The organism is Microbulbifer maximicatervae (SeqCode) (assembly GCF_056232625.1).
Window position 1 is genome coordinate 1,674,974 of the sequence record NZ_CP174324.1, and the last position, 57,671, is coordinate 1,732,644.

The 57,671-nt window shown below is 45.7% G+C and carries 59 protein-coding genes (1 of these 59 cut by a window edge); 11 read left to right on the forward strand and 48 right to left on the reverse strand.

Annotation, left to right across the window (positions count from 1 at the left end; all coding sequences use genetic code 11):
* Window positions 1–109 precede the first annotated feature (109 nt).
* Window positions 110–754 (reverse strand): TetR/AcrR family transcriptional regulator, encoded by a 645-nt coding sequence (locus ACJJI6_RS07195; protein ID WP_475712957.1) that lies wholly within the window; start codon window positions 752–754, stop codon window positions 110–112.
* 202 nt (window positions 755–956) lie between these two features.
* On the opposite strand from ACJJI6_RS07195, the gene ACJJI6_RS07200 reads away from it, so the two are divergent.
* The 6 genes from ACJJI6_RS07200 (at window position 957) to ACJJI6_RS07225 (ending at window position 8,717) form a co-directional block, all read left to right on the forward strand.
* Entirely contained in the window at window positions 957–1,850 is an 894-nt protein-coding gene (locus tag ACJJI6_RS07200; RefSeq protein ID WP_475712958.1) for an SDR family oxidoreductase, read from the forward strand.
* The gene (locus ACJJI6_RS07205; RefSeq protein ID WP_475712959.1) at window positions 1,850–3,457 is read left to right on the forward strand and encodes an acyl-CoA carboxylase subunit beta; all 1,608 of its coding nucleotides are present in this window, start codon (window positions 1,850–1,852) and stop codon (window positions 3,455–3,457) included. The genes ACJJI6_RS07200 and ACJJI6_RS07205 overlap by 1 nt, the downstream gene beginning before the upstream one ends.
* Before the next feature lie 81 nt (window positions 3,458–3,538).
* A complete protein-coding gene (locus ACJJI6_RS07210; RefSeq protein ID WP_444897603.1) occupies window positions 3,539–4,705 on the forward strand; it encodes an acyl-CoA dehydrogenase family protein in 1,167 nt (388 codons plus the stop codon).
* A 9-nt stretch (window positions 4,706–4,714) separates the two neighbouring features.
* Entirely contained in the window at window positions 4,715–5,518 is an 804-nt protein-coding gene (locus tag ACJJI6_RS07215; protein ID WP_475712960.1) for an enoyl-CoA hydratase/isomerase family protein, read from the forward strand.
* The gene (locus ACJJI6_RS07220) at window positions 5,518–7,542 is read left to right on the forward strand and encodes an acetyl/propionyl/methylcrotonyl-CoA carboxylase subunit alpha (protein WP_475712961.1); all 2,025 of its coding nucleotides are present in this window, start codon (window positions 5,518–5,520) and stop codon (window positions 7,540–7,542) included. The genes ACJJI6_RS07215 and ACJJI6_RS07220 overlap by 1 nt, the downstream gene beginning before the upstream one ends.
* Window positions 7,543–7,553: 11 nt before the next feature.
* Window positions 7,554–8,717, forward strand: a complete 1,164-nt coding sequence (locus tag ACJJI6_RS07225) for an acyl-CoA dehydrogenase family protein (RefSeq protein WP_475712962.1) — start codon at window positions 7,554–7,556, stop codon at window positions 8,715–8,717.
* A gap of 131 nt (window positions 8,718–8,848) precedes the next feature.
* Here ACJJI6_RS07225 and ACJJI6_RS07230 read toward each other — a convergent pair whose 3' ends face one another.
* The 4 genes from ACJJI6_RS07230 to ACJJI6_RS07245 all read right to left on the reverse strand — a co-directional run bounded on the left by ACJJI6_RS07230 (window position 8,849) and on the right by ACJJI6_RS07245 (window position 15,670).
* A complete protein-coding gene (locus tag ACJJI6_RS07230; protein WP_475712963.1) occupies window positions 8,849–9,184 on the reverse strand; it encodes a hypothetical protein in 336 nt (111 codons plus the stop codon).
* Window positions 9,185–9,298: 114 nt separating this feature from the next.
* On the reverse strand, window positions 9,299–11,068 hold the full coding sequence (locus tag ACJJI6_RS07235; RefSeq protein ID WP_475712964.1) for a DUF885 domain-containing protein: 1,770 nt from the start codon (window positions 11,066–11,068) through the stop codon (window positions 9,299–9,301).
* A gap of 754 nt (window positions 11,069–11,822) precedes the next feature.
* Window positions 11,823–13,592: a DUF885 domain-containing protein gene (locus ACJJI6_RS07240; RefSeq protein WP_475712965.1), complete on the reverse strand. Its 1,770-nt coding sequence runs from the start codon at window positions 13,590–13,592 to the stop codon at window positions 11,823–11,825.
* A 350-nt stretch (window positions 13,593–13,942) separates the two neighbouring features.
* Window positions 13,943–15,670 carry a haloalkane dehalogenase gene (locus ACJJI6_RS07245; protein ID WP_475712966.1) on the reverse strand — a complete coding sequence of 576 codons (1,728 nt, stop codon included), beginning with the start codon at window positions 15,668–15,670 and terminating at the stop codon, window positions 13,943–13,945.
* A 484-nt stretch (window positions 15,671–16,154) separates the two neighbouring features.
* On the opposite strand from ACJJI6_RS07245, the gene ACJJI6_RS07250 reads away from it, so the two are divergent.
* Both ACJJI6_RS07250 and ACJJI6_RS07255 read left to right on the forward strand, forming a co-directional pair.
* The gene (locus ACJJI6_RS07250; protein ID WP_475712967.1) at window positions 16,155–17,180 is read left to right on the forward strand and encodes a sensor histidine kinase; all 1,026 of its coding nucleotides are present in this window, start codon (window positions 16,155–16,157) and stop codon (window positions 17,178–17,180) included.
* Window positions 17,181–17,187: 7 nt separating this feature from the next.
* Entirely contained in the window at window positions 17,188–17,964 is a 777-nt protein-coding gene (locus ACJJI6_RS07255) for a LytR/AlgR family response regulator transcription factor (RefSeq protein ID WP_475712968.1), read from the forward strand.
* Between the two features lie 67 nt (window positions 17,965–18,031).
* Here the strand turns inward: ACJJI6_RS07255 and ACJJI6_RS07260 are convergent, their stop codons facing one another.
* Complete coding sequence (locus ACJJI6_RS07260; RefSeq protein WP_475712969.1) at window positions 18,032–20,002, reverse strand: alpha/beta hydrolase family protein; 1,971 nt, start codon at window positions 20,000–20,002, stop codon at window positions 18,032–18,034.
* A complete protein-coding gene (locus tag ACJJI6_RS07265) occupies window positions 19,999–20,661 on the reverse strand; it encodes a hypothetical protein (RefSeq protein WP_475712970.1) in 663 nt (220 codons plus the stop codon). Before ACJJI6_RS07265 ends, ACJJI6_RS07260 begins: the two co-directional genes overlap by 4 nt.
* A gap of 111 nt (window positions 20,662–20,772) precedes the next feature.
* Between ACJJI6_RS07265 and ACJJI6_RS07270 the strand changes: the two genes are divergently transcribed.
* Window positions 20,773–22,512: a beta propeller repeat protein gene (locus ACJJI6_RS07270; protein WP_475712971.1), complete on the forward strand. Its 1,740-nt coding sequence runs from the start codon at window positions 20,773–20,775 to the stop codon at window positions 22,510–22,512.
* Window positions 22,513–22,771: 259 nt separating this feature from the next.
* Here the strand turns inward: ACJJI6_RS07270 and ACJJI6_RS07275 are convergent, their stop codons facing one another.
* From ACJJI6_RS07275 to ACJJI6_RS07410, 28 genes are all read right to left on the reverse strand, one after another.
* Complete coding sequence (locus tag ACJJI6_RS07275) at window positions 22,772–24,169, reverse strand: tryptophanase (RefSeq protein ID WP_475712972.1); 1,398 nt, start codon at window positions 24,167–24,169, stop codon at window positions 22,772–22,774.
* A 499-nt stretch (window positions 24,170–24,668) separates the two neighbouring features.
* Window positions 24,669–26,168 carry a vanadium-dependent haloperoxidase gene (locus ACJJI6_RS07280; protein WP_475712973.1) on the reverse strand — a complete coding sequence of 500 codons (1,500 nt, stop codon included), beginning with the start codon at window positions 26,166–26,168 and terminating at the stop codon, window positions 24,669–24,671.
* Window positions 26,169–27,481: 1,313 nt separating this feature from the next.
* Window positions 27,482–27,610 (reverse strand): hypothetical protein, encoded by a 129-nt coding sequence (locus tag ACJJI6_RS07285; protein WP_475712974.1) that lies wholly within the window; start codon window positions 27,608–27,610, stop codon window positions 27,482–27,484.
* A gap of 582 nt (window positions 27,611–28,192) precedes the next feature.
* Complete coding sequence (locus ACJJI6_RS07290) at window positions 28,193–28,357, reverse strand: IS3 family transposase (RefSeq protein ID WP_475713443.1); 165 nt, start codon at window positions 28,355–28,357, stop codon at window positions 28,193–28,195.
* A gap of 254 nt (window positions 28,358–28,611) precedes the next feature.
* Window positions 28,612–28,842 (reverse strand): hypothetical protein, encoded by a 231-nt coding sequence (locus ACJJI6_RS07295; RefSeq protein ID WP_475712975.1) that lies wholly within the window; start codon window positions 28,840–28,842, stop codon window positions 28,612–28,614.
* 101 nt (window positions 28,843–28,943) lie between these two features.
* Entirely contained in the window at window positions 28,944–29,537 is a 594-nt protein-coding gene (locus tag ACJJI6_RS07300; protein ID WP_475712976.1) for a hypothetical protein, read from the reverse strand.
* Window positions 29,538–29,678: 141 nt separating this feature from the next.
* Window positions 29,679–29,990 carry a DUF2695 domain-containing protein gene (locus tag ACJJI6_RS07305; RefSeq protein WP_475712977.1) on the reverse strand — a complete coding sequence of 104 codons (312 nt, stop codon included), beginning with the start codon at window positions 29,988–29,990 and terminating at the stop codon, window positions 29,679–29,681.
* A gap of 91 nt (window positions 29,991–30,081) precedes the next feature.
* Window positions 30,082–30,342, reverse strand: a complete 261-nt coding sequence (locus ACJJI6_RS07310) for a hypothetical protein (protein ID WP_475712978.1) — start codon at window positions 30,340–30,342, stop codon at window positions 30,082–30,084.
* A 73-nt stretch (window positions 30,343–30,415) separates the two neighbouring features.
* Window positions 30,416–30,703, reverse strand: coding sequence for a hypothetical protein (locus tag ACJJI6_RS07315; protein ID WP_475712979.1), 288 nt, complete (start codon window positions 30,701–30,703; stop codon window positions 30,416–30,418).
* Between the two features lie 121 nt (window positions 30,704–30,824).
* Window positions 30,825–31,670: an IS3 family transposase gene (locus ACJJI6_RS07320; protein WP_475712980.1), complete on the reverse strand. Its 846-nt coding sequence runs from the start codon at window positions 31,668–31,670 to the stop codon at window positions 30,825–30,827.
* A gap of 8 nt (window positions 31,671–31,678) precedes the next feature.
* Window positions 31,679–31,987 (reverse strand): transposase, encoded by a 309-nt coding sequence (locus ACJJI6_RS07325; RefSeq protein WP_475712981.1) that lies wholly within the window; start codon window positions 31,985–31,987, stop codon window positions 31,679–31,681.
* Between the two features lie 148 nt (window positions 31,988–32,135).
* Window positions 32,136–32,525, reverse strand: a complete 390-nt coding sequence (locus tag ACJJI6_RS07330) for a tetratricopeptide repeat protein (RefSeq protein WP_475712982.1) — start codon at window positions 32,523–32,525, stop codon at window positions 32,136–32,138.
* A gap of 145 nt (window positions 32,526–32,670) precedes the next feature.
* Entirely contained in the window at window positions 32,671–33,240 is a 570-nt protein-coding gene (locus ACJJI6_RS07335; RefSeq protein WP_475712983.1) for a hypothetical protein, read from the reverse strand.
* A 157-nt stretch (window positions 33,241–33,397) separates the two neighbouring features.
* Entirely contained in the window at window positions 33,398–33,748 is a 351-nt protein-coding gene (locus ACJJI6_RS07340) for a hypothetical protein (RefSeq protein ID WP_444913468.1), read from the reverse strand.
* 1,271 nt (window positions 33,749–35,019) lie between these two features.
* Window positions 35,020–35,343 (reverse strand): hypothetical protein, encoded by a 324-nt coding sequence (locus ACJJI6_RS07345; RefSeq protein ID WP_475712984.1) that lies wholly within the window; start codon window positions 35,341–35,343, stop codon window positions 35,020–35,022.
* A 106-nt stretch (window positions 35,344–35,449) separates the two neighbouring features.
* Window positions 35,450–35,734, reverse strand: a complete 285-nt coding sequence (locus ACJJI6_RS07350) for a hypothetical protein (protein WP_413665441.1) — start codon at window positions 35,732–35,734, stop codon at window positions 35,450–35,452.
* 502 nt (window positions 35,735–36,236) lie between these two features.
* Window positions 36,237–36,641, reverse strand: coding sequence for a hypothetical protein (locus ACJJI6_RS07355; RefSeq protein ID WP_475712985.1), 405 nt, complete (start codon window positions 36,639–36,641; stop codon window positions 36,237–36,239).
* 105 nt (window positions 36,642–36,746) lie between these two features.
* Complete coding sequence (locus tag ACJJI6_RS07360; protein ID WP_475712986.1) at window positions 36,747–37,013, reverse strand: hypothetical protein; 267 nt, start codon at window positions 37,011–37,013, stop codon at window positions 36,747–36,749.
* 129 nt (window positions 37,014–37,142) lie between these two features.
* Entirely contained in the window at window positions 37,143–37,571 is a 429-nt protein-coding gene (locus ACJJI6_RS07365) for a hypothetical protein (protein WP_475712987.1), read from the reverse strand.
* A gap of 161 nt (window positions 37,572–37,732) precedes the next feature.
* A complete protein-coding gene (locus ACJJI6_RS07370) occupies window positions 37,733–38,179 on the reverse strand; it encodes a hypothetical protein (protein WP_475712988.1) in 447 nt (148 codons plus the stop codon).
* Window positions 38,180–38,766: 587 nt separating this feature from the next.
* Complete coding sequence (locus ACJJI6_RS07375; protein WP_475712989.1) at window positions 38,767–39,249, reverse strand: glycine-rich domain-containing protein; 483 nt, start codon at window positions 39,247–39,249, stop codon at window positions 38,767–38,769.
* An 865-nt stretch (window positions 39,250–40,114) separates the two neighbouring features.
* A complete protein-coding gene (locus tag ACJJI6_RS07380; RefSeq protein ID WP_353376763.1) occupies window positions 40,115–40,363 on the reverse strand; it encodes a hypothetical protein in 249 nt (82 codons plus the stop codon).
* A 104-nt stretch (window positions 40,364–40,467) separates the two neighbouring features.
* Entirely contained in the window at window positions 40,468–40,737 is a 270-nt protein-coding gene (locus ACJJI6_RS07385) for a hypothetical protein (RefSeq protein ID WP_444913281.1), read from the reverse strand.
* A gap of 44 nt (window positions 40,738–40,781) precedes the next feature.
* Window positions 40,782–41,201: a HEAT repeat domain-containing protein gene (locus tag ACJJI6_RS07390; protein ID WP_444898102.1), complete on the reverse strand. Its 420-nt coding sequence runs from the start codon at window positions 41,199–41,201 to the stop codon at window positions 40,782–40,784.
* 84 nt (window positions 41,202–41,285) lie between these two features.
* Window positions 41,286–41,543, reverse strand: a complete 258-nt coding sequence (locus ACJJI6_RS07395; protein WP_444898103.1) for a hypothetical protein — start codon at window positions 41,541–41,543, stop codon at window positions 41,286–41,288.
* Window positions 41,544–41,651: 108 nt separating this feature from the next.
* Window positions 41,652–41,918, reverse strand: coding sequence for a hypothetical protein (locus ACJJI6_RS07400; protein WP_475712990.1), 267 nt, complete (start codon window positions 41,916–41,918; stop codon window positions 41,652–41,654).
* A gap of 132 nt (window positions 41,919–42,050) precedes the next feature.
* On the reverse strand, window positions 42,051–42,371 hold the full coding sequence (locus tag ACJJI6_RS07405) for a hypothetical protein (protein ID WP_444909960.1): 321 nt from the start codon (window positions 42,369–42,371) through the stop codon (window positions 42,051–42,053).
* A gap of 117 nt (window positions 42,372–42,488) precedes the next feature.
* On the reverse strand, window positions 42,489–42,788 hold the full coding sequence (locus ACJJI6_RS07410; RefSeq protein ID WP_413662309.1) for a hypothetical protein: 300 nt from the start codon (window positions 42,786–42,788) through the stop codon (window positions 42,489–42,491).
* Window positions 42,789–43,112: 324 nt separating this feature from the next.
* On the opposite strand from ACJJI6_RS07410, the gene ACJJI6_RS07415 reads away from it, so the two are divergent.
* A complete protein-coding gene (locus ACJJI6_RS07415) occupies window positions 43,113–44,093 on the forward strand; it encodes an integron integrase (RefSeq protein WP_475712991.1) in 981 nt (326 codons plus the stop codon).
* A gap of 16 nt (window positions 44,094–44,109) precedes the next feature.
* On the opposite strand, the gene ACJJI6_RS07420 is transcribed toward ACJJI6_RS07415, so the two are convergent.
* From ACJJI6_RS07420 to ACJJI6_RS07430, 3 genes are read right to left on the reverse strand one after another with little or no spacing between them, the layout of a single operon-like run.
* On the reverse strand, window positions 44,110–44,436 hold the full coding sequence (locus ACJJI6_RS07420) for a VOC family protein (protein WP_444912810.1): 327 nt from the start codon (window positions 44,434–44,436) through the stop codon (window positions 44,110–44,112).
* A gap of 42 nt (window positions 44,437–44,478) precedes the next feature.
* Window positions 44,479–46,041 (reverse strand): arylsulfatase, encoded by a 1,563-nt coding sequence (locus ACJJI6_RS07425; protein WP_445359824.1) that lies wholly within the window; start codon window positions 46,039–46,041, stop codon window positions 44,479–44,481.
* A gap of 42 nt (window positions 46,042–46,083) precedes the next feature.
* Window positions 46,084–47,133: an HAD family hydrolase gene (locus ACJJI6_RS07430; protein ID WP_475712992.1), complete on the reverse strand. Its 1,050-nt coding sequence runs from the start codon at window positions 47,131–47,133 to the stop codon at window positions 46,084–46,086.
* A 106-nt stretch (window positions 47,134–47,239) separates the two neighbouring features.
* Between ACJJI6_RS07430 and ACJJI6_RS07435 the strand changes: the two genes are divergently transcribed.
* On the forward strand, window positions 47,240–49,504 hold the full coding sequence (locus tag ACJJI6_RS07435; protein WP_475712993.1) for a multiheme c-type cytochrome: 2,265 nt from the start codon (window positions 47,240–47,242) through the stop codon (window positions 49,502–49,504).
* On the opposite strand, the gene ACJJI6_RS07440 is transcribed toward ACJJI6_RS07435, so the two are convergent.
* The 10 genes in view from ACJJI6_RS07440 to ACJJI6_RS07485 are tightly spaced (at most 38 nt apart) and all read right to left on the reverse strand, a layout consistent with a single transcriptional unit that may run on beyond the window.
* Window positions 49,501–50,844: a hypothetical protein gene (locus ACJJI6_RS07440; protein ID WP_475712994.1), complete on the reverse strand. Its 1,344-nt coding sequence runs from the start codon at window positions 50,842–50,844 to the stop codon at window positions 49,501–49,503. The two genes, ACJJI6_RS07435 and ACJJI6_RS07440, sit on opposite strands and share 4 nt — an antisense overlap.
* 12 nt (window positions 50,845–50,856) lie before the next feature.
* Window positions 50,857–51,609 (reverse strand): outer membrane lipoprotein-sorting protein, encoded by a 753-nt coding sequence (locus tag ACJJI6_RS07445; RefSeq protein ID WP_475712995.1) that lies wholly within the window; start codon window positions 51,607–51,609, stop codon window positions 50,857–50,859.
* Window positions 51,610–51,621: 12 nt separating this feature from the next.
* Complete coding sequence (locus tag ACJJI6_RS07450; protein WP_475712996.1) at window positions 51,622–52,851, reverse strand: ABC transporter permease; 1,230 nt, start codon at window positions 52,849–52,851, stop codon at window positions 51,622–51,624.
* A 2-nt stretch (window positions 52,852–52,853) separates the two neighbouring features.
* Window positions 52,854–53,573, reverse strand: coding sequence for a hypothetical protein (locus ACJJI6_RS07455; protein ID WP_475712997.1), 720 nt, complete (start codon window positions 53,571–53,573; stop codon window positions 52,854–52,856).
* A complete protein-coding gene (locus tag ACJJI6_RS07460) occupies window positions 53,570–54,274 on the reverse strand; it encodes an ABC transporter ATP-binding protein (RefSeq protein WP_475712998.1) in 705 nt (234 codons plus the stop codon). The genes ACJJI6_RS07455 and ACJJI6_RS07460 overlap by 4 nt, the downstream gene beginning before the upstream one ends.
* Window positions 54,274–55,008, reverse strand: coding sequence for a tetratricopeptide repeat protein (locus tag ACJJI6_RS07465; protein ID WP_444894156.1), 735 nt, complete (start codon window positions 55,006–55,008; stop codon window positions 54,274–54,276). The genes ACJJI6_RS07460 and ACJJI6_RS07465 overlap by 1 nt, the downstream gene beginning before the upstream one ends.
* 19 nt (window positions 55,009–55,027) lie before the next feature.
* Entirely contained in the window at window positions 55,028–55,282 is a 255-nt protein-coding gene (locus tag ACJJI6_RS07470; protein ID WP_282933202.1) for an acyl carrier protein, read from the reverse strand.
* 2 nt (window positions 55,283–55,284) lie between these two features.
* The gene (locus ACJJI6_RS07475; RefSeq protein ID WP_475712999.1) at window positions 55,285–56,373 is read right to left on the reverse strand and encodes a hypothetical protein; all 1,089 of its coding nucleotides are present in this window, start codon (window positions 56,371–56,373) and stop codon (window positions 55,285–55,287) included.
* Window positions 56,374–56,411: 38 nt separating this feature from the next.
* A complete protein-coding gene (locus tag ACJJI6_RS07480; RefSeq protein ID WP_108732865.1) occupies window positions 56,412–57,326 on the reverse strand; it encodes an alpha/beta hydrolase in 915 nt (304 codons plus the stop codon).
* On the reverse strand, window positions 57,323–57,671 hold the end of the coding sequence (locus ACJJI6_RS07485) for an NAD(P)/FAD-dependent oxidoreductase (RefSeq protein ID WP_475713000.1). It continues 1,619 nt past the right edge of the window; only the last 349 of its 1,968 coding nucleotides appear in the window; the start codon falls outside the window, past its right edge — the gene reads right to left on this strand; it ends in the stop codon at window positions 57,323–57,325. Before ACJJI6_RS07485 ends, ACJJI6_RS07480 begins: the two co-directional genes overlap by 4 nt.

Below are 57,671 nucleotides of genomic sequence, written 5' to 3' on the forward strand. Positions count from 1 at the left end.
AAAATCAGTTGCGCACCAGTTCTCACCAAGCCAGTTCAAAAACAAAAATGGCAGGAAAGAAGGCAAAGTTCACAGTTTTTCTGGCACGCTTTGCCAATTTAGGAAGAAATCAGGGAGTGAATATCGCTAGAACACGCGCCGCCAGATCTGGAATAGACAACCCCTTATCTCTCGGCTTATACCAACTGTATGTGTGACTCAAGGCACCGACCAGCAAACGCCTTACCAGAGCGGGATCACCACCGGGACACTCGGCGGCCTTAATAGCGTCCAGCCATATCTGCTCATACTCCTCCCTTAGGCGTAAAACCTCCTGCTGACTCTCTTCGGATAGGCTTCTCCATTCCACCACCAGGATAGAAAAACCCGGTACTGCCAACCCATGAATAGCCTCTAATTCACACTGAATACAGGCCTGAAGCCTCTCTTGCGGTGTTCGACTCTGTTCCGCCGCGGTTCGCATTCGCGCACCGGCAAATATCGTCACCTCCCGCATTACTTCGCAGAGAATCTGCTCCTTACTAGAGAAATGATGAAAAATACTGCCAGACAAAATACCCACTTCCGCAGCGAGATCCCGCACTGTTGTCCGGGCGAACCCTTTTTGCTCAAACAACCGCGCTGCAGCATTCAGCAAGCGTCCACGGGCAGATTCAGGATCAGTTAGCACTCCCTCTGCCACCAAAGCACCTACCAGCTGCTGCGGCGATAACTCTTCGGGAACTCTCACAAAATCCTGCCCACTTTCAATCACGAACCACTCCCCATATTGGTCAATTTGAGTCAAACATCTTAACGGCCCTGAGAATTTTTAATCAAATAGGCGCCAAGTATTGAATACCAAGCGCTTGCTTGGTAGCGTTAAGCCATTCTGCGTTTTCCCACACGCAGGCGCAAGCGCCGACAAGAACAATAAAAACTGAATTAGCCGTAAGGCCGTAAAAAAGGAAACTTTCATGCGCTATCAAAGCCAGCTGCGCTCCGGCAGCTTTAGCGAGCAAACCTATATCGTCACCGGTGGCGGCAGCGGTATTGGACGCTGCATTGCCCACGAACTGGCCAGCCTCGGCGCCCATGTAGTATTGATCGGGCGCAAACTGGACAAGCTGGAAAGGGTTGCCGGCGAGATCCACAACGATGCTGGCGAGTGCAGCTTATTCAGCCTGGACATTCGCGATGAAGAAGGAGTGCAGGAGACAGTGGGGCAAATAGTCCAGGCCCGGGGCCAAATTCACGGATTAGTGAACAATGCCGGTGGCCAGTTCCCCTCCCCCCTTGAGCAGATCAACACAAAAGGGTTCGATGCTGTTGTACGCAGCAACCTGCTCGGTGGCTTTTTAATGTCCCGAGAAGTTTTTGTTCAATCTATGAAACAGCACGGCGGCAATATCGTAAATATCACCGCAGATAACGCAGGCGGTATGCCAATGATGGGGCATTCCGGTGCCGCTCGAGCAGGCATGGAAAATATTACCGAAACCTCCGCATTAGAGTGGGCGCCATTTGGGGTTCGAGTCAACGCCGTGGCGCCAGGTTATATTCTATCCAGCGGTTTTGATACTTACGACCCCAAATTCCTGCGCGAGCTATTACCGGGCTTCCGAGACAGTATTCCCCTCTATCGATTGGGAGAGGAAGCGGAAATTAGTGGGGCCGTGTGCTTCCTGCTTTCCGATGCCGCCAGCTATATCACCGGACAAACACTGCGTATCGATGGTGGCTCGAGTCTCAAACATCACTCTCCCCTTTGGCAGCCACAGGCGGCCCGTAACACTAAACGCTTCAACGGATTCCATCGCAAACGCCGGCCGCAGGTAGTGGAAGAATTGGAAGCGGAGGGCAAGCTCTAATGCAGCCGATTGATTCCCAGCTCAACAACCGCTCGGCAGAGTTCAATGACAACCAAGCTGCCATGCTGGAACAGATCAACCATTTTCGTGAAGCTGAGCAACGTCCGGTACAGGCAGAGAAAAGTAAGGCTGCGCGCTATCGTGACAGGGGCTGGCTGCTGCCAAGGGAGCGCCTTAATTTATTGCTCGACCCCGGCGCACCTTTTGTTGAGCTGTGCTCCCTTGCCGGCTATAAACTTTTTGACGACCAGGATGGTACCGGTGCGGGTGGCGGAGCCATTTGTGGCATTGGCCAGGTCAGCGGACAACGTTGCATGGTACGGGTGGATAACTATGCCGTAAAAGGTGGCACCATCTCACCAGCCGGGATGGATAAAGCCCTGCGAATGCAGAGGATCGCTCTGGAGAATCATTTGCCGATTGTCGCCCTGGCACAAAGTGGTGGTGCCAACCTGATGTATGCCAGCGACACTTTCGCTCCCGGTGGACGCGGATTTGCTAACCAGGCTCGAATGTCCGCTGCCGGTATTCCGCAAGTAACTGTGGTACATGGCGGCGCTACTGCCGGCGGTGCTTACCAGCCAGGCCTGTCAGATTATGTGGTCATGGTACGCGGGCAAACCGGTATGTATCTGGCTGGGCCGCCGCTACTGAAAGCAGCCACCGGTGAAATTGCCGATGCGGAAAGCCTCGGCGGAGCGGAAATGCACTGTACCGAATCCGGCAGTGGCGATTACTTAGCTGAGAACGACGCCGATGGTATCCGCATAGCGAGGGAAATTATTGCCGCCCTACCCTCACCCATTAAAAGCTCAGTACAAAAAGACTACCGAGACCCATTACACCCTATCGACGACCTACTCGGCCTGATTCCAGCAGACAGTAAAAAGCCCTACGACGTGCGCGAAATTCTCGCTCGTATCGCCGACGGCTCTGCCATGCTGGATTTCAAGCCGGAATTCGATCGACAAACCGTATGTGGCCATATTCGTATCGAAGGCTTCCCTGTGGGAATTATTGGGAATAATGGCCCCATCACCCCCAAGGGCGCCAACAAGACCGCGCAGTTTATTCAGTTGTGCGAACAGAGTGGCACGCCACTGCTGTTTTTACATAACACCACCGGCTTTATGGTGGGTACCGAGGTGGAGCGCAACGGCATCATCAAGCACGGGGCCAAAATGATTCAGGCCGTGGCCAATGCCAGCGTACCAAAACTCAGTATTGTCGTGGGCGGTTCCTATGGGGCCGGCAACTACGCCATGTGCGGTCGCGGATTCGATCCCCGCTTTATTTTTGCCTGGCCCAATTCCCGCACCGCAGTTATGGGCGCAGCCCAGGCCGGCAAGGTAATGCGTATCGTCACAGAGCAAAAAATGCAACGCAGTGGCAATGTGGATGAGACTGTATTGGACAAATTGGAAAATGACACCAGCGCATTTATGCATGGCAATTCCGATGCTCTCGCCTGCAGTGCACGCCTCTGGGATGACGGCATTATCGATCCCCGCGATACACGCAAACTTTTAGGCATGTTGCTAGAAATTTGCAATGAGGCCGAACAGAGAAAACTCAATAAAAATACCTTTGGCGTAGCTAGGCTCTAATGAAAAACCGGGGCAACAAGGAAGTGCGGTTGCCCATTAACACAATCACCGGGTTCACACTTCAAGGCAGGGAAAACAATAATGATATTTAGCGATCAACACCGGGAACTGCAGCGCACTGTACAAAACTTTGTACAGCAGGAAATCAATCCCAATGTGGCGGAATGGGAAAAGGCCGGCCGCTTTCCTATCCACGAAATTTTCCAACAACTGGCCAGCCTGGGCCTGCTGGGCATCAGCAAGTCCACGGACTTCGGTGGTCTGGGTCTCGACTTCAGTTACGAAACCGTTTTCCTGGAAGAGCTGGGCAGCGCTCACTGTGGTGGTGTACCCCTGTCAATTTCAGTACAAACCTCCATGTGCACCCCGGCCCTGGCTAATTTTGGCAGCCAGGATTTGAAAGAACAGTTCCTGATTCCCGCTGTGAGTGGCGAGATGATCGGTGCAATTGCCGTTTCCGAACCCGGCGCCGGTTCCGATGTTGCTTCGATTAAGACCACCGCCAAGAGCGATGGCGACGACTATGTGATTAACGGCAGCAAGATGTGGATCACCAACGCCCCTTGCGCCGATTTTTTCTGCACCCTGGTCAATACCAGTGAGGGCAAAGCTCACAGCAACAAATCCCTGGTCATTATTCCGGCGAAAACGCCTGGTGTACGCATCGGCGAAAAACTCGACAAATTAGGCATGCGCTCATCGGAAACCGCTCCCATCTTTTTTGACAATGTACGGGTGCCCAAACATTTCCGTATCGGCGATGAAGGTGCCGGATTCCTGTTGCAGATGCTTCAGTTCCAGGAAGAACGCCTCGCAGGCGCCGCGCTGAACTTAAAAGGCCTGGAGCACTGTGTAACCAGCACCATCGACTATGTGCGCGAACGCCATGCCTTTAAAGCACCATTGATCGACAATCAAACTATCCACTTTGCCCTCGCAGAAATGCAGACCGAAGTGGAATGCCTGCGCTCTCTAACCTGGCGCGCGGTGGAAGCTTATGTGGCAGGTGAAGATGTCACTACCCTTGCTTCAATGGCCAAGCTCAAGGCTGGTCGCCTGTCCCGCTCTATTCCCGATCAGTGCCTGCAGTTCTGGGGTGGCATGGGCTATATCGAGGAGACTGTAATCAACCGCGCTTACCGGGATAGCCGTCTCACCGCTATCGGCGGCGGTGCAGATGAAGTAATGCTCGGCATTATCTGTAAGCTGATGGGCATACTGCCCAGCAAACGCAAACCCACCGCGTGAGGTCAGGCCATGGAGACAATTATTGATGAAACCATCGGCATCGCCCGCCATCTCACTCTAAATCGCCCGCAACAGCGCAACGCCATCAGTTTGCAAATGGTAGATGAGCTTCTGCAAAAACTCTCAGAAGCGGAAGAAGATCCGCAGGTGCGAGCGTTGGTACTGCGGGGTGCAGAACACAACTTCTGCGCCGGTGGCGATATTGCCGATATGCTCAATGCTCAGCAGGGCGCGAGCGATGGAAATAGTGATGTGTTTTTTCACCTAAACCGTCGTTTCGGTGAATTGATGGAGCGATTTAATCGCACCCCTTTAATAGTCATTGCCGTACTGGAAGGTGCCGTAATGGGCGGTGGTTTCGGGCTCGCTTGCAGTGCCGATATTGCCATTGCCGATCGCAGTTGCCGCTTCGCCCTTCCGGAAACCCGCCTGGGTTTACCGCCTGCACAAATTGCTCCCTTTGTCGTGGCGCGAGTCGGCCTCTCCCAGGCCCGGCGCCTGGCCCTGAGCGGAGCAAAAGTCAATGCACAGCAGGCCTTGGAAATTGGGTTAATCCACCAGTTGCTCGATAATTCCGAAGCCCTCGAAGGCGCGCTGCAGGAACACTTGGGCGCGATCAATGCCTGCGCTCCCGGCGCCCTAGCAACGACCAAGCAGATCTTGCTGGATGCTGCTCGGGTAAGCGATGAGACTGCCCTCGGCCAACTGCTCGACGGCGCTGCGCAGCAGTTTTCCCGTGCAATTCAAGGCCATGAAGGGCGCGAAGGCGCCCGTGCATTTCTGGAAAAACGATCACCGGAGTGGCAGCACTGATGTCGACAACAGAGACCCTGTTAATCGCCAATCGAGGCGAGATCGCACTGCGAATTATACGAACTGCTCGAGCGGAAGGCTATCGCACAGTCGCCGTCTACAGCGATGCGGACTGTGATGCACTTCACGCACAGACTGCCGATATCGCCGTAGCCATTGGCGGGCAGACTTCGGCGGAGTCCTATTTGGATATCCAAAAAATTCTCGCCGCAGCTAAAAAATCCGGAGTCACTGCCGTCCACCCTGGCTACGGCTTTCTCGCTGAGAATGCGGAATTTGCCAGCGCTTGCGAAGAGAATGGACTGAGTTTTGTTGGCCCGAGTGCCGAAGTCATAGAACTGATGGGCAACAAACGCAAAGCCAAGGAGTTTGTTGCCGCTGCCGGCGTACCCTGTATTCCCGGCTTCCAGGGTGCCCAGGACGACGACACCCTGATCGCCGAGGCGAGGCGCATTGGATTCCCGTTAATGATCAAAGCCGCCGCAGGCGGTGGTGGGCGCGGCATGCGCCTGGCTCACGAAAACAACGAGCTGGCCTCCCAGTTGCGCGCTGCCCGAAGTGAATCCATGAGTGCATTCGGCAGCGACGAGTTAATTCTGGAAAAGGCACTGGTCAACGCTCGCCATATCGAAATCCAGGTGTTTGCGGATCGTCATGGCAACTGTATTCACCTGGGGGAGCGGGATTGCTCCGTACAACGACGCCATCAAAAAGTGGTCGAAGAATGCCCTTCCCCAGCGGTCGACACCCAACTGCGGGAAAGAATGGGGCAAGCCGCTGTCGACGCCGCGCGAGCCTGCGGTTATCTAGGCGCGGGCACCGTAGAGTTTCTACTCTGCCCCAACGGCGAATTCTATTTCCTGGAAATGAACACCCGGTTGCAAGTAGAGCACCCGGTAACAGAAATGGTAACCGGTTTTGACCTGGTAGCTTGGCAACTGGCAGTAGCACGCGGCGAAGCCCTATGCGTTTCCCAGCAGCAAGTCTCCCAGCAGGGGCACGCCATTGAAGTCCGCCTGTATGCCGAAGACCCGGAACAACAATTCCTGCCCCAGGCCGGAAAAGTACTCCACTGGGTAGCGCCAAAGGGGCAAGGAATCCGTATCGACCACGCTTTGAAAAATGGTTGCGAAATTACGCCATTTTACGACCCCATGCTCGGCAAATTAATTGCTTGGGGGCAGGATCGAGAAGAAGCTCGGCGCAAGCTAACTCAGGCCCTAACCCGGCTGGAATTTATCGGCCCCAAAAACAATATCCATTTCCTGCAGAAGATCCTGGCCGAATCACAGTTTATCGCTGGCGATGCCGATACCAGTTTTCTCGACCAAAACAGCACGCTGACATCCGCAGAACCAATTCCAGCAGTAATTGCAGCCCAAGCCGCATTACTTAATCACTTGCACCAAGCCAACCCTCAGGATCGGCGTAGCGGCCGCAGTGACTGGCGCAGTGGCGACAGCAGCGTGCCGATCAACTACCGACTGGAAATTGCAGGACAAACCCTAAACTGTGAGCTGCTGGCGTTAGTAGATAATTCTTATCAAATCTCAGTAGGCGACCAGCAGTTCCTGATTCAGTGGGTCCATTTTGAGAAATCACAAAAAGAAACTGGAGTTTATAGCGCTGAACTTCTGCTGGATGGCGTTAGCCAAAAGAGACTGTTTCTAGCCAACCAAAGCAATCTGCATCTCCTGTTAGACGGCAGGCAATTTCATTTTGTCGATATCACCCACGCCCCCGCCAAATCGAGCCTTAACGAAGGCAGTGGCCGCATCACGGCCCCTATGGACGGTTGCCTGGTGCAGGTATTGGTTGAGCCCAATCAAAGAGTTCATCGGGGAGACACTATCGCCTTAATGGAAGCCATGAAAATGGAGCACGCCCTGCGCGCAGACCGCGACGGTACCGTAATTAAACTGGGCGCCTGTGAAGGAGACCAGGTACGCGGTGGCCAGCTGTTAGTTCAGATCGAAGCCGCTCCCACGGAAACCGCCAAAATCCCCAGCGATGCTACTTCCTAAAGGAGATCAGCATGTACGATATTGATGCCTCCCGTATGGCAAGCCCCTTCTATGACGAAGGCCATCAGGAATGGCGCACCCAGTTGCGCCGCTTTGTCGACCGTGAGATTACTCCCTACATTACTGAATGGGACGAAGACGGCCAGCTACCCGCCGAGCTTTGGAAAAAAGCCGCAGAAGTTGGCCTTCTGCAGATGAGTTATCCGGAAAACTACGGCGGCATCGAAACCGATGTCTTCCATATGATTGTTGCCGCAGAGGAGTTAGCCCGCCCCGGCGCTGGTGGCCTCTACGCCAGCCTAATGGTTCACGGCATTGCCCTGCCCCCATTACTGCACTATGGCAGTGAGGCCCTAAAAGATCAGGTTATTCCCTCGGTATTACGTGGCGAAAAGCATATTTCCCTGGCTGTTACCGAACCAGGCGCAGGCTCCGATGTAGCCAATCTCCAGTGCCGCGCAGAGCGTGATGGGGATGACTATATCGTTACCGGCGAAAAGACCTATATCACCGGCGGTATGCGCGCTAACTGGTTTACTACTGCGGTGCGCACTGGCGAGGAAGGCTTCGGCGGTATCTCCCTGCTCTTAATCCCTGCGGATGCCGAAGGCGTTAGCCGGCAACTTCTCGATAAAAAGCAGGGCTGGTGGTGTTCTGATACGGCCAGTATCTTTTTTGATCAGGTGCGCATCCCCGCGAGTAATCTAATTGGCGGTGAGAACCAAGGTTTCTTGCCCATAGTGCACAACTTCAATCGCGAACGCCTGGGCATTGCCGCTTCCTGTGTAGAATTCAGCCGGGTCTGCTTGCAGGACGCCATTGAGTGGGCCCAGGAGCGCCAGACTTTCGGAAAGCGTCTCGCCAATCACCAGGTGATTCGACACAAATTTGCCCAGATGCTTCAACGCATCAATGCCACCCAAGCCTATCTGGACCTCTGTGCCTGGGCAGAGCAACAACATCAGCTCAAAGTAGCGGATATCGCACTACTCAAAGTCCAAGCCACAGAAACCCTTGAGTTCTGCGCTCGGGAGGCTATGCAGGTGTTGGGCGGCGCAGGCTATATGCGCGGCAGCCGTGTTGAGCGTATATATCGTGAAGTGCGAGTGAATGCGATTGGTGGCGGATCTGAAGAAATTATGCGGGATCTAGCGTCCAGGCAAATGGGGATTTAGTAAGTGTAAGGCCCCCTAAAAACATTCATATTAATAATTACGAAGCTTTATTTGGGGTAGTTACTTTGACTCAGGCAGCAGCAACTTCTTGAGAGAACAATTAACTACCCACTTTATAACCACCTTAATAACTACCAGAGGAATAAAAATATAGAGATAGCGAAGAGAATTGTGTGATATTTAGAAAATTCATCCCAAAAATTCACTTTCCCAAAGAGTATTTCTGCATAAGGATCACCAAAGATCCAATCCGGCCTCTCCCCTCGAGCCAACCTGTTACATACAGCATGAAAGGCATAAAAGGAAGAACCCCTCGGTTTGAAAAACAAAGCCATCGGACTTCCATCCCTAAGCCATTTTTCATGGTGCCTCTCAAATTGGTACTTAATCAGATCAGATAACTTTAATTGGCTGATTAAAATCGTAACTGGGAAGGAAGAAACCACTATAGTAGAAAAATTTAACATAGCATGTTCCATTCCCCCTTTTAGAGATGTTATCACTTACTTAGAAATGAATTGAAAACCAGCCATAAATTACAGGCTCGTAATAATACGAGCCCAAGATCAAAATAAACGTAATTACCCCTGTTTCCTATTCTTAATAAACTCTCTTACCTGCTCGTTTAGTACGGCCATCGGGACGTTGCCATTTCTTAGAATAATCTCATGGAAGTCCTTAATATCGAAGTCCTCGCCCAGTTCATTTTGCATCAGTTCGCGTAAGGCGAAAATCTCAAGGGCACCAGAATCATAGGAGGCAAGTTGGGCAGGAATAACTGCCATTCGATCCATTAACGTTCTGGGGTCTTTAGCATATGAAGCACCAGAATCTTGTAAAAACTGTGCTACTTTCTCATCACTCCAACCGAGTACATGCATTGCGGTGTCCGCTACCATACCTCGCGCAGGCCATGCACGTCGTAAAATCTTGGTAGCTCCGTACTGATACATTCCCGCTTCTTCGGCTAGATGTTCAGAGTATCTACCCCAACCTTCGGAAAAAGCAGCGTTAGATAAGGCATCTTCTATTTTGTGGAACTTCTCTTGCCCCTGTACCAGAGCAATCTGCATATGATGGCCCGGATATCCCTCATGAATCGTGATTTTCTCAGCTGAAGCGTATGACTCATCCTTGTAGGTTGTAGGGTCGTATTCAAACCTTGCCTTTCGCTCTTTACTGCCTGGAATATAGTGTGCACCACGGCCTGAGCCCTGCTCATGCTCAGGAATACCCTTTACTTCCATTTCAATCAAAGGCATTTCATGGAAAAAGTCTACAGTTAAGTCTCTAGACTTATCTACCAAGCGCTCATAAAATTGATGCATTTCAGTAGCGCTGTTAAATTTCTGAGTTTTATCCTCGCTGGCATTTGCCACTGCCTCGGCAAATGAACTTACTTGGTATAATTCCTCACCTAAGTGAATCACTTCGCTCTTATTAGCATTTACAGCGCTTAAACCCAGCTCAAAAACCTCTTCTGGTGTCCTTTGTAACGTTGTATAAGAACGATACTGAGCCATATAACATTCACGACCATTTGGAATCGCATGAATGCCTAGCTCAGCTCTGGCTTCTGGCAAATAGGTAGACTCTAGAAAGTTCCTGTAATTGGTCATAGAAGGGATAATGTGATCTGAGAGCACCTGCTTAAATGCAGCCTCGAACTCAGGGTCCTCAGCTTTCTTCGCTAACCCCAAGAACGGGTGCTCTTCAATAGGTACTTGGATCAAGCCGTCAACTTGCTGAAGTACTCGCTTAACCACACTCTGAGGTGCAGAATAACCTTGTTCTAGCCCACGGCTCAGATTATCTATTTCCTGTTCATAGTAACGAGCCGCATCAAGCCAGCGCTCAATCGCATCGGCCTTGTCTTGGGTAGATTCGACAGGCTGAACCTCGACCAAAAATCCAAGTATGTTATGGGCGCCAAACATATGATCAATAGACCAAAGTTCAGTTTTACAAATCCTTAAACCCACATTCGATTCAAGCCTTTCTTTTAATTTGAAGTAGAATACCTTCTCGTGATCACTTTTTAGTTCGCTTAGGTCTATTTCTTCGAGCTTACTAAGTATTTTGTCTTCAGACGAAGCTTGAGCGGTAGAGCTATTCGGGGAGTTACTTAAGAAAAGGTTATGTCTGTCCAGCTCGATATCAAAGAAGTAAGCGTATGGCTGGGAGTTCTCTAAATAAATTTCAGCATATTGATCCGCTAAATGATGCAGCACCTCGGAATCGTCCACGGCCTCTTTACCCGTCATGCTGGTTTTGTTATCCGTAACAGAGCATCCCATCAGGACCGATGAGACAGCCAATATACCCAAACCCACTTTTTTTATATTAATCATTCTGATCATCCCACAATATAAAACTAACTAAAGTAGTTTCAATGAAGAAGAACTCAATTCTCTACTCTACAATAAGCACTGGAATGGATTGAGTTTCAATATATCAATTACAAAGTATCGGCGAAACGAAGGCATTAGTAGATAAAACTCAGAACTACGGTAAATAATTTGTAGTGATCTATTACTTATGGACACTTCGTTAAGATGGTAAAACTACCAAGCGAGGTGAAGTATGGCAACAAACAGCTCAAGCCGGAGTTCAAGAGAGACGCCGTAACCCTAGTCTCTGAATAAGGATTTTCGACTTCTAAGGCCGCAGAGGCCGTTGAAGCCACTGCCAACAACTTGTGGCGCTGGATAAGAGAGCTCAGAGCGGAAAAAGTCTTGATGCCGGCGAGCGTGCAGAATTGAATCGGCTACGACGCGAAATTAAGCAGTTACGGATGGAGAAGGAGATCCTAAAAAAGGCCAGTGCCTTCTTTGCGAGAGAAATGAAATAAAGTACAGCTTCATTGAAGAGCAACAGAGCAGCTTCCCTGTTAGGGTGCTTTGTCGAGTAATGCAGGTAAATAAGAATAGCTCTTACGAGTGGTGTCGTCGTAGTGACTACTCAATAGATATTCAGACATGGAAACTATGCCATCGTTTGAAGACCTTATTTTCAAAATCTCGACAGAGAATAGCTAAATTCGGGAACTCAGCTATGTAGCTCAGGCTCGCAATAACACGAGCCCGAGATCAGACTTAAACGCAGCTACCCTCGCTTCTTGTCCTGAATAAAATCCCTTACCTGCTCGTTTAGTACGGCCATAGGAACATTGCCATTTCTCAGAATGATTTCATGGAAATCCTTAATATCGAAGTCTTCACCAAGTTCATTTTGCATCAGTTCTCGCAAGGCGAAAATCTCGAGGGCACCAGAATCATATGAGGTAAGCTGCGCAGGCATAACCGCCATTCGGTCCATCAGAGTTCTCGGGCCTTTAGCAAATGAAGCTCCAGAATCCTGCAAAAACTCCGCAACTTGTTCATCACTCCAACCGAGTACATGCATTGCGGTGTCCGCTACCATACCTCGCGCAGGCCATGCTCTCCTTAGGATCTTGGTTGACCCATACTGATACATTCCCGCTTCTTCCGCTAGATGTTCAGAGTACCTACCCCAACCTTCAGCAAAAGCAGAGTTAGACAAAGCATCTTCTATTTTGTGAAATTTTTCTTGCTCTTGTACGAAAGCAATTTGCATATGATGGCCCGGGTACCCTTCGTGGATAGTAACCTTCTCTGCCGAAGCGTACGACTCATCTTTGTAAGTTGTCGGGTCATATCCGAATCTCGCCTTGCGCTCCTTGGTACCCGGAATATAGTGCGCACTGCGACCTGAGCCTTGTTCATGCTCAGGGATAGCTTTTACTTCCATTTCGATCAAAGGCATTTCATGGAAGAAGTCAACGGTTAAATCTCTAGACTTATCTACTAGGCGCTCATAAAACTGATGCATTTCATCAGCGCTATTAAATTTCTGAGTTTTATCCTCACTGGCCTTTGCCACCGACTCAGAATAGGAATTGACCTGGTAAAGTTCCTTACCTAAACGAACCACTTCACTCTTGTTTGAGTTAACAGCACTTAAACCCAACTCAAAAACTTCTTCTGGTGTTCTTTGCAAAGTCGTATAAGAACGATACTGAGCCATATAACATTCACGGCCATTAGGAATCGCATGGATACCAAGCTCGGCTCTGGCTTCAGGTAAATAGGCAGATTCTAGAAAATTCTTGTAATTTTCCATTGAAGGGATAACGTGATCTGAAAGCACTTGCTTGAATGCAGCTTCAAACTCAGGGTCCCCAGCTTTCTTCGCTAAACCCAAGAAGGGGTGTTCATCAATAGCTACTTGGGTCAAGCCACCAACTTGCTGAATGACTCGCTTAACCACACTCTGAGGTGCGGAGTAACCTTGCTCTAACCCCCGACGGAGATTGGCTATTTCTTGCTCATAGTAACGAGCCGCGTCAAGCCAACGTTCAATCGCATCTGCCTTTTCTTGGTCTGTTTCAACCGGCTGTACTTCAGTCAAAAAGCCAAGAATGATATGGGGGCCAAACATATGATCAACAGACCAGAGTTCAGTCTTACACACCCTTAGGCCAACATTGGACTCTAATCGCTCTTTCAGTTTGAAGTAGAATACCTTCTCTTGATCACTTTTTAGACCATTAAGATCTATCTCCGCCAATTTATTGAGTATTCTGTCCTCAGATGCCGCTAGAGAGGCAGCGTTACTGGGGGAGTTACTTAAAAAAAGGTTGTGCCTGTCCAGCTCCATATCTGAGAAGTAAGCGTACGGCTGAAAGTTATCTAAATAAGCTTCAGCATATTGATCCGCTAGATCATGGAGTAGCGCCGAGTTGTCAAGAGCTTCCCTACCGGCCACATCAGTTTGGTTATCGGTAGCTGAGCATCCCATTAGGATCGATGAAACTATCAATACACCTAAACCCGCTCTTTTTACATTAATCATTCTTATAAGACCGCAACATAAAACTCATTAAAAAGGTTTCTATAAAGAAAAGTTCAATTTCCTGTTTTATAGTAGGCACTGTAACAAAATGAGTTTCAACACCTCAAATGCGGAATATCGGCGAAGCGAGGATATTTATAGATAGATCCCAGTAATCAAGCGTAGAGTCCATATAATTGACAGAGTCAAAAGTAACAAACACTAGCAACTTGACATAGAGACCACCTAAGCCTCCTTTAACCTATGCACTTGAAGGGTATGGCGATGCATAAGAAGCCCACTTTAATAAAAATGGGCTTCTTAAAGAACAGTAATTCCTTATAACACCGATGAATGTTACTTCATTTATATTACGGCACTAACTGGTAGCTATTACCTAAGTCGTCTTGTACCACCTCAGCAATACCATCGATGGCGGAGACTTCTAATGGCTCACTTAGAATGCGACTTCTAAATGTCCAGCCTTCTGGCAGATTGAGGCGACTTCCCAGGTCTTTTAAATCGTCAAACTGAAGATCAGAGACCTCAATACGACTAAATGATTGCATAATATACACCTGCCCATTGATATCAGTTAGCTCATAAACACGACGGCCTTCATAAAACAACCAAGTATTATTCCTTAGTACTTGTCCAGGAATATAGGAAACACTCTCTCCGAGATCAGAACTATAATTCATGGTAGTCAATAAGCGCATTTCTAAGTCACCGAAAAAACGGTGCTCATCATCCGGACTGGGTGAGACAATATCGCCACCTAAAATTTCATCCACCACAAAAAAACGCGGCCCATTAGGGATTGCAAAAAGCGCACCATACTCAATTTCTATATCGCTGAAGTTGATAGCATCCCACTGATCTTGGGGACAAAAATTAACACCCGGGGTACCCCAAATCTCTGTTGACTCCTCAGCCCCGTCTAGATAAGAAAGTAATATCTCACAATAGCGAAAATTAAAGAGTGGACCGCCAGCTTGTAATGGTTCCTCAACCGTAGTATTTCGCAAGAAATCTAAAAAATGTATGGCCAATTCCTCGCCTACATCGTCTTGAATAAAGTGGCCTGCAGCAAAACGCCTATGATCACCATCATCCGAACCTGGTACATGCTCCACCCACTTCTGTTGCGTTTCAATACTCCCCAAGTTTATATCATACTCACCGGCATTAAACATAAAAGGGTTGTGAAATGCTCCAAGTGTTCTCCAGGCAGAAAAATTCTGCATTTCAATACCTACCATCATCGCAGGAAATGCTCGTATTGCCGCTTTATACTCAATATTTGGGTAGGGGGCGTTATACGCAATTACTTCCTCATCACTTAGCAGGTTAATAGTCAATGTTTGCACCACATCTCCAGCAATTAATTCCGGCACACTAGCGGCATAGTTAATCCACTGTTGGAATCCCTCCACCCTGTCAGTCGATTTTGAAGTAAAGAATGTTTCTGCATCACCCAGTGATTCATCAATCTCAAAAGTCGGGTATATATAAGGATTTCCCCCCAATGGAATCACCGGAAGGTCACCATTCGCGACAACTAGCCTTCCGATAACTTGTGGCATATCACCTGCAATACGAAGACCAATAACACTTCCCCAATCTTGTACAAATAGATTAATATCAGTTAAATTTAACTTATCAATAAACGCCTTAGTCCAAGCAACATGTTGTTCATATTGATGAACTGTGACGTCGATCGGCTTGTCTGACCTTCCCATTCCAATATTATCTGGTGCAATCACTCGGTAACCGGCATCAGCAAGGATCGGGATCATTTTTCGGTATAAATAGGACCAGCTGGGTTGGCCATGTAGTAACAGTATAACTTCGCCATTATCAGGCCCAACATCCACGTAATGCATATTTAAGCCGTCAATTTCTACGTAACTTGGCTCAAACTCATATCCTGAAAGGGAGTCAAAACAGGCATCCGGAGTAACAATATATTCCAAACCCGTAGCGGTTGCATATATTTCACTTTCAGACAATTTACAAGCATCGCTATTTGGGCCTGTAACTAAGGGAATCTCTGTCCCTGAGACATCTTCAGAGTCATCCGAGTCACAAGCAACCAATAGGGAACCCCAAAAGCAGATACCGAACAGGCACCGGAATAGAGAGATATATTGGGGAGTTATAGATATAGAGACAAAAGAATAATTCATAATATAAATCCTCCTTTTACATTAAATAAAAATTCCTTTAACTGGAGAGGATATTCATACCACCATCAGATCATCTACTTATGACAGAATTGTGCGGATGGTGAAAATCTCCGCACGACCAGAACTGTTGGAAGTTTTACCATTAATTAAACAGGGAAAACTCTATAAAAAACCACATGACTAACTTCCGCCAATTTAAAAACCAGAGATACATAAACTTATGCTTAGATACTTAAAAATTTGCTTGCAATCGAGAATGTTTTGTATGAACGGTGCATATTTCAAGCTCAATGGAGCAAATGGCAAGTTTCTTTCATATGAGATTACCTATATCATTCACTGTTGATATTTTGATATATAAAATCGATATTGAATGCAATATAGGCAAGGAACCTTGTTTGAATTTCGCAAAATAAATAAGATACAAGCATGGATATTTCTTCTAATATGGCCATGGGTGAATATCTTTATCGTCTCTGCTACACTTTATTCACTTGAGTCACTAACCCCCCACCTCTTCCTGTTGGCTACAGCTAAAATATGGGGAACATTTATTTTATGTCACCTTCTTTTCATTTTTATTGAAAATCTTCCCAACAGCCCTCTACGATTATTAAAAGAAAAACACACCTACTTACTTAGACCAATTGTAGTCATTTTTCTATTTATAAGCATTGCACCGATCGTAGAACCCCCATTAACTTTCAAAGTACCTGATATTAAAATATTACCATTGGCGATAATGCTACTTGAATCCACAGTTTATATTTTTGCCATATATATATTTCAACAGCAAAGTTTCTACTATCGCTCGCAGCTTCATGCACAACAGGCAGAGCTACAAATACTTAAAATGCAATCAAATCCTCACTTTCTATTTAACACTCTAAATTTGATTGCATCAGAAGTCATTCAGCACCCATCAAAAGCTAAAGAGCTCATTTACAGCCTTTCCGATTTATTGCGCGACACAATCAACTTAACCAAAACCCAATGGATAACTATTGAGGAAGAACTAAGATTAATCGAGTTATACCTCCTGCTGCAACAAAAGCGCTTTGAGGATCGATTTACCTTTGATATTGACTGCCCACAAAATTTGAATGGAATGAATATACCTTCATTACTATTAATGCCAGCTGTGGAAAATGCCATAAAGTACGGTATTGCACCCTACGCCAAAAGTGGTCATGTGAGTGTAAATGTGGAACTAAATAATAGCTACATAGAAGTGGAAGTTCAGGATACAGGGGCATGCTTTGATGACAAGAATATCACTTATGGTGAAGGATTGCGTATTCTTACTCAAACATTAAGAGTCAACTTCAGTGACAACCACGCCCTTAAGTTAAATTCAAGCGGTGAAGGAGCAAGTTTGAAAATTCGCTTCCCACAAGTAAATTCATCCATAACCCCGTAGGTTGAAAATGGCGAAAATGAATACTAAAAAAGTAATTATTGTCGATGATGAACCTGCAGCAAGATCCAATCTAATAGAAGTAATCAACACCTTCGATGAATTGAAAGTTGTGGCGCAAGTAACTGATGGAAAGTCAGCGATAAAGCAGATCATAACCAAAAGCCCTGATATCGTATTCCTTGACATTGAAATGCCAGAGGTGAATGGCTTTGATGTGGCTAATGCAACTCAACATATAAACTATCAACTTGTCTTCCTAACAGCCTATCAGCACTATGCCCTGCGTGCGTTTGACACAAATGCAATTGACTATTTGACAAAGCCTGCTCACCCAGAATTAATAAAGAAAAGCATCCGCAAGATATTACGGCAAGAGATGTATGCCATAGGGCAACAGACGTCTTCGACAAGCGGAAACCGATTGGTTTTGAGTGATTATAATCAAATGAAGATATTTGAATACGACCAAATTAACTATATCGACAGTATCGGTCGTTATCGTCGCATCCACCTTACCGAGACAGGAGTTAAATCTCACAATACAAATACCATTATTTCAGATATGACACTTGACAGTTTCAGTGAGCAGCTACCTAAGGAAACTTTTTACCGATTACATCGAAGCTACATCATTAACAGCCATAGAATCCTTGAATTAAAGTTACAGTCACGACGCCATTTTGTCCGACTTTCCGGAACAGATACACTTATCCCAGTATCTCGCAGTTTTCTATCCATCTTAAAGGAGAGCATTAAAGTCTCAGCTAACTCTCCAACTGGGTAAAAGATGGCTCCAAGTAATTCCAAAAATGCAGCTATGAAATTAGTCCGAGCCGCCATAATCCCAAAACCTACATGTTCTTTTTAAGGAAGCTGATGATCGACCCAAAAATAGCTCTATGGTGCTCACTATCAGTAGGGCCATGAGCCATATCTGGATATAGTTTCCACTCATAGTCCTTATCAAACTTACTTAACATCATAATCATGCGGTACATATGTTCAACATCAACAGTTTCATCCTTCTCACCATGAATAATAAATACAGGCCTTTGAAGGTTTTGTGCCAGATATACCGGTGAAATGTCCTTCAGTTTGCCATAGTCTTTAACAGTATCTCCAACATTCTCCTGCATCCACTTACTTTGAGCCTCAGTTGCATAGGGTGAATTTAGGTAGAGGTTAACATCTGTGACACCGGCCACACTGACTGCACAGCGGAACAATTGCTGGTGTTTGATAGCCATCATTAGTGCAGCATATCCACCATAACTCATTCCAACAGAACAAATTTCCGAAGACAAAATATCCCTTCGGTCACTTACCACTTTTGTTGCTTGAAATATATCTTCAAGCATTAAGTTACCCCACTGCTGAACACCCGCTTCCTCCAGTTCAGTTGAATAACCACTCGACCCTCGATAATTCACCCTTAAAACGGCATAATTATTCGCCACAAAGAACTGTGTATAGTAGTCAAAATACTGATGGTCAAAAACGCCAAGAGGACCACCATGTGGCATAACTATAAGAGGGAATGGCCCGTTATCTTTTGGCATAGTCAATATATAGGGAATATCCAATCCCTCCACTTTAACCTGCTCGTGGTATTGGCGACTCTCAAGCTGATCATTTAAATGTGGAAATTTTGAGGCCACTAGCTGGTCAATTTTCTGGTTTTTCCTGCTAAGGAAATAACGTCCTGGTTGGCCGTGGCTCTCACTATAGTAAAGCTCTATAGTACTATCTAGGCTTCTTCCTACTGTTGTTTTTAGTAGAGTCGCCATGCCATTTTTTTCTTGTCTATCTTCATCAATATATTGATATTCTACCCGTCCATTATGAATGACCTTTACACCAATTAACTCCCCTGTCGATTGCTCTATTACCAGATCGATAATATCGTAGCTATCAGATCGATAAGCTATGCTCTGTTCTCCACTAGTGAAATTGCAGCGGTAAACTATCCGATCTTTCTCCGAATTAGTATCTAAACAAAAGTAAGTTCCAGACTCCGAACTTATAGATACCGGTATAAGGATTCCATGCTCTGCTCCGGGGGCGGGCTCCTTTTCCAACTCTTCTTCAGACCAACTCTTTATTGGGCCGGTAGAGTGTCCATCAACAACTTTACTCAGATGAAGCTTACTGTCATTGAAAAACAAAACTGACTTTGGCTGGCCTGATGGATCAAAAAACCAGCGTATCGCATATCCTTCAACTGAAGCCACTTCATTCTGAACTGTAAACTGGCCTCCATCTTTTCGTAAAAGTTTACTTGCTTTCTGTTTAAATCGGTTAAGCTTAGATACGTCAATACTGTATACCTTGGAGTAAATCCCACTTTTTGCATACAGAAAATGGCCCGGCCTGTTTGGCAACGCATGGACCAACCAACCCGGCGTTTTTACCTCAAATATTTCTGGAGGCTGGCCTTCGGAGCCTGAGACATCAAGCACTAGCAGTCGATATGCTGGCTTGGTATCTAGTAAATTTTTAACACCCTTCTTGACTTCCTTAAACTGGGCAACAAGATACTTTGGGCCAACCCAACGGATAAATTGAATTGATGCATCCCTGGGTGTCAATGTTTCGAGATCAATCAGGGTATAACTAGACCCATCTTCACGACTCCAAATATCTAACTTTTGACTAGTATCACTCTGCTTAATGGACGCAACCAATCTTCCATCCGGACTGACTTGTGCTGTTATAGTATCAATCGATTTAAAGTAGCTTTCTGCTGGTATTGCTACTACTGGACCAATTTTCACCAGAATGCACAACAAAACCAATAAAGTCCCTCGAAAAAAAACAATCACTGGCTTATCTCCAAAGGACTTAACCAACTTTGCAAGAATTCATCTTGCACTCCCGCGCCAGATACCAGGGGATACAATTCGAACAAAGAACCCATAGACTCTTGTATTTCATTTATTTCTGATGCGATACGATTTTTTAAATAAACCTCTATTGTGTTTGACTTTCTCTGTTTACCTATAAACAGATTGCCAATATAGCTAGTCCTTCCTTCTTCAACACGAAAGCGCCATGTACGTCTATTCGCCGTATCGAACTTATAAGGAAGGTTATAGTATGGTGCTTTTATCTGCGTAATTTGATAAAGACCAGGAGGAACGACCATCAAATAAAACCCTTCTGGTTTACCTTTAAGGCTAACATTATATTGACTACCTTTTCGAACTCTAGCCTTTTGCCTCTCACCTAGGTATTTATTTCCACTGGTATATAATTTACCAAACTCAATAGAGGGCGCTGTGCCCCCGACATTCAACTTTACTAAGACGTAACCTTGTCTACTTCTTAACTCTGGAGGGTTCTCATAAGGAACTAACGACAATGTTTTAGCATTTGCTACGCCAACAAAAAAATATGTTGCACAAACTACACTCATAAGGGACATGGAAAACAGATTAAATCCACTTCTCGCCGTTTTATTGCACATCGCATTTAGCATCAAAATAGCAATTCCATATTTTTGATTTTAAAAAGAAATGATACACTTACAAATATTATCTTAGAGCCAGTCGCAATACAATCACTATGCTATGGCTACATTATGGAGAGTTTTATGCTCGGGATGACATCTTTTAGATACATGAGAATTTACACAATTTTTTTATTGAGCTGCACGGCAATTTTACAAGGTTGCGCAGGTCAAGTAACTATGTTACCAGCGCTACAAAAAGATACTCAGATTGGCGAACAAGAAGGGATTGTCGTAGCCCGGATCATCAATGCCTCTGGCAGCCCCCTACCTTTCAATCAACTCACTATCAACCCTGAAAACCTAAATGAGGCTGAATCAATCAAGCCAAAACGTTTATTAGCTGCAAGGCCTAAACTAGATGGCACGACTGTTTTTGCCTCAGCAGTAAAAGCAGGAAATTACTCGCTCAGCAGTATCCGTGCCTTTCACTCTAATGGCAATGGATGGTACAGCCGCTTTGTAGGTGCCGATGAGAAGCTTGGAACATTCTCTGTTATCCAAGGGGAGATAACAGATCTTGGAACCCTAATCTACTACCCCAATCCTCAAGGAGATAAATATCTTGACCTACTAGTGAGAGCACCAGACCTGGTAAAAGGCGAAGTGCTTACCAAGCATTTTCAGTTTCTAGATTATGATTCAACATTAATTAATAGCTGGCACATTGATGAGAAAGATGAGGAACGTGAGTCAGTCTATATATCCGTTGCACAAAATCCTTTAACTTACAAAATACAACATATTTCTTCAGATAATTCCATTTACTTTCTCGGGAAAATTGGCGTATTCCTAAAGCGCACAGCCGCAGGAGAGTGGGAGCTAGAGGCTGTTGATACAAACCATGAACTCAATGCATTTTCCCAAAACCGCCATGGAGACCTAGTTGTTGGCGGTAGTGAAGGCGCTCTATTTTGGCGTCCTGAAAATGGGAATTGGCTCGATATATCTTTAGAGCATGACTCTCGCATTGAGCATCTCACCCTCTTAGATACGGGTGAGATCGAACTGGTGGTTTCTCGTGATTTTGAAGTAAACATTTTAAAAGGAACTATAGTTAATACAGGTGTGCAGTGGGAGCTATTGAATCGATACTCCTCTAGCTCTGGCAAAGGATGGGAGTACATCGATGAGCCTAGAGCAGCTAACCGACAGGCCAAGTCTAAGAATACGCAATATATATACAGCACCACCATTTTTAAATTAAATGGGCTGCATTACATAACGATCCGCAAGCAATCTATCTATGGAAGCGTTGTATTTACACCTACTAGTAGCGAGAGCTTTATATACAACCCTGAAAACTGGATAATTGAGAAATCAATTGATGAATTCAATATAAGCAATATCGTTGATGTAGGTGCAGTTAAACTGGGAATCGAAGAAGCTGGAATTTGGTCTTTAACCGGAAAACCAACCTACTATAGGATTAATGAAAATGGCATTCAAAACGAAATTGTCACCTATTTAGAAAACTGTCCCGAGAACAAATCCTCAAAAAGTTACTGCCGTGTAAGAGAATTTACATTGCGGTCTGCACCCAGGTTTTCAAGTCCTAATGATGCCATTGCTATTGCCAGCTTTACCGGAAATCGGGCTTCTCATAGAAATCAAGAAGTTGAAATCAAACTTCTGAAAACCTCTGATGGAGGAAAGAGCTGGGGGATGACAGATAGCGAACCACCCACAAACTATTGCACCTCGTTAGTTCCGCAAGTTGCTGACCGTCTATTGGTATCCTGTGATGGTGCTAGCGGAGACTTCTACGAGTCTACTGATTTTGGCGATAGCTGGCATCAAGTGAGGCGGCAGGAAAACTTCTAATGATTGTTGGTGGACACTTTCTTCTTTAAGTGTCCACTTTTTTTACAAAAAAGTTACAAGTAGTATGTAAAGTCTTCAATTAAGTTTTTTAGTCTATCTCTAAAAATAAAAATTACCCTCTAGTGAGTTGTCTATTATATCGTCGAAAAACAGGCACTTCCCAGGCTATCCAATACCACAAAGGTATCTATGAAAAATATAACCATGGTAAGCTACCTTCTTTAGCTAAATTATTAGGCCACATTGATGATCTAATAACTTAAATCAATCTAAATCTAGCGGTGAAATGCCTAAGAACCTGAGGTTCATATTCAAAAGTTAAACCCCGCAATTCCCTAGCTCGTGAACTCAGCTCTATAATAGCATCTGCAACATAGTCCATATGATCATTTGTATAGACACGACGCGGAATAGTAAGCCGCATCAATTCTAGATCTGCTTTCTTTTGTTCACCGGTATCCGGGTCCCTCCCAAGTAATAAAGAGCCAATTTCCACAGCCCTGATTCCCGCTTCTAGATACAGCGCATTGGTTAACACCTGTGCCGGAAACTGCTCTGATGGAATATGGGGAAGAATCTTCGATGCATCTACAAAAACCGCATGCCCACCTGTGGGATATTGAATGGGTACTCCAGCAGATCTCAATCGCTCTCCCAGATAGGCCACTTGGCCAATTCGGTAGTTCAGATAGCTTTCATCGGCAGCCTCATAGAGCCCCCGGGCCAGCGCTTCCATATCTCGACCAGCCATCCCTCCGTAGGTCACAAAACCCTCCATAGGGACGCAGCGGGTTTGTACGGCTTGAAACAGCTCTTCATTATTTCGAATACAACAGAGACCACCAATATTTACCATAGGGTCTTTTTTTGCGGACATTGTTAACATGTCCCCATATTGATACATCTCGCGAATAATTTCTAAAATCGATTTTTCTTGATACCCCTCTTCCCTTTGCTTTATAAAGTAAGCATTCTCGCAATATCGAGCTGAATCAATTACCACAGGGATATCATACTTAGTAGCAATTTCATAAACTGCCTGCATATTTTTCATGGACACAGGCTGACCACCAGAGCTGTTACAGGTCACAGTAGTTATAATCGCACAGATATTGTGGCTTCCGTGCTCCTCAATAGTGGAAATTAGGCGTTGTAAATCAAAGTTACCTTTCCAGTCGTATGCTGTCGTGGTATCAAAAGCGCGTTTATCCACTACATTAATTGCTTTTCCTCCATTTAACTCTATATGCCCTGCAGTAGTATCAAAATGATAATTTGAAATAAATACAGGCTCCGTCCCTCCGCGCACTTGACGCATACGCTCAATCAGTGCAGGAAACAAAATTTGTTCTGCTCCACGCCCCTGATGTGTAGGAACAACCAATTCATACCCAAAAAAATGCTCTACTGCATTGCACAAATTGTAGTAGTTTCGGCTACCGGCATAGGACTCATCACCAAGCATCAAACCCGCCCATTGATTATCACTCATTGCACCAGTGCCTGAATCTGTCAGCAGATCGATATAGACATCATCACTGCGCAGTAAAAACGGATTTAATCCAGCCTTATTGAGTGCGACCTCCCTATCTTTATAGGTTGTTATCTTGATCGGCTCAACCATTTTTATACGGAAGGGTTCAGGGATTCGCTTCATCACAATTATCCTAACAATACCTGCCATACCGCAGGCAATAACAATCCAATTATTATAAGTAAAGTAATTAGCATAAGAGAAACAGGACCGAATTATATTTTAATTAAAGTTAAGCCCTGTAAAACATCTAAAAACTGCAGAAATACATCAAAGGGATATTGTTCCCTACTGAAATTCAGGCTCCTCTGTCAAAAATGGTTGTCAAGTATTTCACTTCTTAACTTATGGCACAATAGGCTGCATTATCTATATGGCCCTTTCAGTCACTTTGAGTGAACTTATTATCGGGTTCTTAGGTTCACATTTCTTGTGACCGGAAGCCACTCTAGATTTCCCAAGTAACGAGATAAAAGAATATCTAATGACAACTTAGCTCACATTTTAAACATTGATGAACAGAGGTCCCAGAATAGAAACATCTAACTTATAAATGAGGCAGAAGATACTAATTGGATCCGAGCTTATCAATTAGTGATTCTTCTGCCCCACGTCATCTCTCTTAGTTACCTTCTAATTTTGAGAGGTAAAACTGAAAAGCACGATGTGCCACTTGATGGCCTATCGCCTGCCCTGCAGGTACTGAAGGCTCAAAGTGTACACCTCCCCATACACGACTGTTACCACAGTCCTCTTCAAATGAAGTCCAGGTAGGGAAATATAGATTCAAGTCAGTTTGTGGTGTTACACCAGGTTCAATCTGAGAGCTGCCAGACAGCGCAGTTACAGAATATCCCAAAGTATCGCCTTGAGGTAAAAACAAGCGGCTTGTCTCGGCATGCGCAGCACAAAAGCTAGCTGATGCGGAGGGATATTCGGGATGATCAGCTACAGGCAGATAGCTAGTCCACTGACTGGCGGGCAAATCATTCACAGTTCCCTTTCCAACGCCCCCCCAAGCCGTTACAGGTTCATCCTTATAGATATACCGAACAGCAGAAAAAGGTCTTACTGAGTTATGGCGACGCTTTTCCTTCCAAATAGCAATTGCAGTATCAAAAGCTGCCATATTAGTCAGGAAGTCATAGTGTATGAAATCCATCAGGGATAAACCTTGAGATTCAGATGCAAAAACGGCAGCGAAGCCTAAGCTGAATATCTTCATATCAAATAGCTCAGCTTTCATCTTCTGCTCATCAGTTAAATTCGCTGATGTAGCCAATACATCATTTACTTGCGCTACGTAACTGGGGTAGTTCCAAATTTTGGATTTAATTGGTACTGGTGAAGTGAAATCATCAGGAGACTCGTAGCTATAGGGCGTAGTCAATGCTATTTGAGGAGTTACGAACTGCTGAACCCGAAATACACCTGGTCGCTCCATTAAAACTGCCGGCTGCCATTTTGATGGAAAACGCAGCTTGTAGGCAGAATTAGCGGGTTTAAAGTCAGTATAATCGGCATAAGGCAAGCGATGATAAAGCTGGTTACCTTCATTACCTAACTGATTCATCCCATCATTAACACGCCCTTCCAGAACTTTTCTACCAGCATAATTTCCTATACCAATTGGTGTCGTCGTATCTTCTGAAACATTTTCTGGATCTAGCCCTAGCTCAATTAGCATTTCATCCCATTCAGATACCAAATGGGGAAACAAACCACTTAGCACTTTGTGGGAAGCATAAGTCAATGCAATATTTAACTCAGTATTGTCTGTCGGTGCTGTCATTCGGCTAATATCTGAGTAAACGCCCTTTGCTGTCGGATGATAAGGTGCTGTAGCATCAAACCAGGAGTTAGTGATAAGCGTTGTAAAACGGAGTACCAACGTCGCATCATTTGCAGCTGGTGACACTTCGAAGATTGCGCAGGCTGCAGCTGGGATTATATTTTGTACCGCAACATTACAAGTTCCTAGCTCTTCAGAGCTACATTTTGGAGGCAATGAGACGTCCTCTAACTGAGGACAACTGATAGCCTGTGCTTGCCAACTTGCAGACACAAATACTAATCCTATAATACTTTTTAAAGCTTTTTTATAAGTTACATCTTTTAGCATTGGATTTTCCTTTTTGCTATATCCATGTGACCAATGTATCATCCTATCTACTGATCACTTTCTAATGATAAACACCTAAAAACACTTTAAAATAGACTGTTCTCTATACCCTCCCCCATTTCAATAGTAAATGACCATAATTCTCGATATTCTTCTAATGTCAATACCACCTGTATTATAAGGCCCTAAAATTTAAACCAACAATTAAGGCAGGCTTTTGAAACTACTTACAAAGTAATTACTTGTAAAGATGCCAGTTCACGGAAACAGTAATTTTTGAGGTTCAAATTATTGGAAAGTTCTTTTCAAGTGCCGGCTACAAATTTTTCTCTCAGCAAACTACAAAGTCAAAAAAGGTATATTTTAGCAAATATTTTTCGGGTTAAAAGGGTCGCTAGCTAACCATATACTTTCAACAAATACTAGCTAGCCAAACACAGACAACAATAAAAGCACTAACACAGCAGTACTTAATACTGTAAATCCAACTCATTTCTATTCAATTACCTAAATTATACTTTCTACTTACATCAGATATATTGATCTTATTTTATGAGCATCCAAATACTTACAGCACTCTTAACCCAAAAATGGATAACGTGGGGCTGCCGTTATAGTTACATATAACAGCACCTGTTACTTGATTTTATTCTACTACATTTATATGCACTAGAAATTTGGAGGAACTAACTTATCTGATATTTTTTGAACAAATATACTGGATCGATCGGAACAGCAAGCTACCCACCAAAGGGCGTAAAAATAATTAACAAGAGTAATTTTATGAGTGATAACTTCGTACCTTAGTGCTATGCCTGTTAAATTTTTCAGCACTCATAAGGCCATTCCGAACCAACTGGTTCTGAAACATGCCAATAAAGAAGTTCGATGTACTGCAGGGGGCATATACCAATACCGCAACTTGTCCAATCCCAGCAGCAAATGGCTGAAGTGAACCAACAAAGTCTCCTCTGCGCACACTATGCTGATAAATCTTCTCACCAGTCCCTACCTCTGATTTGTAACCAGTCGCATGTACGAAAGTGTCATTACACCTGATCTCAACATATCCCAGGAGATAAATTGTTAAAGCAACTAGGAGAGCTATTTTTTATGAAATTTAACGTCCGCAGTTGCGGCTGATTTGGAGCGCACCAGAAAGTAAGTCCGTTAACCTGGGCTTGTTATGAGTGTTATTCAAGGTAGCTGTCCCAATCTGACATTTCATTTAAAGCAGATTCAATTGCTGGGCTTAAATTACGACGCTCTGATTCTTTGTTTTCGTTTGGCCCTGAACACTTATGCTCAGGGCTCTACCAAACTTCGATACCTTCTGACTGCCTTATCGCTATCACCGCATCCATGCCATCCGGGTACAGCTTTCGAAATTTCACATGTGATTTATTGGCAGCAGCATCAAGCAACTCCCACCCTTCAGGCATATCTATGTCCATATAGTGGGCTCTTTAAGACTCATAACACCTCAATAATGGGCCGGAACGCAGGAAGCCTCCCCCCCTTAAAGTAGACGCTATCTAATATTCATCTTACGTGGCCATTCTTTCATATTCATCTGGGCTTTTGAACCCAAGTGAACCATGCCTTCTTTTAAAGTTAGAGTGCCTATCAAGATACCAAGCTAAGTTAGCTCTTAGCTCCTCAATGGACTCAAAATTAAATCCTAGACAATTTATACTCGGGCCAATACCTAGTTCTTTGAGTCGGTTTTGGTATGCTTAAACACCGTACTCAGACCCTCGGTCGCTTTAAAATATTAGATCTGGTTCTATATTTCTGCGGCGGATAGCTTTATTTAGCCCTGACTGTGTTAGTTCAACAGTTCGAGTATCCGACAGATGTCAACCCAACACTTTTCGGGGGTAAAGATCAATAATCACAGATAAATATTGCCATATCCCATTGATCTTTAGATAAGTTACATCACCAGTCAATTGAGAGTCTGGTTTACTAGGAATACCATGCTCTCTTTGTAAGTTCTCAACCTTAAGACAAGGATCTCCAGGCTAAGAGCGTTGACGATAAATTCTTCCAATTTTCCTCACGATTCGAGCCTTTTTAATAAGGTGTTCAACGCAGTTGTGATTTACTCGTTCACCGTTAGCTTTCAGCTCTGCGCTAATTTTTAGACTTTCATTATTACCATCATGCTGCGCATAGATAGCTTCGATACACCCTAGAAGTCATCTATTTTCTATGTCTCGAGTGCTCTCATTCCGGTTGAGCCACTTATAAAACCCTTGGGGTGAAACATTCAAGTATCTACATAAGTACCTGACACCAAAGTCAGGTCGATTAAGAGCGATGAATGAAAATCTTTCGGCTTTGGATCTTTTAGATAAATTTCCCACTTTTTTAGGAAATCATTCTCCTTTTGCAGTTTCTTAACCTGCCTTTTTAAACGTTTTATCTCTTTATCACCAGTTTAAGACTGAGTTTTCGTTGTCTTTGTCATACTTATTCTACGACTAGGCTTTTCGACCAGCTTGCCTTCTCTAGCTTCCTGTCGCCCTCTATAAATCATTACTGGATGCAAACCAATAATGTTGACGATAGTATTCGTATCTACTTTCAGTTGGCTAGTGAGGACTAGCGCTCTAACTTTGAACTCTGTTAAATATCCAACAACACTCTCTTCACTCAATATTTTCGACATTTTTTCCTACCCTATTTAAAAGGTAGGCGTCTACTCAATGGGGGAAAGTTTCGGGTGGAGGGGCGAAGCCCCGGAACGAACTGGGGCCATTTATTAGGCTTTTAACAATTTAGCGGATGCAAAAATACACCGCTTTTCTTTGTAAATATTATATCAGTAAGAAAATGCTCAGCTCCCTTTACAATTACTCTTATCTCATCAATTCTTAGCTGGGTAATTTGTCGGTCGGATATCTCAAAGGACGTTGAGTATAAGTCATAGTATTCACGAAAGGTCAGCCTCTTGGAATTGGCATGGTCGGTCCTGTTCATAACAGTATTTACTGGATAGACCTTTGCTTCAATATCACTAGATTCATACCTGTTCACATACCGCCATCTAGTAAAACTCTCGGCTTCAAATTGAATTTTTCTATTGTCAGCATAGATATCTACAATTTGACTTGGCCAAATTACACTTGATTCTTCAAATACTTCTAAAGAGACGGATAGGCTCGTTGATGATTTATACCTTCTTAATATTAAGCTAATTTTGGTGTCGTCCAGCTCATAAACAAGCCTATTATCTGCACCAACATTCCCGTGGCATGATTCTTTTTCAACCTTTGCACCTTCGGCTTGAGGGTGAAAATATTCATCTGGCAAAACCACACAAGAGCTCAAAAGACATAGTGATAGTAAATATAAATATTTCACGTGAACCCTATGAGGCCTAACGCCCCGAGCAGGGGCAGACTAGTTGGAGTGCCTTTTGGGCGCATAATGACGCAGCCATGCCCAAAAAGATGCAGAGACTTGACTGTCCCAGCCACCAACGGGAGCGATTGCCGCGGCTTGTTATGAGCTTTTGTCAAGGTGCAACCCAACAATATCGCCAACATCATCGTAAACATTGTAAATGACCTCACCGTCGCAGAAGCCGCCGTGCTCGCCAAGCCAAGGGATAACTGTCTCTAGGTTAATTTTCTTAGACTTTAGGAACTCAACTGTTTCTCTAAGGCTGTGATCACATGCCGGAGCGGATTCACGATTCAAATAAGTTAGTAGATCCTTTAGTTCATCTATCTCGATTGGGATAGATGTAAGAATTCGATCCTGCTCATTTTGCTTGTACTGAGCCTTTAGTTTCCTCTTCTGTTCTTTATCCATGCTTAAGACACATAACATCCGGCGCACAGGCTAAGTACGCAGTACTGAGTCCAGACTGAAGGCCGATTGTGCCGCCGCTGGTTATATTTCATTACGCGACTGGCTCCAAATTAGAGGGGAAAGAACGAAACTCCTCCCATTGAGATTCACTTATTTCACCCTTGAAATCACGGGAATTCCACGCTCGATTTAAGTGTGCATATATATGGGCTATATCGATAGAATAGCTTTCGATATCGACGCTCCTTTTAGATCCCATTTCTTTAATAAGATCACCTAGATGCTCATGTGCATCTTCTAGCTCACTCATTAGTTGACTCCATTCAGCTGGATTTTCCTTGCTATCTATCATTATTTCTCTGAAATATAACGTCTGGCGCAGTGGCTAGTCCAGCAGCCGCAGGCTGCGATTGTGTCGCCACTTGTTAAGTTTTTTGTCGTGGCCAAAATAACAGCCCCCCTAAAGATAACAACCCAGCTACAAAGGTAAGTGTTAACGGAATGTATGTTTTTTGATAGGCTTTGGCATGGCACTCAGGGTAAATGGCAATGTCCGGCGTGACATATGCTAGAGCACAGCCTAACGAAAAACCAAAAATTGCTCCCCAGGCTTTATGGCTTGGGGCTGCCGCGAAGCTATAGCCGACAACAGTAATAGCTGTTAATGGCCCTGTAATAGGCTCTTGCCAGCAGATGAAATAGCTCAGCAACATTGAAGTAACCAAGGGCGTTGCTATAGCTAATGTTAGCAGCCCTAGAAAATATAAAGTCCATTTTAAGTAAGTCATAGCTTAGTAAGAAACTGGTCTTGCCCACAAAAAGTAGACACTCTAACTATGCGTATTTTCGTTCATACTCTGCTGGACTTACATAGCCCAATGCAGAGTGCCTACGAACCCTATTGTAGAAAATCTCAATGTATTCAAACACCTCAGATTTTGTTTGCTCTTCGCTTTCGAATGTTCCGGCATAGACCAGCTCGACTTTTAGCCTGCTAAAGAATGATTCCATTGCCGCATTATCCCAACAGTTAGCCTGGCGACTCATACTCGGCTTGCACTTGCTTTCGGACAAGAGATCCTGGTATTTCTGCGATCGATATTGCACACCTCTGTCAGAGTGAACTAGCAGTCCAGGTTTTATTGGTCGTCGCTCTAGGGCCATTTTCAATGCTCGACGTGTCAATTCATCGGTCATCTGCGAGTCAAATGCCCAACCTACAATACGTCGAGAGTACAGATCCATAACTACCGCGAGGTATAGCCACCTCTCCAGAACCCAGATATACGTAATGTCACTGGTCCAGCGGCAATTGGGTCGATCCACATCAAAGCAACGCTTAAGTAAGTTGGCGGAGACGTTAATGCTCCCCTCTACGGGCTGACTATATCGAAAGCCTTTGCCGTTTCTCGCTTTAATATGCTCCTGTTGCATAAGCTTAGCGACGTAGTTCCGCGAGCATGGCTCACCTAACTCTTGAAGCTCGCAAGCAATTCTAGGCGCGCCATAACGACCTTTAAACTCAACAAACGTCTCTCGGATTTTCTCGATTGTTCGTATCTTTCTAATCGTGCGAGCAGATGGCAATCGCCCCCGCCATCGATAATAATCCGATCTTGAGACTTCTAAACACCGACACATCAAGCTAACCGGGAATGACCCTACATGCTCTTGTATCAATGCGTACTTTACTCTTGGTGGTTCGCAAAGTACGCAGCTGCCTTTTTTAGAAACTCAACCTCCTGACGAGCTTCATGGAGCTCCTTCTTGAGCTTGCGAACTTCAGCGCTTTCCTGTTTGGAATAGTCGACACCGCCTAAACTATTGAACTGCTTATCAGACAGTCGATTAAATTGACGACGCCAGTTGTAGATCTGCTGTGCGCTGACGCCTAGCTCTCGCGCCACAGAAGCCGTTGTTACTCCAGGCTTTTCCGCTCTCTTAACTGCTTCACTACGGAACTCCTCCGTATACGCCTGAGTTCTTTTCTTACCCATGATACACCTCCGTGTTAGGCCTAAACCTAACTATACAGGGTGTCTACTAAACGTGGGTAAGTCTTTACCATAACGCCCCTGCCAGCGGCAGCCACTTGCGGCTGTCCAGACCACGCAGTGGGCGGTGCTGCGCAGGCTTGTTAAGTTCTCAATGTTCATTGCTTCGCAAGAACTCTTTATATTGATCTGTAGCTCGCATTTCTTTGAAATCATCAATGCCAGCAATCATATCTATTATTCCAGGGGTTTTCTTGGCTGCGATACTGACAAATTTTACAAATCTATCTGTGTCTTTAGCTAACGCCAAATTTCGAAATATTCTGTATTGTGCACGATAATCATCAGGTTGAAGTTGATAGGCATTAAAGAAGGCCTGGACTGCTTCTGAATGCTTCCCAAGATTTTCAAGGGTGATGCCGTAGTTGAACCAGCTTGTTGGGATTTTAGGTGATCGATCAATGATCTCTCGAATTACTGGTAGAGCCTTTTCCCATTCATTGTTTTCGGAATAGTACTGATACTTCTCGACAATATTCATTTCCTTTCCATAGACAAAGGGGCTTAAAAGAAGCACTAAAAATAGAGATAGATTTTTCAACGTCGGATTTCCGTATCTAGGTGAACTTAACGTTGCGAGCAGAGGGCGCGTCTTTCGCGTCCGCTGCCTTGCTTTGTTAAATGTGCTATTGCTCTGCATATTGAAACAAAAGTTTATATGGGTACTTAAAACCCGAAATTTCAGATTTTATTTTTGTGTGCTCACCGATTGGGTTAAAGCTATCTATATCTACCGCCCCATAATAATGTAATAGCGTGAACGGCATACCTAAATCATAGATAGATACACATACCATCTTTTTAAGATCTAGTTCTTGGCAAGAAACCTCATCCTTACCCCTTGAAGATACTGAAAGATACCTAAATTCCCTCAGGCCCTGCCTCCATTGCCACTCTGAATATGCATATGTGACATTGTCAACAACTATCAACGAAGCATCAATTTTCGCATTGAGAGGAGCAAAACCAATTGTTACGGAATTATCAAAATTAACGTCGAACTCCACACCATTGTCACTTTTCCATTTCAGGAAGGTATCGGCATGATCTTCTCTAGCAAAGATCGTGAAGGCTCCGACTTGATATTTGCTTGGCCCAAAAACAATGTAGAAAATCTGACTGTACTTAGAAAACAGCCAAATATTTACAATGGTTAGTATGAGCATGGACGCTAATATTTTTTTTGATACTGACACGCTAGTGATCACCATTTAACGCCCGCAACAGGGGCGACCAATGCTATGCACGTTTTGTGCGAAACTGGGAGCACAGCGACCTGCACAAAATGTGCATAGCGTTGGGCGTCCCGCGGAGGCTCGAAGGGCCGCAGCAAACTGCTTGCGCTTGTTAAGTTCACTCCTCTCTAGTACGAACCCACTGAGACTTCATTGACGTTCTTGTGGCGCTCCAGCCAGGAGGTAAATCTGCGATTGAATACAAAGTAGGATCAAGCGATATGATCTCGCCCATACCCACAATCATTAGGTCTTCTGATTTATTAGTGGTACCGCAAGTGAACGCCCATGAATCATCATCCGCGTAGTGCACTACCATTAATACTGGAAGTGAATCCTTAACGACCTGCTTGGTCGTTATCGCGGCAACATTCTTTGCTTGATCAAATGGCCAATCCAATTTCTCTACTCCACTTGCGGACAACGAACAACAGAGCATTACCAGAAATGTAATTAATTGCTTTTTCATATCCGTAACTTAACGCCGCTAGCAAGGGCAGCCGAAGCAACGCGTAGGCTGTCCAGCCCAGTCCCGAAGGGGTGGGCGAGCTTGCCTAGCCTGGTTATGGCTGGCGCACTCGAGACCGACTACTAGCACTTTGCCAACCATAGTTTGGCTGGCCACTACCCAATATTAACGGGGAAAGAATGCCGCACTTTCCCCAACCAATTCCTATCTTACTGACAATCCACGAAGTTACAGCGGACTACCCCTTTTACAGTACCTAAGCGAACACTCTAGGAGCGAAACTGCTTAAATAGCAACCAGTAAAAATTGCTCGATATTGGCTGTTATTTAGTGGTACTAAAGCTTCAGTTACTACGAAAAATCAACAAAGCCGACCGCCACAATAACGCCGCTAGCAAGGGCAGCCGAAGCGGAGCGTAGGCTGTCCAGTCCAGCCCCGAAGGGGTTGGGCGAGCTTGACTAGCCTGGTTATGGCTGGCACGCACTGAACGACCTACTTGCTCTTTGCTGGCCATAGTTTGGCTGGCCGCTGCCCAATATTTAAGAGGAAAGAATACCGCACTTTCCCCAACCAATTCCTATCTAATTGACACTCCGCGAAATTGCAGCTGGCTGCCGGTTTCTACCGCACCTGAGCAAACACTCTAGGAACGAAACTGCTTGAATTGCAACCAGCAAAAATTGCTCAATACTGGCTGCTATTTGGTGGCACTAAACCTTCAGCTACCACGAAAAATCAATAAATCCGACCGCCACAATAACGCTCGGTTTAGGGGCGGCCGGAGCACAGCGTAGGCCGTCCCAGCCGCGCCTTTCGCGGCGATTACAACCGCTTGTTAGGTGGTTGTTGCCGGAGTGCATATAGGCCTGTCACGCACACCAACCACCAGAATACTACGAAGAATACCAGAAAAAACGATACACCACTGTAAGGGCTACCAGGACTAATCGCTAGTTTTGGCGATAACGCTGGAAAGCCACTTTGTAGCAACCATAACGGTGGACCAATAAAAATATCTCTGACATTGTGCCAAATCCCTCCAGCTCCATCCGTGACAAAACTTATTGCTGCGAATAGCAATGCTAGGGCCAGACCTAGTAAGAATAAAAAACTTATTCGCCTCATGACCTATTGCCACCTAACGCTTCACTCAGCTGCGTTTTTGGAGAAGTCCGTTTGTGCTATAAGCATAAAAAGGAGCGCCGGAAAAAACGTCAGCTGGAGTGACTTGTTAGCCATGTAATTCGCCGATTCTATTTAATACTTTTAATTAGATACGCTGCCATTTAGCAATACCATCCTCTTGAGACAATATTCTTTTTCTTACTCCCCGAAGGTAGTTTAACTCTTCGAAAAAGACAATTTCTGATTCTTTGCCCTTATAGGTTTCATCCTCCCCAAGACTCCAAATTGCCTCTGAAGTATCGATATTATCAAGCAGTAAAGTATCTATATCAACGTAATAGCGTTGTAGCCCTTGACTAGTTTCAACGGGACCAAGTAATACCGCTTGAATCAACCCGTCTAGACTATCCAGGGATATAATTCCTTCTAAGTAATCGCCTATTAATTCTTTAATCTCGTATTTATCCATGAGCTACTTCTTACGGCTAACGCCCGCAATAACCGGCCGGAGCGAAGCGGAGGTCCGCCGGAAGCCACGCAGTGGCTGGAGCGTAGTTAATTGCCTTGTTATGTGCCTAGCCATATTTTTGCCAAATTGCGGCTACATTTTGATATTGAGAGGGTAAATTAGCTTTAGCCTCTTGAATAGATGAGTATTCAGCATCTTGCTCAATTTCCCAATCAGAGTCACAGCTAAACCGGTAGAATTTTTCGCTATTGGAATATTTGCAAATTGCCAAACCAAATATTTCCGCAGCAACCTCTCCATTTTCAAAGAGCACAAATCCAAATGGCTTAGAATCTGACCAAGCCCACTCAATCACTCTTGCTCCATCAATTTCTTTAGGAGGATTGCTCATGACTATCCTTGCACATAACGCCCACAGCACGGGCGGCCGAAGCGCAGCGTAGGCTGTCCCGCGGAGGCCCGAAGGGCCAAAGCAGCGTGCCTGTGATTGTTAAGAGTTATTGGCACCATATTCCTGATTCCAACAAAAGCACACAAATAAGTAGTAGCTACCAAATAGAGCGTATATCCACATAATTGTAAACCCCACGTGATCTATAGCACTACTACCAAATTTGGAATACAACAAAAATACCAAAAGTGAAGCAAAGAACGAGGTGTTCAGAATGACAGTACCAATAAAGCGCGCAACACCAAATCTACTCCCTTGCCTTGGGCAGAGAAATGTAAATGGAAGCCATGCAAATTTCTTAGCATGAAATACATTCATTATTTTAATAAACTCACTCATAACTCGATCTTTCGATTATGGCTCTTAACGCCCGGCGCAGCGGCGAGCAAAGCGTAGCTTTGTGAGTCCAGGCCAGCTTACTGGCCGAGGCTGCCGCCGCTTGTTAGGCGATTTTAAAGTAGTCCTTACCGGTAAATACTAGAGAGGCCATATGCTTGATCTCTTGCCATTGACTATCGTTTATAACATAGCTAATTTCTAATGATTTAGTCCCAGTTTCGACTATTGAGCTTTCCTTAAATATGCACGTCAGATGATCCTTAGATATTTCTAGGGCTTCTATACCATTGTATAGAGTGACCTGCTGTGGCTCCTTTACCGTGCAAACACCATCATCGTCCTCCCCGAGAGAAGATAGTTTCCCGTCAGCACCAAGAGCTCTCTGAAAGTTCCAGCTTTCTCCTCCCTTTTCGGGATCAGACTCTTCAAAAAAAATATTAAATACAGTGAAGTCTTCCGTAAACTTATTCTTAAAAGCTTCTACTGTGTTAGCTGTAAACTTCGTCATATCGGTTCGCATGCCTAACGCCCCGCACAGGGGCAGACAAAAAAGCGTAGCGTTTTGGCTGTCCCAGCGACCAAGGGGAGCGATTGCTGCGGCTTGTTATGAGTACTACTCATTGATGTACTCTTTGATAATAAATACCTTCAAATACTCACATTCTTTCGGATGAATTGGGTTATGGTTTTTACAGTAATCTTCCTCATAACCAACTATGCGAACCGCATCCATTAACTTTGGATAGACATCCGTCGCATCCCCTTTTGCGAAGTAATACCAGCCTTGTTTTCGCGGTTTTGGACTAAAAACAACGCCTAACTCACCTCTTGCCAATGGACCACAGTCATCGACGACCAGCTCAATGTCAATTACATTCACAGATACGCTGCAAAGAAGAATTAGCAATACGAGATATCTAGCCATTTGTACTCATAACGCTTTTAGCAGCGGTGAGCGTAGCGAGTCCAGCCCATGGGTGTTTCCCATGGGCGATGCTGACTAAACTTGTTATGACTTTGCTGGCCATATTACTGTTTCATTGTCCGATTCAAATAGATAGCTACACTGCATTTGTGAAAGACAATTGTAATCAAACCAAAACATTATTCCCAGACCATCGTGAATTAAGCATTTGTGATCCGGAAGCCCTTCGGACGACCAATCTTCAAGCTTTGCAATTTCCCCAGTGTGCTTAGCAATTAATCTTGAAACCTTTTCGATTTCTAGCCCGAAGAGTTGCTTTTCAAATAATGAGTAACCTGCCCCCATAACTGTTACTGTACCCAAGCGAAAATCATCATCATTATTAAAGGTAAAGGTTAAGTTTCTTGGCGAATACCAAAGCTCTCTATGCCAATCACCTGTACCTTCAATATATTCGGATTCATCAACTCTATCTGGCTTACCTAAGAAAGAAATTACTTCTTTCTCTTCCATGCCATATCTAATTTCGCCTATTCCAATACCTGGTAATATCTTCATTACTTAATGGTCATAACGCCTCAAACACCGGCTTGGTGAAGTTGGCGGCTTTTTTTGCGTAAACAAAAAAGGGGACAGCTTTACCAAGTCCGCGTGCTTTGACTTGTTATGCCTATTCAGGATTTATAATTTTTTAGTAACTCGTATGCTTTAGGATTTATATTCCTTATGTCTCTCGAGCCGTTAGTGATATCTGTAAAATATTTTCCGCAATACTGTCTTTTAATTTCGACTGTCATCGGCAAAAACATTGCGGCTATGCTTTTATCCTCGGCAACATCCAACTTTGCGAAGACTTCCGGCAATTCCATACGAGCCTTAGCCATCAATCCCTCAGCAACGGATATAACGTCTATATTCCTATCTCTCCAACCGGATTGCGCAGTAAGAATTTTCGTTTCACCCTCTGGAATAAACTCTATGCACCTTTCAACCATTTTATTCAAATGGCTCGACAGCTGGGAAGCAAGTCCAGCTGCTCCCATTGCTGTATCCGGTTCATTTGAGCTTACCGCACTTGAGTTCAGTATCAAGACACCCAAAATTGCAATTCTTAATTTCATAAACTACTCCTACTTAATTCTTATTAGTGGCATAACGACCACAGCAGGGGCGGCCGAAGCGTAGCGTAGGCTGTCCCGCAGAGGCCCCATAAGGGGCCGGCGCAAACTGCCTGTGATTGTTAGACTGAACATTGCACTCATGACCTAAGCCTACAAATAGCTAACTTTGAAAGGTATACAGCTAAACATACCGCCCAAAAAATAGCTAGTACAGGAAATGCAAACCTAAGTTGGCTAGAGCATGCAGAAGGCTCGCTGACGAATTCACTTATCAATAATATTGGGAAAGGTACAAAAGCTGCTGCTCCACACGCAAATACTGTCGGTGCAAAGAAAAAGGTAATTAGACAGGTTCTTAGTGGAATTTTGACTGCGCTTTTGAAGTACTCAAACTTTCTCCAGCCCCACCTTACAGTGATGAAAGACACAAAGAAATACACAGCTAGAACTGCCAGATATATGACCAGGTAAGAAATTTCTTCAGTGTCCATTTATTGCTCTAACGCTCCGTTAAGCGGCAGACGCAAGTTGTGCTATGCTTTTGAGCACAACTTGTGACTGTCCGACTTCAACGGCTTGTTAAATGTTTACTTGCACGCTCCTGGAACACGACACGCACAAGATGATGGAGCGTGGCATGCATGATCTTCACACCTTGCAGCATTATCGAGATTTTCTGGATAAGGACCAAAATGCTGCTCATATAGCTCTTTAGTTTTTTTGAAAGCAGTTACAAGGTTACGATAATCCTCTTCACCATATATACCAAAGTACGGAAAATGATGTAGATAATGACCAAATACTTTCTCACAGTCTTTATGGTAGGCGACTGTATCCAAAATGTGAGCGTGCCAAAACTCATCCAACAATTTATTTGGCACCAACTCAGATGCAGGATATAGTTTTTTTAGTGTTAAATATCGTTTATATTCCCTTTCTGCCAGATCGCATTCACCTTTATCCATTTTTGCTTCTGACGACTCACATAACTTCCATTTAAGCCTTTGAAAATCTAAAGCTTCAACCGAAGGATGAATTCCATCTCGAAAAATTACTTCTTTTAATTCCATGTTATTTACTCCTATGGTTATTGAAACATTTAACGTTGCCAGCAAGGGCAGCCGAAGCAAAGCGTAGGCTGTCCAGCCCAGCCACCGGCTGGGCGATCTTGCCTGGCCTGGTTATAGCTGGCGCGCTCTGAACGACCTACTTGCTCTCTGCCAGCCAACTTTGGCTGGCCACTGCCCGATAAATTTACAGGGAAAAATACCATACTTTCCCCACCAGTTAACTAGCTGATTGGCACTCCACAATGGTGCAGCTGGCTTGCAGAACTTGTTGGCTTTAAACGAAGGCACTTGAACGAAACTGCGGTACCAGTTTGAAGGAGAACTCTCTGGCGAAGCGTGTTCAGGTAGAGATTGTTACTTGCAGCAACTACAAACCATCTAAAAAATGACCGCCACAATAACGCCGCTAGCAAGGGCAGCCGAAGCAACGCGTAGGCTGTCCAGCCCAGCCCCGAAGGGGTTGGGCGAGCTTGCCTAGCCTGGTTATGGCTGGCGCGCTCGGGACCGACTACTAGCACTTTGCCAGCCATAGTTTGGCTGGCCGCTGCCCAATATTTACGAGGGAAGAATACCGCACTTTCCCTAACCAATTCCTATCTTACTGGCAATCCGCGAAATTGCAGCGGACTGCCTCTTTTTACAACACCCGAGCGAACACTCTTGGAGCGAAACTGCCTGAATAGCAATCAGTAAAATTGCTCAATACCAGATGCTATTTAGTGGCACGAAACCTTCAGTTACCACGAAAAATCAATAAAACCGACCGCCACAATAACGCCTTTATAAACGGCGTGCGTTTTTCAGCGCGTCCAGTTGCAGCCGTTTTCTGGCTGCAACGATGTTTAATAAACTTGTTATACCCTGGCTATTTGTAGATTTTGGGATCAACTTCATATTCTCCACCCATTTCCTTGGGCTTCAAGCTTGGGTGTTGCTCGTAGATGGGGTTCATGAAGCTAGTAAGTAGTTCACCCATCACTTTTCCTGTGGCTTGCTGGTAGTTTTTAAACTCTTGTTCAGAGCATCCATCCTTAATAAGAGCAAGATTATTATCCATTGCAGCCCCTATTTTAAGTGCAAGCAAGCTTGTTTTTTCAGCTAGTTCTCTATCCATAGGTAGTATCCGTATAACGCCGTGCTAAACGGCGCGCGCTTTTTGCGCGTCCAGTGGAGGCCGCTTTCGGCCGGAACGGTGTTTGAGCACCTTGTTATAGGCCTTCAGTCTGCAGCCCTACCTACAATTTTAAGCTGTATACCACTAGCTATTTCTATGATTGAAGAAAGACTTACTTGAAACCAATACTCATCTCCAGCTTGGTCATAAAAGCTAAAGCAGAACTCCTGTTCATCTGCATCAAAGCCACCACGAAAAGAATCTGAGTGAAACATATCATCGGATTCGATTTCAGACCACTGGGAGATTGAATACGATTTGGCTTTAATTTGCTTACAGATTTTTACGAATTCTTGGGATATAGGTACTTCCATTACTCGAACCCTGCTGCTCTATAACGCTCAAAGCAGCGGCGCTCTTAGCGTCCGCTGCCTTTGCTTGTTAGGGCTCGAAGTTTCTCCGAAGCCCTTTCCCTGACAACTTGCCAGGAATCATTTATTAGAACCCTCAATACCGCTTCAGTAATTTTACCGTTGTTCGCCAGCGCATTCCTTACGGATTCATCTTCATCTTTTGCTAGTTGCAGCATGAGCGATTCTGGGATTTTCCTTTTACGAGCAACCATGCCTCGGACTTTTGGGTCATTGTGTGCTGCCAGATTTTCTAGTATTTCGACTGGTACAGTTTTGTTCTGCGCTACCCAGAATGCCAGTTTTGGATATTTCTCGAGAACATCCTCCCATATTTTCGTGGGAGCCTGGTCATGAGCGGCGCGAGTATATTCATCTATTACTTCGCTTTCTCTAAGCCTTTTAAATTCTTCTGCAGACTCAATCATGAGGTGCCCTAACGTCTTTAGCATGCGAGCGCTTTTTGTGGAGCCGAAAGGCGGAACGAAAAGTGGGTCGCGTGCCTGAGCTGGTTAAATGCTTTTACCATAACGTTTTTTAACATAGTAAAACACATTAGATGATAACCAAACCAGTATGAGTTGAATAAACATTTCACAATAGGTTAAGTCATACGAGGCCTCACCATCCACGTGGATAAACCAATGTAAGAAAGGAATGGGACCAACAAAGCCTTGGTAAAACCAAAGCCTCCACCAAACGATAGAAGCAACAAACAAGCCCAATAAGATCAGCAATTGTATTCCTGTAGTCTTGTTTCCTTTCTTCATTTAATTCCCTGTATTTAACGACTACAACAGGGGCGGCCGGAGCGTAGCGCAGGCTGTCCCGCGAAGGGCCACAGGCCCGCAGCAACCTGCTTGTACTTGTTAAATGTATTAGTCACTCACTACCTCATACTTCCAACGATAGGAGCTATACAGATACTCTCCACCGCCTTCTCTATCAGTTAGTTTCGCCTGAAGTAAAAACTTAGTGCCTACAGGGTAATCACGACTCAACTTTTTTGCACATTCCACTTGAAGTGACGGGCTGTACTTACCGCCTGCCACAGGCCGAATGTGAACTTTTCCGTGTTTTCCAGATGTATTGGAAGGGATATAGCTTTCAACAAGCACTTCTTCATACGGTGATATTTTTGCCATGACCATACGTCCTTATACATTTAACGCTAAGCTAACCGGCAGCGAGTGCGAAGCACGCTTTTGGCTGTCCGACTCCGGCCGCTTGCGGCCGGAGTGTAGTTGAGCGCCTTGTTAAGCCTGGCACGAAGCTCGCTATTCACCATGAAACTGTTCCCACGCTTCAGATTCAAGATCACCACAATCTGATACTAAATTTCCAGACTCGTCATATACCTTAAATCTATGTTGAGTACCGCCTATGCTTCCAGAGCCATCAAGCCCCAATAGCAAGGAATAGAAGGTATCAGTAAGAACACCATCTAGGACTGATACCATCAGCTTCTGCTGGTTTGGATTTAGCTCCATATTCTTGATTATGGAAGCCACCTCAGTTTCTTCACTGCCGGAGGTATAAAGTTTCAGGAGATCTTCTTTCTCGATCTTCCAGCGTTTTACAAACTCTTTGGCATCCATACTTTTTCTCTGAGGGCTTAACGCCCGCAGCACAGGCCGGAGGTGCGAAGCACCGGAGGTCCAGCACACGAAGTGTGCAATTGTGCCTGCGTTTGTTAAGTGACTCACATATAGTTACTAAATACGCCACCATACCTCATCACCAGATACACATAGCATTACGTCTTTAAATACACGTTTATCCGACATACGCACCAATCGCAGTTTTAAATTATCAATTTCGACAAAGGTATCTTCTGATTCTTCAGAATCGAATTCTTCGGTTTCTATAAATCGCTGAGCTCTTTCAAAGAGATTACGGTATTCATCAAAAGCCGGAGTTGGAACCAACACACCTATGAACCAAGGCTGATCAAGGTCTGTTTGTGTTAAGTCGGCCAACTTTTCGTCTTCTTTGTATAGTTCCCAGATATTCATTTTTCACTTAACATTTATATAGTAATCATTCTGATCACTATTATCCTGATTACTATCCTGGAATCAATCTAACGAAAAAATACACAAAACCCAAGTAAAATCAATATATTATTCATGATTCAGAACCATTGTACCAAATGGAAAAACGATCACTTTGACTACTATCCCCATTTTATACGAGCTCCCTAACCCATTGAAATAAAATAGGTTTTCAAACATTCCGGACCTAGGCCAAAAATAACGGTCAAACTGATCGAAAATCCTGATGACTCCCAGTCAAATGTTCATTAAACTGTTAATCCATACAGTATCCGGACTGTAAAAATGGACGACATCCCTATTCCGCTACCCCAGCGACCATCCCGCTTTATGGACCGTTTTAGGGCTTTTATACGGTCTCGCTATTTGGCATACAAAACAGAAAAGACATACTGCTTTTGGGTGAAGGACTTTATACGCTTTCATGGGATGAAACATCCGCAGGAGCTCGGAAAAGCTGAAATAGATAAGTGGTTAAGTCACCTTGCTGCTAATCGTAATGTGTCAGCCAATACTCAAAAAACTGCTTTGAATGCAATTATCTTTCTCTATAAGCAGTTTCTGGATATTGAATTAGGGCAACTACAGTTCGAAAAAAGCCATCGGCCTAAGCGATTGCCTGTTACTTTTAGCCATGAAGAAGCAACCTCCGTATTAGAGCACCTTAGCGGTCCAAATAAGCTTGCTGCTTCATTAATGTATGGTTCGGGCCTTAGAGTTATGGAAGCTGTGCGGCTTAGGGTACAGGACATTGATTTTAGTGATCAATGCTTGATAGTACGGGAGTCCAAGGGTGAGAAGTGGCGAAGAACACTACTGCCTCGGTCTCTGGTTAGGCCCCTCAAGGTGCAGATAGCACATGCGCTTTCTCTACACGAGCAGGATTTGGCTGAGGGCTATGGGTATGTCTATTTGCCTTTCGCTCTGGCGAAAAAGTACCCACAAGCAGCGACGAGTGCTGCTTGGCAGTATGTATTCCCCGCTCGATTTCTATCGCAAGACCCTCGCAGCGATATGATGCGACGGCATCATATTGGTGAGCAGCAAGTTAGGCGGGCCGTTGCCAAGGCCGTTTCGGCCCTCAATATTCGTAAGAAGGCGAGCTGCCATACATTTCGCCATTCGTTTGCCACCAACCTTCTGCGGGCTGGTACTGATATACGCAATATTCAGGAGCTACTCGGCCACAACGATATCAGTACAACCATGATTTACACCCATGTTATAGGCGTACATGAGCGCGGTGTTACCAGCCCTCTTGACTAATTTCGGCCCCCGGCAGCTATGCCTTTGGGTGGTAGCTGGCTTTAGGCCAAGCCTTGTTGATTTCATCTGCCTGAAGCTCTGCATTAAAGTGTTCCCAGGTAATGCCATTAATGTCAGTTTCTGCGGTAAATTTATCGGCACCATCTGATTCCCATCCTAGATGCCTAAGCGTTCCGCTTTCACAATTTGGATCATGGCGAATCGATAGGTTAACAGTGGCAGTTCGCCATAAAGCATATTCATTGGGCACATGCACGCAGGGAGCAGTATTTAACCTTCTACTATAGTCGGCAACTGACTCTTCTATCTGATTAGTCGACAGTGCTATATGAATTTTATCCATGGGCCCTACCTTTATTAATACTTGTTTTGATATCTATATTTTTTAATTACTACCACTCGCCCCAGCTTCCAGCTGCTTCTGTACCTTATCCAAATTAAAAGATCCGGGTACCTGGCTGGGTGGATACTCTTTCATCGTTTGCAAAAATTTTGATGCGAGTTGCTGCATGGGAACCAAGACAAAAGCTCTGTCTATAAACCAGTCGTTATAGGTGTTCGAGTTGTGTTGGGCTTTTTCGAAAGGATCTTGCCTCAAATTGAACAGCAGTGGCACTCGTAATTCAGTAAAGGGCTCTCGCCAGACTTCAAAACCCCGCCCGCGATTTTCCAGGAAAATAGCTTTCCAGGGTTCGTAGCGCATAGCTACAATTTGGCCGTCATCATTTACGTAGATAAATTCTTTTCTTGGAGAAAGTTTTGCTTTACCGGTGAAGTAATCCATCATGTTGTAGCCATCAACATAATTTCTGTACTCGCGCCCATTCAGCTCGACCCCTTCCTTGAGCTGTTCCTTGATATTCGGATTCCCCCCGGCCGCAGCGAGAGTCGGCAGCCAGTCTTCATGGGAGACAATACCTGTCAGCGTAGTGCCCGCTGGAAATTTGCCCGGCCAGCGCACGAAAGCTGGCACCCTATAAGCTCCTTCCCAATTGGAATTTTTCTCACTGCGAAATGGCGTAGTTGCAGCATCTGGCCAGGTATTGAAGTGGGGGCCGTTGTCTGTGGAATAAAACACGATGGTATTGTCGGTGATATCCAGGCGGTCAAGCACACTTAGCAGCTTTCCTACCAGGATGTCATGCTCAACCATGCCATCCATATACTCATTGCTGTTGGGGCCCGCAAGGTTTGTGTGCTCCTTTCTCACATGGGTGCGAAAGTGCATCCGGGTGGCATTCCACCAGACAAAGAATGGGGTCTTAGCCGCGTGTGCACGTTCGATAAAGTCGATAGCTGCCGCTAGGGTTTCATCATCGATGGTTTCCATCCGTTTCTTGGTGAGGGGGCCGGTATCTTCGATTGGTCCGCCGGCCTTGGCTTTAATCACTCCTCTGGGGCCAAACTTCTTACGGAATTCTGGGTCTTTGGGATAGTCCCGGTTCTCCGGCTCTTCCTCGGCATTCAAGTGATAGAGATTGCCAAAGAATTCATCAAAGCCATGGTTGATGGGCAGGTGTTCGTCCCTATCCCCTTGGTGGTTTTTACCAAACTGGCCGGTGGCATAACCCAGGCTTTTCATTACTGTGGCGATAGTGGCATCACTCTTCTGCCAACCCTCTTTGGCACCTGGAAGCCCCACTTTAGTCATGCCGGTCCGCACTGGGACATTACCCGCTAAAAAAGCCGCGCGGCCTGCTGTACACGACTGCTGGCCGTAGTAATCGGTAAAAGAGAGCCCTTCTACCGCTAGCCGATCAATGTTGGGCGTGGTGTAGCCCATCATGCCACGACTGTTGAAGCTGATATTCCAGATGCCAATATCATCTCCCCAGATCACCAAAATATTGGGTTTGGTCTGCGCGAAGAGGCTACCAGGGGAAAGGAATACAGCAGCCAGTACAACCAAAAGGAACTGTCGGAGACGGGATTGGGAGATCAGGAGCATTACACACCTCGATATTGGCAGGCTCAATACACCGCTTTAAGACTAGTCCCGGTAGGCGGGAACTTGAGGAATCACCGGCCCCTGGCTTGATTGATCCTTCGCTTCTGGCGGAAACACCGTCCGCCAGTCCTTAGCCATATCTACCACCAACCAGCCATTTGCCTTAGCGGCTTGTAGCGCTTTGTCCAGGCGTCCCACTGAGGAGTTCTTATCGTATGCCCATTCTCTTTTGGCATCGGTATGATGAATCAGCATGGCAAAACGCGGCCCCTTAGCGGCGGTGGTCCATTCCAGCATTTGTAAATCACCATCGGAATTGCCTGCGGCAAAAACTGGCCTCCGGCCAATCACGTCATTGATTGCGATAGGCTTCCCCTGTTTATCGGTGAGGAAGGCCAATTTATCTAATTTCACAATATAGGGATGCCCACCCCCATTTTCATAGCGGGACTTTAGGCGACTGCCGATAACCTGCTCTGGGGGGATTCCATATAACTCCTGGGAAAACACTCGGATAAAATCAGTGCCGCCCCCCGAAACAATGTAGGTTTTAAAACCATTTGCTCTTAAGTATTCCAGCAACTCCAGCATGGGCTGGAACACCATCGCACTGTAGTGTTTGCCAGTTTCCGGGTTCTTAGCACTCTTGAGCCATTGGGCAACAGAGCGCTGGAAGGCATCCGTACTCAATCCCGCATGAGTCGCAGTAAGCATTACTTCCAAACCTTCCCTGCCTTGCCCCAACAGGTTTGATAAATTGCCCTTTAGAATCGAAGCGAAGGGCTCTTGGGTTTTCCACTCTGGGTGTTGGGGCGCTAGTCTTTTAACCTCATCAGCGGCATAGAGAAGCTGGAAGTACACGGGCTTCTCGGACCAGAGGGTGCCATCATTATCAAATACCGCTATACGTTCACCGACAGTTATAAAGTCGGCGCTGTCCTTACGGGTAACCTTGTCAACAAAGGCCATAATTTGGGCTTTAACGCCATCTTGCCAGGATGGCAAGGGAGAACTGAGTGCCGGTAAGCTGATTGCCAAAACCAGCAGCAGACACCCTCGGCTCAGGGCAACCCTAAATATCCAATCCAGCATTCTGGCCCTCTCACAAAATGACATTTACGGCACATGAACTAATCTTTTGGCCTAGGGAGCCTCTGAATAACTCCCTAAGATAAGAACTCATCACAATAAAAAAACCGTGATAAATATAGCTGGCACTAGCCTCCTCCAAATCAGCCTTATCTGTCTCGTACTGGTGGCCTGTGGTAACGAAGAGCCGGTTGATACCCAACCTCTCAAACGCCAGGACGAAGCAATCAGCTCAGAAGCCACTTTCGTGGGCTCCGCGCAATGCGCCGTATGCCACAAAGATGAGGCCAGTGCCTGGCAAGATTCCCACCACCAGCTGGCAATGCAAGTCGCCAATAGTGACAGCGTTCTAGGTGATTTCTCCGGGGTGGCATTCGAGCATCTGGGGCAGAAATCTCACTTCTATCAAAAGGAAGGGCGCTATTACGTACGCACAGATGGACCCAGTGGAGCCATCCAGGACTATCCCCTTGCCTATACATTTGGTGTCCACCCTTTACAGCAGTACTTGATTGATTTGGGAGGCGGACGTCTTCAGGCACTGAGTATTGCTTGGGACAGCCAGGACAAATCTGCAGGTGGCCAGCGCTGGTTTCATCTCTATCCCGATCAAGCGATAGACCATCAACATCCCCTGCACTGGACCGGCATAAACCAGAATTGGAACTTTATGTGTTCCGACTGCCATTCCACCAATCTGCAAAAGGCCTATAGCCTACAAACCGATAGCTACCAGACATCCTGGTCAGAGATCAGTGTCGGTTGCGAATCCTGTCACGGCCCGGGATCAAGGCACATTCAGTGGGCAAAAATACAAAATGAGGTATTGCCGAATAAAGGGCTAGATCCCCATTTTATTGATCCAACCCAACAGATCCGGGAAATGGATCTGCAAACGGGGATTGCCAAGCTTGCGCCATCGGCAGCCATCCAGCGTGAAATAACAACTTGCGCCCAGTGCCATTCTCGGCGGAGTACCCATTTACCGGGAGCGCAGGCTAACAGCGAATTACTGGATCATTTCAACCTCACACTTCTGCAAGAGCCTCTCTACCACGCAGATGGCCAGGCCGATGGCGAGGTATTCGTGTACGGATCTTTTCTGCAAAGCAAAATGTACGCCGCAGGTGTTACCTGTAGCCACTGTCATAACCCCCACAGTCTACAACTGAGAGCAGCTGGTGATGCAGTTTGTGCCCAGTGCCATATGCCGGAGCGATTCGCCCGTACTGATCACCATCTGCACCCAACTCAAAGCCCCGGTGCCCGCTGCACAAACTGCCATATGCCGACGAAAAATTTTATGCAGGTGGATGGGCGCCGGGATCACAGTTTCCGCGTTCCCCGACCTGACCTTTCCGAGGCGCTGGACACCCCCAATACTTGCAACAGCTGCCATCAAGATAAATCGAGCCAGTGGGCAGCGAAGATATTGGAAGACAAATACGGCTCACCTCCCCCTCACTACGGGCAGACATTGCACGCAGCTATGCGCGGGGATAGCGAGGCCGATAAGATGTTAATGGACCTTATTCAGGACAGCAGTCAACCGGAGATTGTTCGGGCCAGCGCAATCCGTTTGTTACCGCGCTACCTGACGATAAATTCCGCTCAGTTACTCCAACAAATTGCCCAGAGCGAAGAACCATTATTAAACCTGGCCCTTGCGCAGTCTCTGGATGAACTACCGGAGCAATTGCGACTGATGATCGGTGTACCGCTGCTTTTCAGTAAAATGGCCGTAACAAGGTCGCTGGCTGCCAATGGCGTTACCGATGCTCAGATCGGGACTATGCCCGCGCAAGTACAGCAGCAATACTCAAAGGCCCTTAAAACCTATACCACCTCAGAATTATTCAACAGCGACCGGCCGGAATCCCTGGTAAACCTAGGCAACCTCCATTTCCGGAGAGGAAATACGCAACAAGCGGAAGCCTTCTATCGCCGGGCAATAACCAAGGCCTCCTACTACACACCCGCCTATATCAACTTGGCCGACCTTTACCGGGCAAGTGGACGTGAAACCGATGCGGAATTATTACTTAGAGGGGCACTATCGAAGAGTGAGGATATCGCCGTAATCCAGCATGCCTTAGGCCTTTCCCTGGTTCGTCAGAACCGCCACCAGGAGGCAATGGGTTTTCTAAAGGCGGCGGCTGAGCATGAGCAAACCCAGAGCCGCTATCTTTACGTATACGCCATAGCCATTCACTCAGAAGGCAACAGCGAACTCGCCCTGGATATTCTAGAAGACGGCTATCACCAGTTTCCGCAGGACCTGGATATTTTGCGGGCATTAATTTCTATTAGCAGGGAATCCGGCAAGCGGGAAATCGCACAAAAATATGAAGCACTTTTAGCCAGCAAACGCTAAAAATCATAATAGAGACTTAACCTAAGAAGCCTTTCAGTAGGCAGCAGACCAAATTCACAGGACTCACAGCCCCTGAAAAACTGGGCTTGCAGTCGAGTACTAAAATGCTCAGTCCAGTTCTGAATCAATTCCAGGTTGTGGTACTGGCTCTTGTCATCCAGGTTGTATTGCACACTCTGACGATATTGAAACTTCTTATCCAGCCGGGTGTTACCCCACATCAAGAACAAATACTCTTGCCGTAGTTGTCCGGTAGATAAAAGGTTAAAACTTTCGGACAGAAATGAAATCGCCTCATAAACCCGCGCGCTGTTCAATCCGTTCTTTGCACTATCTACCTGCGTTTGAACCAAACCCCACTCGTCATCATCGAATCCATGCTGGTTATACAGATACTCCGCAGTAACATCCCATCCCTGGTTGAAGCTGAGCTGAGTACCAAGCACCAGCTTCAAATAACCATCGTCCTCTGCTGGAAAATAGGAGAGTTCGCCCGGCTGCGGTAACTCCCGCTGATGTTCCCAAGCCCCCTCCAACCTGAGTGTGGCACTGTCTCCAGCCAAAGTACTCAACCCGAGAGCGACATTGGTTGCCTCCCCCTCTATCTGATGTAATACCAAGCGGGTATCCAAGTCACCTTCACGATTCACCACGAGAGCGTACTGAAACTCATGGTCATTTACGCTAGTGTCAAAGTGACCATCCAGTTCATCCTCAACCTGAGCCATATAAATGCCGGTGTTCCAGCGACCATAGCGGAAATCGAGATGGGCCATATCCCAGCCCAGTTGCTGGGTAAGCTCATCGGCATCCAGATTGGGGCGATCAAATGTGGCTTTTAAAATATTTGCTGGAGACCAGTTGTAACCGTTGCTCCACTGAGGTTTTATCCGACCGACGTTAATACCAATCCTTCGGTTGTCAGTGTAAGAAGAGAAATACCCCTCTAGCAGATGGGATTCTGTCTCTTTTTCAGATGTTCCAGCCTCATTAGACCGATAGTGCTCTATCGCCGCAAACCGCGAGTAAACTGAGAAGTGTGCTCCCAGGGAGAACTGGCCACTGAGATCCAGAGCAAGCAAAGACTCTTGTTCATCAAAGACAAACAGACCCGGATCGAAATAGAGGTCATCCCGAACTTCATTCTGCTGGTGATACCCCAGTAGCGAAGCATCAATATCCCAAACAACTCGAGAAACCCCTTCCTCAGTGCTCACTTCATCGAAAAGTTCCGAGTTGGTCTCGAAAGGGTCTTGATAGTCTTCGGCACTGGCAACTTTTTCAGCAAAAGCGAGAGGAAGGAATATAAATGGGAGAATTGTCCTGATTCTGATAACCATTACCGACTCACCTCAATTCAGCCTGCCAAGGGAGCCCTTTTGGAAAATTGCCGGGTCCAGGCTCTCAAGACGATAGTCATCGAACTTCATCCAGGTATAACTCTCGTCAATGAGTGCATCCACCAAGAGTAATTTATGCAGTTTCAGCTCGCCTTCAAACTGCTTGAACTCTTTATAGTGCGCTGTTTTAAGGAGGCGCCCGGAGCGGGTATAAAACTCCCCCTTTAAAGGCAGGTTTCCCTCAGCCTGTGCCATCCATATTTTTACTTTGTCATAGGCAACACCAGAGGATTTTGCCGATAAATACAGCACCCAGTAATCTTCCCCATCAACAGTTTCTTGCCCTTGCAGCTCTGCGGTGTAATCCCGGGAGAAATTTGCCCCCACTACATCACCGTTACTGGTCTCACCAATTAATCGCTGTGAGGGTGCAATCCGGATAACCCTGCGCGTGCCGGGAATATAGAGCCACATATTGGCGCTCTCTTTTAGCATTGCCCTCCCCTTTTCCCGGGCGGGTGCCAAAAACTGGATCAGTGATTGCTCATTAAATACTTTGACACTGAGCTTATTGGTGCGGGGCTCCTTGTCCTTTTTATAGCTGACATTGGTAATATCAAAGCTAAAGCCCTGATCCCTGAACCCGCGAAAGTCATCCAGCTTATTAACCAGTGACTCAGCCGAAACCGATGCATAACTTGAGTAGCTAAACAACAAGCAGGCTATCGCCAACACCCACCCATAAAAAGAATTCGACTTATACATAGAAGACCCAAATCAAGTAAACCTAAGTGCTTTTACTACCGGCAGCCGCGATGCTTTTATCGCTGGATAAAGGCTCGAAACAAGTGAAATACAAAAACCCAACAGGAAGGTTTTCAATAAGATATCCGGCACGACAAACACACGGATAGGATAGTCCTGGGTACTGCCCGGTGGCCGGGGCATCATCCATTCAGCATAGGTAATTCCCTTGGCTGCCAGTGTACCAATCAGTAGCCCGAGCAAACTTCCGATTAAACCGAGAAATACCGACTCCAGTAAAATCAGGTTTACAACCTGGCGAGGAGTGCCGCCCATAGCTCGGATAGTACCCAGCTCGCGGGTGCGCTCCATTACTGCCATCAACATGGTATTGGAAATACTCAACGCGACGATTACCAACACAATGACGGTAATAAAACCAAAAACCCCGTTAAACAGGCCAACAACCTGATGATAATAACCCGCCAGTTCTTCCCAGCTTTTTATTTCTAGGTTCAGATTGTTCTGCTCAAAGACACTGGCCAGAGTCGCAATTGAGGTAGATGTAAGTTCAGTCTCCTCCAATAAAACCACTAGCCGTGTAATATCTGACGTATAGAGCAGTTCCTGGGCCAGAGGCAAATTCACCCTGAGCAAGCGATCATCCAGCTCCTTAACACCGGTTGTGATTACCCCCATCACCTGTACATCGACAGCATTGATTGCTCCATCCTGGGTGCTTGCCAACAGGGTCAAGTAGTCCCCAATCTGAACATCCAGGGCATTGAACAAGCCTTCTCCTAGGTGAGCAGCAGAAATATCCTCTGGAAATAGATCGTCCCCTTGAACAATCTGAATTGCAGAGGAAAGCATCACTTCTTTCTCCGCGTCGATACCAATTCCAGTGATGGCTATCGATTGCTTGCCATCACTAAGCAGGCCATTGAAATTAAGGCGAGGCGCTACCACCAACGTATCGGTTTCATTTTCTACCAGCTCGGAAATCTTTTGAAGGTCCCCATCAGCAATCAGGTATTTTTCCGGTTCCGCTTTGCCAAACTGGTTGTAACCTTTGGCATAGATTTGTATATGACCAAGCTGCGAGCGGATCATACTCTCCCGCATCCCCTCATACATCGACTGTACAAAACCGCCAAAAATAATCAGGCTGGTACAACCGAAAACGATCGCAGCCAAGGTAATCAGGCTGCGGCGCCCGTTACGCATAATATTCAGCAGTGCAACTTTCCAACCCAAGCCCATGACTAAATACTCCGAAGCGCCAGCTTGGCTTTAGTGGACCAGTCGGTATCCGACTCGGCCACCTTTCCCCAAAGAACCCGGGCATCATCGGGCTGTTTGTTGCGCTCGTAAGCCTGGGCAAGGTAGAACTCTACAAAGCCGAGAAATTCTTTACCGAACCGATTGCCCACCTGTTCCCTAACCAGCTCCAGGTCTTCAACAGCGTAGCGCGCTCTTTTTAGAAAGGCCGGCATATTGGCACAGCTGATTCCCCGCTGAAGGCGGGCGCCCAGATTGAATGGAGATTGTTTAACAGCCCGATCCATCATGCGATTGCCTCGTCTGGAGAACAGCGATAGTTTTGCCAATCGATCAAGATAGAAGCTGGATTTAAAGGAAGTTGTCGATCCCAATGCAGCATTGAGTTCGGGGTCATCCGGGAGACTCTCCACCAGTGACTGCATCAGAGTCTCTAAATCCTCAACATCCTGCAACTCCGCATCTTCCATCGATGTAAGACGCGCAAGCTGAGCCAAGTAGGCCTGCTTTCTCTGCTCACTGGTCGTTTCTCCATTAACAGCAGCAAACAGCGCTTCCCTTTCGCTATTGGTGAATGGAATCGGAGTTGGAAAGACGAAGTCTTCCGCCAAAGCCGGTGCAGAAAACAAGAATGCAACTGAAATCGCCAAAGCCGCTCTAGTTAGCGGGCCCCTAGCCAGCAACATTTTCATGATTGCTGTCATGTAAAAGCCTCCTGAACAATACCTTGAGGCGTAGCTGTATCCTCTACCAAATGACCATCTCGCACCGTGATAACACGGGATGCCAAGCTGGTTACATAATCATCATGGGTGGCTACGATAAAAGTGACACCCTGCTCCCGGTTGAGCTGCTTCATAAGGCTCATAATGCTCTCCGACGTGCGCGAATCCAGATTGGCTGTAGGTTCGTCCGCAAGCACCAGATCTGGCTTACTGACAATTGCCCTGGCAATCGCCACTCGCTGCATCTGCCCTCCCGAAAGCTGGGTAGGACGCTGATTAACCAACTTGGCAAGCCCCACTGCTTCCAGAGCGTCTAACGCTAGTTGCCTGGCATTGTTAGCCCCCCGCAGTGTCAGCGGGTACATCACATTCTCAAGTGCTGTAAGCACGGGAATCAGGTTAAAAGACTGGAAAACAATCCCAATATGACGACCTCGGAACAGGGAGCGCTGATGCTCTCCCAAACTCCCGAGATTAACGCCATCAATATGAACTGATCCGGAATCACACTGATCCAATGCGGATAGAAGATTCAATAATGTGCTCTTACCACTACCGCTGGGTCCTTTCACAGCCAGAAACTCACCTCGATCGATAGCAAGATCTATATCCCGCAAGGCGTCGACCCAGAGATCGCCCAATCGATAGCGCTTTGAAACATGCTTAAGCTCAACCAACATTAACTTTTACCCAGGGTGACTGCCATTTGCCCCAGTTGCTCACAAGAGGTTTGCATCGTGGCAGGACAAGGAGCCATTGCTATTGCTTTTTGGTAGTAATCCATGGCCACTGCCAAATCTTCAGTGCCCTCCCCAGCTTTCACCCAGTAGGCATTAGCCAAAGACAAATACACCACCTGCTGCATAGCAGCCGGCAATAGATCGGGCTCTGAGTCCATCAGATTCTTAAACCAGGCTTCATCTTCGAACACCCGCTCAAAGTGGCCGCTTACCTCTCCTACATAAGAAAAAGTAATCAGCCGTATCAGGCGTACATTAAAGTCTGAATCGGCACTGAGACCCGCTTGATCCACCTCATCCATCGCATGCCGCAGACGATAGAGCTTGTAAAGACCCATTGCAGGATCAAACATTGCACCTGCGCGCTTGCCCTCATTGGAGTAATACGCTGCACGTATCAGCATGTCGTCTGGACGCTGTTGATACGCGGCTTCCAGCAAGTGTGCAGCCTTTTCAAGCTCGTTATGGTGACTAAATAACTGCCCAAGCTCCAACATCAAGTCGGGGTCTGTACTATTTTCACCAATCTCCTGCTGGAGAAACTCCACCTGCTCCATCTCGCCTTCTGAATAGGCAATCTTGCCAAACTCGATGGGAGCAGCACCTGAAAACCAGGCAACAACATTTCCAATAAAAAAACTACTGATAAGAATGGTAAGTACTTTTTTAAACATTGACTGCTCCCGAAGTACGCTAGACTTCTTCCGAGTTTTCAAGTAGTTGACCATCCATTTCCCTTAGGGTGGTGTGTTCGTCGAAAACAAGATTTTCAGGGCTCATCACCCCCGGGTATAACTGCTCGCAAATTAGAATCACCTCGACAATATTCAGGGAATCCACCCCGAGTTCTGCAATGGGTGTATCTGCATCGACAGCATCAACATTCAGCATAAGAGCTATTTGCTCACAAAGCTCTTGTACCTTGTTCTCTACAACTGCTGTAGACATAATTACTCTCCAGTAACATTTCCTATTTTTAAGTTATTAAATCGCAGCAAGTAGTCCAATGTTAAAGTAAAAACACAAACATGCTGCTCCCGTTCTGAGTATTTTTGCTGCTGTTTTATGGCAGCAGAACTGATCATGGGCGGTATATAGAACCAGACTTTTGCAAGCCAATGGTGTCCATAAAAAAACACCCGCTGAAAAGATTCGTAAATATTACAGATAGGTTTATCACTTATTGAAAGTGCCGGGGGAATTACCCCCTCATCTCCCGAACCTTCAACAATCTCCACCATCTTGCTGGTATTCATTGCCAGTATATTGAGTAAAAACTGGGCAAAAGGCAGATAGAAAGTTTGGAAGATATAATCTTCCCTATCGAGACTTGATTCGGAGTCCTGCCAAGCTCGATCCAACTCTTCCTGCACCATATCGGTGTAACTTTGTAGATCGATCCCTTCTACGACTCTATTTTTATGAGCCTTATTAAAGATCTTTGCCCGCTTCTCCTGATAGCCAACCGTTAAAGGCAGGCTTTGTCTACCCACTTTTAATTTGGTGCCGCTTGACTCCGCCAAACGATTGGCAATATGAGCATAAAAAGTGGTATCAACAGGCGAGAAAAGCTTAGAGGTTACCTCAGGTAAACTGTTGTAGAGTTTATCGGTAGCTTCTTCAGGAGTTACCAGAGCGGCATCAAATGACCCAGATTGATGATGTTCAGCTGAGAGCCAAATCAGTTCTCTGGCTGATATAACAACATCATCTTCTGGAAAGAGCATTTTAACATTCTGCAAAAGGCTCTTTCTTTCTATGGAGAAACCAAAATACTCAATTTCAATTAAGTAGTGGCAATCTACCGTATCGGCACCAACAGCAGGAAATAGTGATAAATCCTGACCAACAAATAGACGATCGTCCTTCAGGTAATAATAAAGGGGAAATCGAAATGCATTGCCAACTTGCAAGTGAAAAGTGTTTTTATCACTTCTCTTTATAGTTCCTAAAGATGTCCAATTTTCGCCATACCCTGCCCCCCAATCGGCATCATTTAAAAATGAACTCAGTGAAACCTCTCCACCGACGGGCAACATTTTTTCTCTCATCAGGGGAGTTTTGCCTTTGCTAGGTCTCATGCAACAGCCCCCTCAGGTTGCCGCATCAAAGTTGTCAACCAGTTGGAAATAGGTTTTGCCGAAGCAGAAATAGCTGACATATGAGTAGCTCTGGGCAACTCAGTGAGTCCAGCCTTAATACTGGGAGAGAGATACCAGCTCAATACAGTGTGGAGCACATGGGTATCAAGTACTTCGTCCTTCTCACCGACAAAAAAGTGGCAGGGTACATTTAAACTCGCAAAGAGATCCGCGTATCTCTTTACGTTATAGGCACTGAGTAAGTTAAACGTGCAGTCCAGAACTCGTCCCTGATTCCCCGCTGCTGATCCCACCGGGGGAAAGCTCAGCACTGATAACTTCCTCAATGGGGGGAACAAAAGTGCCAGCCAATATTTCAGCATTTTTATTTTTGGCAGATTCTGATCACCAGCCGATGCCCTAGGCCGCGTATAGTGACGTTTCCTTCCGTAACGAATGTAATACTCAAAGCCAGATGCGGGAATATCGTACTTTCTTGTTTCCTCTGACTGAGTCAGAGGCGGTGCTATCGCAAAAAAACCTGCAATATCTTTACTGCCATATAGGTGCAGATATTTAAGTGCAACCAATGATCCCGCGCTGTGCCCTCCAAGAACAAAGGCCTTAGCCCCTCTTTTTTTGAGGTGTTTTAATAGATCGGCAAGATCGTCTTGCAGTTGATCGGAATAATCGAGATCCCCCGGAACACCTTCACTCTTACCATGGCCTCGCCAGTCTGGCAGACACACACTAATACCGTTTCGGTGTACCATCCGTCCAAACATTAAATACCACTGGCTACTAAACGTGCTCCCGTGCATGCAGACAAGCACCAAGTCAGATTCATCGCACGGCAACCAGCGAAAGGAGAGTTTTTTTCCATCCCGCGCCTGAAAGAACTCCTGAATCACACAACCTCCGAATCCGCATGAGCAGAGTCTAATTCAGCTGTGCGCATAGCTTCACGCTGGTCAATAACCGAATCCATTATGCTATCCGGCTGACTGCGTGCAAAAGCAAGAAATACAGGAACCATACTGGGGATCGCAATATACTCCTGAGTCTGCACCCAGATAGATTTTGCTTTCTTGTTAACCTCAGCAAGTTCTTTATTGGAGTAGCTACCCGCAAGATCCATAATTTCAATCGTATCTGTGTGGAAGGACTCTTCCGATACAACAACACTCACTGGATCTGCCATATCCTCATTGACTAGATCTGTAAGCTTGATAGATAACTTCTCAAGCAGCCAATTG

Excerpts from the sequence above, each read along its gene's own strand:
- ACJJI6_RS07200 (WP_475712958.1), top strand. The coding sequence starts at position 957 with ATGCGCTATCAAAGCCAGCTGCGCTCCGGCAGCTTTAGCGAGCAAACC.
- ACJJI6_RS07205 (WP_475712959.1), top strand. The coding sequence starts at position 1,850 with ATGCAGCCGATTGATTCCCAGCTCAACAACCGCTCGGCAGAGTTCAAT.
- ACJJI6_RS07210 (WP_444897603.1), top strand. The coding sequence starts at position 3,539 with ATGATATTTAGCGATCAACACCGGGAACTGCAGCGCACTGTACAAAAC.
- ACJJI6_RS07215 (WP_475712960.1), top strand. The coding sequence starts at position 4,715 with ATGGAGACAATTATTGATGAAACCATCGGCATCGCCCGCCATCTCACT.
- ACJJI6_RS07220 (WP_475712961.1), top strand. The coding sequence starts at position 5,518 with ATGTCGACAACAGAGACCCTGTTAATCGCCAATCGAGGCGAGATCGCA.
- ACJJI6_RS07225 (WP_475712962.1), top strand. The coding sequence starts at position 7,554 with ATGTACGATATTGATGCCTCCCGTATGGCAAGCCCCTTCTATGACGAA.
- ACJJI6_RS07230 (WP_475712963.1), bottom strand. The coding sequence starts at position 9,184 with ATGTTAAATTTTTCTACTATAGTGGTTTCTTCCTTCCCAGTTACGATT.
- ACJJI6_RS07235 (WP_475712964.1), bottom strand. The coding sequence starts at position 11,068 with ATGATTAATATAAAAAAAGTGGGTTTGGGTATATTGGCTGTCTCATCG.
- ACJJI6_RS07240 (WP_475712965.1), bottom strand. The coding sequence starts at position 13,592 with ATGATTAATGTAAAAAGAGCGGGTTTAGGTGTATTGATAGTTTCATCG.
- ACJJI6_RS07255 (WP_475712968.1), top strand. The coding sequence starts at position 17,188 with ATGGCGAAAATGAATACTAAAAAAGTAATTATTGTCGATGATGAACCT.
- ACJJI6_RS07270 (WP_475712971.1), top strand. The coding sequence starts at position 20,773 with ATGCTCGGGATGACATCTTTTAGATACATGAGAATTTACACAATTTTT.
- ACJJI6_RS07275 (WP_475712972.1), bottom strand. The coding sequence starts at position 24,169 with ATGAAGCGAATCCCTGAACCCTTCCGTATAAAAATGGTTGAGCCGATC.
- ACJJI6_RS07280 (WP_475712973.1), bottom strand. The coding sequence starts at position 26,168 with ATGCTAAAAGATGTAACTTATAAAAAAGCTTTAAAAAGTATTATAGGA.
- ACJJI6_RS07285 (WP_475712974.1), bottom strand. The coding sequence starts at position 27,610 with ATGCCTGAAGGGTGGGAGTTGCTTGATGCTGCTGCCAATAAATCACAT.
- ACJJI6_RS07295 (WP_475712975.1), bottom strand. The coding sequence starts at position 28,842 with ATGTCGAAAATATTGAGTGAAGAGAGTGTTGTTGGATATTTAACAGAG.
- ACJJI6_RS07305 (WP_475712977.1), bottom strand. The coding sequence starts at position 29,990 with ATGGATAAAGAACAGAAGAGGAAACTAAAGGCTCAGTACAAGCAAAAT.
- ACJJI6_RS07310 (WP_475712978.1), bottom strand. The coding sequence starts at position 30,342 with ATGATAGATAGCAAGGAAAATCCAGCTGAATGGAGTCAACTAATGAGT.
- ACJJI6_RS07315 (WP_475712979.1), bottom strand. The coding sequence starts at position 30,703 with ATGTTGCTGAGCTATTTCATCTGCTGGCAAGAGCCTATTACAGGGCCA.
- ACJJI6_RS07325 (WP_475712981.1), bottom strand. The coding sequence starts at position 31,987 with ATGGGTAAGAAAAGAACTCAGGCGTATACGGAGGAGTTCCGTAGTGAA.
- ACJJI6_RS07330 (WP_475712982.1), bottom strand. The coding sequence starts at position 32,525 with ATGAATATTGTCGAGAAGTATCAGTACTATTCCGAAAACAATGAATGG.
- ACJJI6_RS07340 (WP_444913468.1), bottom strand. The coding sequence starts at position 33,748 with ATGAAAAAGCAATTAATTACATTTCTGGTAATGCTCTGTTGTTCGTTG.
- ACJJI6_RS07345 (WP_475712984.1), bottom strand. The coding sequence starts at position 35,343 with ATGGATAAATACGAGATTAAAGAATTAATAGGCGATTACTTAGAAGGA.
- ACJJI6_RS07350 (WP_413665441.1), bottom strand. The coding sequence starts at position 35,734 with ATGAGCAATCCTCCTAAAGAAATTGATGGAGCAAGAGTGATTGAGTGG.
- ACJJI6_RS07355 (WP_475712985.1), bottom strand. The coding sequence starts at position 36,641 with ATGACGAAGTTTACAGCTAACACAGTAGAAGCTTTTAAGAATAAGTTT.
- ACJJI6_RS07365 (WP_475712987.1), bottom strand. The coding sequence starts at position 37,571 with ATGGAAGAGAAAGAAGTAATTTCTTTCTTAGGTAAGCCAGATAGAGTT.
- ACJJI6_RS07370 (WP_475712988.1), bottom strand. The coding sequence starts at position 38,179 with ATGAAATTAAGAATTGCAATTTTGGGTGTCTTGATACTGAACTCAAGT.
- ACJJI6_RS07375 (WP_475712989.1), bottom strand. The coding sequence starts at position 39,249 with ATGGAATTAAAAGAAGTAATTTTTCGAGATGGAATTCATCCTTCGGTT.
- ACJJI6_RS07380 (WP_353376763.1), bottom strand. The coding sequence starts at position 40,363 with ATGGATAGAGAACTAGCTGAAAAAACAAGCTTGCTTGCACTTAAAATA.
- ACJJI6_RS07385 (WP_444913281.1), bottom strand. The coding sequence starts at position 40,737 with ATGGAAGTACCTATATCCCAAGAATTCGTAAAAATCTGTAAGCAAATT.
- ACJJI6_RS07390 (WP_444898102.1), bottom strand. The coding sequence starts at position 41,201 with ATGATTGAGTCTGCAGAAGAATTTAAAAGGCTTAGAGAAAGCGAAGTA.
- ACJJI6_RS07395 (WP_444898103.1), bottom strand. The coding sequence starts at position 41,543 with ATGAAGAAAGGAAACAAGACTACAGGAATACAATTGCTGATCTTATTG.
- ACJJI6_RS07400 (WP_475712990.1), bottom strand. The coding sequence starts at position 41,918 with ATGGCAAAAATATCACCGTATGAAGAAGTGCTTGTTGAAAGCTATATC.
- ACJJI6_RS07405 (WP_444909960.1), bottom strand. The coding sequence starts at position 42,371 with ATGGATGCCAAAGAGTTTGTAAAACGCTGGAAGATCGAGAAAGAAGAT.
- ACJJI6_RS07410 (WP_413662309.1), bottom strand. The coding sequence starts at position 42,788 with ATGAATATCTGGGAACTATACAAAGAAGACGAAAAGTTGGCCGACTTA.
- ACJJI6_RS07415 (WP_475712991.1), top strand. The coding sequence starts at position 43,113 with ATGGACGACATCCCTATTCCGCTACCCCAGCGACCATCCCGCTTTATG.
- ACJJI6_RS07420 (WP_444912810.1), bottom strand. The coding sequence starts at position 44,436 with ATGGATAAAATTCATATAGCACTGTCGACTAATCAGATAGAAGAGTCA.
- ACJJI6_RS07425 (WP_445359824.1), bottom strand. The coding sequence starts at position 46,041 with ATGCTCCTGATCTCCCAATCCCGTCTCCGACAGTTCCTTTTGGTTGTA.
- ACJJI6_RS07430 (WP_475712992.1), bottom strand. The coding sequence starts at position 47,133 with ATGCTGGATTGGATATTTAGGGTTGCCCTGAGCCGAGGGTGTCTGCTG.
- ACJJI6_RS07440 (WP_475712994.1), bottom strand. The coding sequence starts at position 50,844 with ATGGTTATCAGAATCAGGACAATTCTCCCATTTATATTCCTTCCTCTC.
- ACJJI6_RS07445 (WP_475712995.1), bottom strand. The coding sequence starts at position 51,609 with ATGTATAAGTCGAATTCTTTTTATGGGTGGGTGTTGGCGATAGCCTGC.
- ACJJI6_RS07450 (WP_475712996.1), bottom strand. The coding sequence starts at position 52,851 with ATGGGCTTGGGTTGGAAAGTTGCACTGCTGAATATTATGCGTAACGGG.
- ACJJI6_RS07455 (WP_475712997.1), bottom strand. The coding sequence starts at position 53,573 with ATGACAGCAATCATGAAAATGTTGCTGGCTAGGGGCCCGCTAACTAGA.
- ACJJI6_RS07460 (WP_475712998.1), bottom strand. The coding sequence starts at position 54,274 with ATGTTGGTTGAGCTTAAGCATGTTTCAAAGCGCTATCGATTGGGCGAT.
- ACJJI6_RS07465 (WP_444894156.1), bottom strand. The coding sequence starts at position 55,008 with ATGTTTAAAAAAGTACTTACCATTCTTATCAGTAGTTTTTTTATTGGA.
- ACJJI6_RS07470 (WP_282933202.1), bottom strand. The coding sequence starts at position 55,282 with ATGTCTACAGCAGTTGTAGAGAACAAGGTACAAGAGCTTTGTGAGCAA.
- ACJJI6_RS07475 (WP_475712999.1), bottom strand. The coding sequence starts at position 56,373 with ATGTTGCCCGTCGGTGGAGAGGTTTCACTGAGTTCATTTTTAAATGAT.